Genomic DNA, 55659 nt, shown 5'->3' on the forward strand with positions numbered 1-55659 from the left:
CGTGGCGTCATCCAACTGATAGGTCTGGGCCATCAACCGGCTGACCCCGTCGTAGAAATCCTGCCAGGGCGCGTCGAGGGTTTCGGCCATCACCACCTGTTCTTCGAATAACTCGCTGCCTTGCTTGAGGCTGGCGTTGCTGGTGTTGGCCAGGCTGTCGAGGGCCGCGTGCGCGGCTTTGCTGGCGCCCAGGGCATCCTGCAACTTCAGGCCATATTCGGCCTGGAGTTTTTCCAATTGCTGCAACAGTTCGTCAAAGCGTGTGCTGGACGACGAATTGAGAAAGCCTTGGCCCAGAGAATAAGCGCCCATTGCCCGGCCTTCGCCCAATGTCTGGGTGACCTGCGGGGTCACGCTGGTGATCAGCTCACTAAGTTGGCGCAGATCGCTTTGCGAATCGCGGCTTAAGCCGGATTGGCTGGCGATGATCTGGCTGAGCATCTGAGCCTTGTTGAGCAATTTGCCGATCAGCGCACTTTTGCTCAGCAGCGACGTTTCCTGCTGCTGGGCCTTGAAGGCGGCGATCAACTCGTCGCGCTTGGCGTCAAACGCGGCAATTTGCTCGGGCTCGGTCGTCATGGCGTTGAGGCTTTGCAGGCGACTCAACACGCTTTGCTCCAAGGCGCTGATCTTGCCCTCAAGGTCGCCCGCCTTACCGGACTGGCCTAGCGTGGCGTTGATCTGCACCTGGTTGTTGAGGGTTTCCAGATCACGGCGCAGGGCCAGGCTGCTCCCAAGCAAGTCGAGGCTTTGCAGCTCCACGCGTGTGCCCTGGAATTCACGCCACGAATCACGCACCAGGTAATAGTCGGTCGCCAGCATCGGCAGCAGGAACAACACGCTGATCAAGCTGAACTTCATGCCGAAGCTCAGGCGATTCATCAGCGCGACGGCGGGATAGAGCAAGCTCTTCACAGGTGAACTCCCTTTCTTTTATTTTTATTGAGGCGCAGGGCGGCAGTTAGCCAGCATCTGTATAGCTCAATTTGAAAGGGAGTTTTGTAACTTAAGGTTAATGAGTTGAGGCGTTAGGGCAGCACCGTCCAGATCGCAAACCCGGCATACCACAGCACCGCTGCGCGCAGCAGCAGTTCCCACAGCCGGTCCAGGCTGTTGATACCATCGGGACCGACCGCCGGTGGCGGGATTTCCGCGGCAACCAGGCCGACTTTCTCCACCAGTTGGGCAGCGCTGATGTCCCAACTCAGCAGTTCGTGCAGCATCACACGGCCAACGGCGACGAAGTTGCCCACCAGGGCAAAACTGGCCGCCAGCAGACGCACCGGAAGCCAGTCAAATGCGTGGCGCAGTTGCCCGGCCCGCTCAGCCACCAAAGGGTTCTTGCTATGTTCACTGGCCAGTGCGAGCAGGCGATAAGCCAGCGCGGCAACCGGGCCCAACAGGAAGTACCAGAAAATCACCGCGAAAAAGCTCTGGTAGGCCTGCCACAACAGATGGCCCTGGACGCGTTCGAGCAGTTGTTCGCCACTGTCGGCGCTCAGGTTCAGGTCACGCTCGGCCACATGCTCGGCGGCTTGCAGATCGCCACGTCGCCAGGCATCGCGGAAGGGGCCGAGTCCGGCGAGCAGATCACCACGGCCCAGGCTGTAGATCACCACCAGCAGGTGCACCGGCAGTGCCAACAGCCCGTAAGCCACCGGCTCCAACACCAGCAGCAGCAACGCCAGCAATGCCACCGGCAACAACACCAGCAATGCCAGGATCAGCCAGGGTTGCTTGCCCATGCGCGGGCTCGATTCCAGCTTGGCCAGTTCACGCAGCCAACCGCCATCACGCTGCAACCGCTGGCGCAGGGCCGAGAACTTCTCGATCCATACGGCCAACACCAACACCAGGAAACTCATCGTGCGTGTCCTCCATCCTGCAGGGCGCTGCGAAAGCGCGTCCAATCAAAAGCCGGGCCGGGATCGGTCTTGCGACCCGGAGCGATATCGCTGTGACCACAAATACGCTGGGGCGTAATGCCGGGGTAAGCCACCAGCAACTGGCGGGTCAGATCGATCAATGACACATATTGAGCGTCAGTGAACGGCTGGTCATCCGTACCTTCAAGCTCCACCCCCAGGGAAAAGTCATTGCAGGTTTCCCGACCCTCGAATTGCGAGATCCCGGCATGCCAGGCCCGGTCGAGACAGGACACAAACTGCGTCACCGCACCATCGCGCTCAATCAGAAAATGCGCAGACACCCGTAGGTCAGCGATCCCTGCAAAGTAGGGATGTTCCGTGACATCCAAGCGGTTCTGGAAAAATTCCTGCACTTTTCCGGTGGCGAACTGCGCCGGTGGCAAGCTGATGTTATGCACCACCAACAGTGAGATTTCGCCTGCGGGGCGCTCGTTGAAGTTGGGCGAAGGGCAATGACGAATGCCCTTGCACCAACCGCTGATGGGGTCCAACTGCATACCGGTTCCTTGAACGAGACAACGTATGACCAGTATGCCGCGTTCGACCCTCCGGTTGCGATCACTTGCCGCGATTGAGTTGACGCAGCTTGCCCACCACGGCGGTCAACGCTCGCTCGAACAAGGGGCCGTCCTCCAGGGTATGCAGCGCCCCACCCTTGAACGCCAACGCCAGTTGGCCCGCGCTTTTCTCCAACACCTTGAGTCCTGTGCGACTGGTGAAGATATAGGTGTCGGCCTGCGCCATGATCGCCGTCAGCCGGCAGCGCAGCGTAGTGGCTTCGTCTTCCTCGAATACCACCCAGCTACCCACCTTGAGTTGTCGCGCTTTCAGCAGGTCGGGGTCGTTGTCCGGCAGGCCGTGGACCGGATCGATTGACGCCGAGGTCAACACAAAGGGTTCAAGCACTTCGATCCACTCGTCGACACCCTCAGCTGCCTGGACATGCAGGGCCTGCAAACGCACGAAGAATTCGCGGGTGCTGAAGGGGTCGAACGCGGCACTGGTCAATCCGTCACGCAAGGCCTTGAGCAAGCCCGGCAGTTGCTCCAGCAAATGACGCCCGGCTTCGGTGTCTTGTTGCAGGCCGACGCTCCAGACCAGTTCGTCCATGGTGCGCAGCCCCGCCTGCCACTGCACCGACTGCTCGCCATGCTTGAGGCTGGCCAGCAACAGTACCTGGCTCCAGGCCTGCTGCAGGAACTGTACGACCGGACGCGGCAGGGTCTTGCCCAACAACCGCTTGTTCAGCACATCGGCCACGCGCTGGCGAGCCGCTTCAGTGCGCACGCGCCCGGCTTCGGCATCGCGGGTGTGTTGTTCAAGCAAGTCGCTGCGCCGCCGCTCATCCGCGGTAAACGCACTGAACTCAGCGAGTAACTGCGAAAAAATCGTCGGGTCTTCGACAAACTCGTTAAGCAAGCGCTGCACCACCTGTTCAATGCGCAGGTAAAGATGGTCGCGCTGGCCGCCGCCCATGCCAACCGCCGCAATTTCATTGAGCAGGCGCCGCGCCGGGTGGCTGGTGCGACTGAAGAGGCTCTTGTCCAGCACCGCCACTTTCAGCATCGGAATCTGCAGGCGACCGATCAAGGCCTTGAAGGCATCGGGCACAGCGCGGTCGTTGAGGATGAACTCAAACAGCAGCGCGATCAGGTTGATCACATCTTCGTCCGCATCCTCCACCACACGCGATTTACCACTCTTGACGCTGACGCGAGTGAGCAACTGCTCAAGCTGGTTGCGCAGGTCAAAATCATCCTCGACCTCAGGCTCCGGCACGTACTGCTGCAAATGGGAGAGCAAGCGCAGCAGGTCACGGGTGGCAATAGGCAAGGTTTCGGCGCTGGCTTCAAGCGTCGGCGCCACGCTACCGCGGACCGCGGTGAGCAACGGCTGGAGCGCGGCGAAGGCTTCCTGGCCATTTTCGTCGACAGGCGGCAAGGTTTCCTCGCGCGGAAGTTCACGGGACTCAGGCGCCTCGATCCGACGGGACGGTACGGCCTTCAGCTCAGGCAAAACACCCGTCGCGACCAGCAATTGATTGGCTTCGCCGTACAGTTGGTCGGCGTCACTGAGCACGTACTTTTCAAACAACTTGAGCATGATCAGTTTGACGCGAATCTCCACGCCCAGGCTGCGCCCCGCCCGCAGGAAGAACTCACACAGCAGTGCAGGCCCCAGTGGGTTTTCACAATCATCCAGGCGATTGCCGAGCAACGCGCTCAAGCGCGCCGTGAGTTGCGCCAAGGCCAAGCCATCACGGTGCCGCACCCTACCCAGCATGGCTTCAAGCGCAACGGCTTTTTCCAGGTCATCCTTGGATGAACCTGGTGCTGCGTCGTAGGAAACCACCGGCACCAACTGCAATTCCCCTCGCCCTGCCTGACCCAGGCTGGCGAAGGCTTCAAACAGGCGCTCCATGAACACACGCTCGAAATTCTTGCGCTTGAGGCGCAGGTCGCGCATGGCCTCGAAGAAAATATGGTGATCCAGGTTGTTACGCGCCTTGTCGGCCATTTCGAACAAGGTGTCGTCGGCGTTATCGAACAAGTCCTGCAGCCCTTGCTGCAACTGTTGCGCCGCCTTGTCGCGGACCTGCAGTAACACCACCGGCAGTCGGGCGAGCGGCGATGGCGTGGCGGGCGCCTTGTTGAAGGGCACCACCTTTCCGTCATTGTGCATCCTGGCCTCCTGAAACGGCGGTATTGGTCTGAACGTCAAAGCTATGACGCCAATTGCAAGGCGCGAGATTATCTTGCAAATGAGGGGGGTTGCGCCAGCAAACTCTGCCTTTGCGCGGTAAATGAGTGGTGAGCCTGGGTTCGAACGCGCACTGCCCCTATAATCGGGGCACTTTGTCTGTGGAGCCTGTTATGCCGAATCTCCGTCTTGCCGACCTCACCGCCGAAATCGAAGCCAACGTGCGCCGCGCACTGCTGGAAGACATCGGCAGCGGCGACATTACTGCGCAATTGATACCGGCCGAACGGCTGGCCACGGCCACCATCATTACCCGTGACACGGCTGTTATCGCCGGTACGGCCTGGGTGGATGCGGTGTTCCGCCAGTTGGACCCACGGGTCGCGGTGCATTGGCAGGTGGCCGACGGTGAACGCGTCAGCCCCAACCAAGTGCTGTTCCACCTTGAAGGCCCCGCACGCTCGCTGCTGAGCGGCGAACGCTGTGCGTTGAATTTCCTGCAACTGCTGTCCGGGGTCGCTACTCGCGCGCAATACCTGGCGGATTTTGTCGCCAGTACCCAGGTCAAGCTGCTAGACACCCGCAAAACCTTGCCGGGGCTGCGCCTGGCGCAGAAGTACGCCGTGACCTGCGGCGGCTGCCACAACCACCGTATCGGCTTGTATGACGCGTTCCTGATCAAGGAAAACCATATCGCTGCCTGTGGCGGCATTGCTCAGGCGATCACCGCCGCCCACAAGATCGCGCCCGGCAAGCCGGTGGAAATCGAAGTGGAAAGCCTGGATGAACTGCGCGAAGCCCTGGCGGCGGGCGCGGACATCATCATGCTCGATGAGCTGAGCCTGGACGATATGCGTGAAGCCGTGCGCCTGAACGGCGGCAAGGCGAAGCTGGAGGCCAGCGGCGGGATCAATGAAAGCACCCTGCTGCCCATCGCTGAGACCGGGGTGGATTACATCTCGATTGGTGCGATGACCAAGGATGTGAAGGCGGTGGATCTGTCGATGCGCCTGAGCATCTAAACCGTTGCAAGCAGTAGTGAGCGGGCTTGCCCCGCGCTGGGTGGCGTAGCCGCCCCAATAAAACCACAGCGTTATATCAATTAGAACGCGGCGGTAGATTTTTGGGCGGCTACGCCACCCAGCGCGTTGCAAGCCCGCTCACTACAAACTTCAGACGACCAGGTCGTTCATCTCGCAATACTCTTCCCATTCGACACCCAGCACCTCGGCCGCCTCTTTGTGCAAGGCCAGCCGTGCCGCTTCGAACTCTTCCGGGGTCGAGGTGTACTTGAGGGTCAGCTCCCAAGGTTGGAGGCTCTGGCTCTCGGCCTCGTCCTCGAATGCCCACTGGATCTGGTCGCGCTGATCATCGGCGCTCAGGTCCTTGATCTCTTCTTTAAGCTGCGGCGTGTCCTCAAGGTACTTCTTGAGTGCTTCTTCGTGCCGAGCTTCCTGGGTCATTTCAGTCGTGGTCATGTCGTTCTCTTAGATCGAGGAATGGGGATGCATCTGGGTCATCAAGGTTGCGCAGATACAAAAGAGCGGGCGCAAATGCCAGCTCGTCTGGCCTTCAGAACCATTCTGGGATCAACGGAAAACAGTGCTGCCGATGTTGCCTTTTTGCCCGAGACAGGAATCGAACCTGCGACCTTCGCGTTACGAGTGCGCTGCTCTACCGGCTGAGCTACACGGGCGGTGGGCTAAAGCTAGCACCGCATCGGGAGTCCGGCAACTTGCCGCCGTCAGCGGGCAATCACGCCTTGAGCCCAAAAGCGTGGTTGCAGCATGTTGTCATGGCTGCTCAGGTACTGCTGCTGGGCTCGCGCGATGTGAGGGACGTCACGCACGGCGATAACGATCAACAGACCAACGGCCAGCAGCCCCAGGGTTTTCCAAGCGCCCCAGGCCAATGGCAGTTGGCCGGTTTGCGGGGTTCGCCAGACATGCAGCGCCATCAACCAGCCCACCACCAACGCCAGCCAGACCTGGGAGTTGGGCATCACGATCACGCCGTCGACCATGGACTGCACTAATGCACCGACCAACGCCGCAAACAGACAGAGCCGCAGCAGGTCTGCCCACTCGGTGCTCAGTGCGCGCTCACGCAATACACCGAGCGTGGCCCAACCTGCGCGCCATGCCAACACGGCGACGCACAACGCGGATGGCACACCCCACTCACTGGCCCATTGCAAAATGGCCTGATGAGGGTGAGCGGCGATACTGTTGGCGATATCGGCGAACTGCATTGGCCCGAACCCCAGCAAAGGCCGTTCGACGAGCATATGCCAGGCCTGCCACCAAATCGGACCACGTCCCGACAACGTGGTTGTGAGGCGATCGCTGGCGGCATTGGCGATTTCGATCCCCAGGTAATCCGCCAACACCTTGAACGCCAGCCAATACAACAACAGTCCCCCCAGCATTGCAGCCAATTGCCAACCCAGCCAGCGCCGGCCCCATGGTCCTAGCACCGCCAGCACCACACTGGCCGCCCCCATGCCAAGCCAGGTGCCACGCGTGCCGCCCCCCACTGCAATCAGCCACCACGCGCACAGCAGCGCAAACACCGCGGCCTTGAGTGGGCGAGAAAGCGTGGGGATCAACAAAGGGAGCGCCAGCAGCGGCAAGGTAAGTGTCTGGAACTGGCCGTAGAAACGCTTGTTGGAAAAGCCAGACAGCAACAAGTCAGGATCCAGCGTCCGCTCCGCATTGATGAACGCCAGAGCACCGACGTAGGTGTATTGAATCGACTTGATCAGGCACAGCAGCACCACGAACACAATCAAGGCGCGATCCAAAGACTGACCGCCCTGACGCCGCGCCAAGGCAAATGCTACGGCAATCGCGCCGCAGCTGATGAATAATGCCACTTCGACAAGTGCCCACAGCGGCTGGTGAGCTCGCATTGACGACACCAGCCCCAACCCGATGATGAGCATCAGGCCCAAGGCTGTGGGCCGGTCAACCAGCCGTTCAACGCGGGCGACCGACAGCCCATAAAGCACCGCGCAAGCCCCGATGGCAATCTGCATCACCCGCTGCAGATCATGCCCACTGAAGGGAGCACAGATCCCGACAACCAGCAGGCACACCACCGCCACCAGAAAAATACTGCCACGCTGCTCTAGGGATAACACCATCGGCCACCTCAACTTCCCTGTGGAGGGTTTAGCAGTTAAGCGCCGTCGGCGCCGCAGCCTTTGGCGACATATTTTGCGTCAGCGGTGGTGGTGCATTTCCAACCGGTGGTGGCATCGCGCGTCAGGCTGATGGTCTTGCCCAGCACCGGTGCCGGCGCATCAATTAGTTCGCAACTGATCGAGCCTGCGCCCGTGGCAACGTCCCCAGCCACGCCAATCTTGCAGTTGGCTGTCGGGCTGGTGCCGCCGATCAATGCCAGCGTAGGAACCGTGCCCTGGTTGAGGGTGTCTTCATACCCTGGCTTCAACGCGGTGATTTCAGCCAGGCCGGCGGTGAATTTGGCCTTGGCCTGGTGGGTGGTGTACATGGGCAGGCCGATGGTGGCCAAAATGCCGATGATTGCCACGACGATCAACAACTCGATCAGGGTAAAACCTTTTTGACGTATCACATTCACTCTCCAGGATAGAACTCATGACAAGGCGCGTCCTGCGCCCCGTGTTGTGCAGCGGCGCCAGTGTACTCATGCGCAGCCGCTCAATCGCGTACAAGTCGCACATTCTGACATTTTATCCTGCTGCACCTGCCAGCCCGAATCCGTCACCTGACTAAGCTATAAATCTTCGACGACCTCTGTGCGGAACGGTGACATGGACGACGCTTTAACGCTGTACGCCTGGGAAGGCATCAATCGCAAAGGACGCAGGGTGTGCGGGCAAACCACGGGGCACAATCTTGCCTGGGTCAGGGCCCAGTTGCGCCAACAGGGCATCAGCCCAGGGCATGTGCGCAAGAAATCCTCCGTTCTACGGGGACTCACACCGCCGATCAAATCGACGGATATCACCCTGCTCACTCGCCAACTGGCGACGCTGCTGAAGGCCGGGATTCCCCTGCTGCAAGCGTTCGACATCATCGGCGAAGGCTTCGACAACCGCGCTGTGCGTGAGCTGGTGCAAGGACTGAAACAAGCGATTGCCTCCGGCTCCAGCCTGTCCGACGCCTTGCGCAAAAAGCCGCGCTGCTTCGATGAGCTGTTTTGCAACCTGGTGGCCGCCGGCGAACAGGCCGGTGCACTGGAAACCCTGCTGGAGCGCGTGGCGATTCATCGGGAAAAGAGTGAGCAGTTAAGGGCCAGGATCAAAAAAGCCATGACCTATCCGATCGCGGTGCTGGCGGTGGCCTGTCTTGTCACTGGCGTTTTGTTGATCCACGTTGTGCCGCAATTCCAGAATCTGTTTGCCGGCGTCGACGGCACGCTGCCCGGCTTTACCTTGCAGGTGATCGCCCTGTCCGAGTTCATGCAGAAGGCCTGGTGGGGCGTAGCGCTTGGCGTTCTCGCGGGAGGCGTGGGATTGCGCCACGCCTATCGCGCCGTCCCTGCTTTTCGACGCTGGCTGGACGCCGGTTTGTTGAAAACTCCACTCGCAGGCAAACTGCTGAAAAAATCGGCCGTGGCCCGCTACGCACGCACACTGTCCACGACCTTCGCAGCGGGTGTTCCATTGGCTCAGGCATTGGACTCAGTGGCCGGCGCCGTCGGTTCAGGGCCGTTCAAACAGGCAATCGAGCATATGCGACACGACGTATCCACCGGCATGGCATTAAATCAATCCATGGTCGCCAGCGGTCTGTTTCCTCGTATGGCAATCCAGATGACTGCCATCGGCGAGGAGTCAGGCACACTGGACCGCATGCTGGAAAAGGTCGCCAACCATTACGAGGCCGACGTGGACAACCTGGTCGACAACCTCACCAGCCTGATGGAGCCGCTGATCATGGTGATCCTGGGAAGCATTGTCGGTGCGCTGGTAATCGCCATGTACTTGCCGGTCTTCCAGCTGGGGAGCGCGTTTTGAGCCTGTTACTGGTTGCGCATCCGTGGGCTTTTGTCGTGATGGCGGGTGTACTGGGGCTGATCGTCGGCAGTTTCCTTAACGTGCTGGCATGGCGCCTGCCAAAAATGCTCGAACGGGAATGGCGCGCCCAGGCCCATGAAGTGCTCGGTCTACCCGCCGATCCCGCTGGGCCGACCTACAACCTGATGCACCCCAACTCCTGCTGCCCGCACTGCAACCATCCGATACGGCCGTGGGAAAATATCCCACTGCTCAGCTACCTGTTCCTGCGAGGTCGCTGCGCCCATTGCCAAGGTGCCATCAGTGCCCGCTATCCGCTTACTGAACTGGCGTGTGGACTGATCTCGGCCTGGGTCGCCTGGCATTTCGGCTTTGGCTGGCAGGCGGGCGCAGTGCTGGTGCTGAGCTGGGGTTTATTGGCGATGAGCCTGATCGATGCCGACCATCAACTGTTGCCGGATGTGCTGGTGATGCCACTGCTGTGGCTGGGGCTGATCGTCAACGGGTTCGGCCTGCTGACGACATTGCCCGACGCCCTGTGGGGCGCGGTGTTCGGGTACATGAGCCTGTGGAGCGTGTTCTGGTTGTTCAAGCTGGCTACCGGCAAGGACGGTATGGGCCACGGCGACTTCAAGTTACTCGCACTACTCGGTGCCTGGGGCGGCTGGCAGATCCTGCCGATGACGCTGTTGATGTCGTCGTTGGTCGGCGTGTTCGTCGGCTTGATCCTGATGCGCCTGCGCAAGGCCCAGGCGTCGGCACCGATGCCGTTTGGTCCGTATCTGGCAATTGCCGGCTGGATTGCATTGCTCTGGGGTGGTCAAATAACCGACTTCTATTTGCAGTCTGTCGGTTTCAGATGACCACTTCTGTTGCAACACCCTGGATTCTCGGCCTCACCGGTGGCATCGGCAGCGGCAAAAGCGCGGCGGCGCAGCACTTTATCGACCTGGGTATCGATTTGGTGGACGCCGATCACGCCGCCCGCTGGGTGGTCGAGCCTGGCCGCCCGGCATTGGCGCGCATCGCTGAGCACTTTGGTGCCGGCGTGCTGCAACCTGACGGCCAGCTGGATCGCGCCGCCTTGCGCACGCTGATCTTTGAAGTCCCCGAAGAGCGCCGCTGGCTCGAAGCCCTGCTGCATCCGTTGATCGGTGAAGAAATTCGCAGCCACCTGGCACGGGCAACGTCGCCTTATGCGATTCTGGTGTCGCCACTGCTGATCGAGTCGGGCCAGTACAGCATGACCCAGCGCATCCTGGTGATCGACGTGCCGCAATCGCTGCAGATTCAGCGTACCCTGCAGCGCGACGGCATCAACGAACAGCAGGTGCAGGCGATTCTCAAGGCGCAGTCCAGCCGTGAAGACCGCCTGAAACATGCCGATGACGTACTGGTCAATGACCAGGACCTTGCCTGGCTGCACAGCGAGGTCGAGCGACTGCACCACTTTTACCTTACTTTGCGTGGAGGCCGATCATGAGCCAACCCTTGACCGTCGACTGCCCAACCTGCGGCGCACCCGTGGAATGGAAAGCGACCAACCTCAAACGGCCGTTCTGCTCGGACCGCTGCAAACTCATTGACCTGGGCGCCTGGGCCGCTGAGGAACACAAGATCCCCGTGGCCCCGGATGCCGAAGACGAGCTGTTTTCCGAAGACCTGCCGCCACGCCACTAAGGGCGCATAAAGGCGTATTCCTGCTGGTCGTCGAGGTTCTCTGCAAGGTATTGCAGCTCGTCGGCCAGGTCTTCGAAACTGCGCACTCCCTTGCTCTGCTGCACCACTGCGCTGAGCATGGCGCGCAGGGTCAGGCCTGGGTCAAAACCGATTTCCTGTGCCGCATCCTGGCTTCTGCGCAACTCCTGCCGTGCCCACTCGTACACACTCATGTTTCATGCTCCTGAAAAATTCTGCAAAGCATGGGCTTGGCTGCGTGCGCTGGATTTGATCTGGGTCAACGCTGCGAATCGTCATCCTTCCAAGGTGCCGAGAGGTAGCGCGTGCGATTGAAGGTCTCCAGCCATTCCGGGCAAAACACCACCAGGGCGCTGATGACCATGCCGTTGATAAAGGCTTCGGGGAAAATGATCAGCCACAGGTAGCCGATGAAATCTTCCAGCCATTCCGGCATGGCGAAACGACCGTCTAACCAGAGCAGCCCAAGCCCGAACAGCAGGCAAAGCAGCGCCGACAGAGCAGCTGCGAAAAAACCGGAACAGAAGATATACACAAAGGGATTGCGCGGTTGCGCTCGCTCCACCAGCAACGCGCAGGCTTCAGTGACCAGCACTGGCAGCACGATCAGCAACAAGCCGTTGACGCCAAGGGCGGCGAGGTCTTGGCGCCCTAACATCATCAGGCCCAACTGGGCGGCAAAGCCACCGACAATTGCCAAAGGCCAATCCAGCAACAGGGTCACGGCGGTCATGCCGATGAAGTGGTAGGACACGCCGGTATCAAAATCCCGCCGCACCAGCCACAGTATGAACAACGCGAAGACGGTGCCGAACAGCAAATGTTGGCGTCGACGGTCGGCAAACAATTCGACCCAAGGTGACCGTATGACCGCCCATAGCACGACGGGCGCATATAACAGCCAGCCGACGCCCAGGGTCGTCGGAGCCAGCATCGCGGCACTGATCACGGCAGCACGCTCCATGTTGGAAAATCAGTCGGATTGTCAGTCTACACCGACGTTTTATAGCGGGACTTCCTGCGGTCATCATTTGAGCGCTAAGCTGCTAGCTATGGATGACTCAGATTACTTGCGCCTGCTCACCGTAGCAGCCGAACAAGCCAACGCGTTCCTGTCCAATGCCCGCAAATGGGAGCGTGAGCGTTGGGTCTGCCAGCGCCTGCTGCAAGGCTTGAACGTGCCCTACCGAGCCGAAGAGTTTCATGCCGCCGGGCAAGAGCCGCCGGACGTACTGTTTCGCGATGCCAGCTTCGAGGTGTTTTTCGTACTGGATGAGGGCCGCCGCCTGAACGACGAATGGCGCGACGAGTTACTGCGTCGGCGCAGCGCCTTCTCCCTGAGCCAATTGGTGCGGCGCGAAGCCAAGCCGCGGCGCATTCCGGCCCACGAATTTTTATTGCGCCTGGCACCTACACTGCGCAAGAAGGCGCATAACTATAAAGAACGCGGGATGGACCTGGGGGAGCTGGATATCGTCGCCTTCACCAGCCTCAAGCGCGAAGTACTCGACCTCAACAGTCATTTTCCGCCGCCGACCGAATACCTGCGCCAGGGCTGGCGCTCGTTGTCGCTGGTGGGGCCGACCTTTGCACGGGTTTTGTTCGCTCACCCCGACGCACCGGATTTCTTGCGCAACAACCTGGGCCGCAGCATAGTGTTCGATGTGGGCATCAGCCTCTGATCCCCCGGACTGTAACGTGGCGCCCTTTTGCAACGTCTACCTGACGAGGCCTTTATGACCAGCCGCCTGAACCCCGATGACCAACAGCATGTCGAAGAGTACCTGCAACTCTCCCAAAACCGAGTCGAGCGCAAGCCTTTCCGGCCGTGGCTGCTCCTGGGTGTGGTGCTTGTTGTGGTGATCGGCCTGGGCTTGCTGAGCCGACTTTTGAGTTACCTGACGCTATGAGCTGCCTGGCGCTCGCGGGGGTAACTGCTCCGATTTCTTTTAGCCTTGCGAGATATCCCCATGACCCATCGTATTATTATCGTCGGCGGCGGCGCCGGCGGCCTGGAGTTGGCTACCCGCCTGGGTAAGACTCTGGGCAAGCGCGGCACCGCCAGCATCACGCTGGTAGACGCCAACCTGACCCACATCTGGAAGCCCTTGCTGCATGAAGTGGCCGCCGGTTCGCTGAATTCTTCGGAAGACGAACTCAATTATGTCGCCCAAGCCAAATGGAACCACTTCGAGTTCCAACTGGGGCGCATGAGCGGGCTTGACCGTGAACAGAAGAAAATCCAGCTGGCCGCCACTCTCGACGAAGAAGGTCGTGAGCTGGTGCCCGCACGCGTGCTGGGCTACGACAGCCTGGTGATTGCAGTTGGCAGCACCACCAATGACTTCGGTACCGAAGGCGCGGCGCAACACTGCCTGTTCCTCGACACCCGCAAGCAGGCCGAGCGCTTCCACCAGCAATTGCTCAACCACTACCTGCGCGCCCATGCCGGGCAGACGGATGTGGTGGAAAAGATCAGCGTCGCCATCGTCGGCGCGGGGGCAACCGGGGTCGAGTTGGCCGCCGAACTGCACAACGCCGCCCATGAGCTGGCCGCCTACGGCCTGGACCGCATCAAGCCGGAAAACATGCACATCACCCTGATCGAAGCCGGCCCACGGGTGCTGCCAGCCCTGCCGGAGCGTATCGGCGGGCCTGTGCATAAAACCCTGGAGAAACTTGGGGTGACCGTGCTGACCAATTCGGCGGTCAGTGAAGTGACGGCCGATGCGCTGATCACCAGCAGTGGCCAGGTGATTCCCGCCAGCCTCAAGGTCTGGGCCGCCGGGATTCGCGCGCCAGGTTTCCTCAAGGACATCGACGGCCTGGAAACCAACCGCATCAATCAATTGCAGGTTTTGCCGACGCTGCAAACCACCCGCGACGAGAACATTTTTGCCTTCGGCGACTGCGCCGCCTGCCCGCAACCGGGCACCGACCGCAACGTGCCGCCACGGGCCCAGGCGGCTCACCAGCAGGCCTCGTTGCTGGCCAAGTCGCTGAAGCTGCGCATCGAAGGCAAGGACCTGCCGAGCTACAAGTACACCGACTATGGCTCGCTGATCTCGCTGTCGCGCTTCTCGGCGGTGGGTAACTTGATGGGCAACCTCACCGGCAGTGTGATGCTCGAAGGCTGGCTGGCGCGGATGTTCTATGTGTCGCTGTACCGCATGCACCAGATGGCGCTGTATGGGTTCTTCCGTACGGCGATGTTGATGCTGGGGAGCAAGATTGGGCGTGGCACCGAGCCGCGTCTTAAATTGCATTAACACCACAGCCCCTCAGGAGCTCAATCAACGCGGGAGGGGGCTTGCCCCCCGATTGCAGTGTGTCAGTCGGCAAATCAGTGACTGGTCCACCGCCATCGGGGGCAAGCCCCCTCCCACATTTTGATTTCCAGTGTTCTTGAGTTTTAAGCGCACAAAAAAAATCCCCGTATCTTTCGATACGAGGATTTTTAATATGGTCGGGGTAAGGGGATTCGAACTCCTGACATCCTGCTCCCAAAGCAGGCGCGCTACCGGACTGCGCTATACCCCGGTAAAAAAAAGGCGACCTTTCAGTCGCCTTCTTCGATCAGCGCTTTTGGCCTCTGATCTTAAGATTCGATTCCAGCGTTAACTGGTCTCAAAAATGGTGGGTCGTGTGGGATTCGAACCTACGACCAATTGGTTAAAAGCCAACTGCTCTACCAACTGAGCTAACGACCCAAATATGGTCGGGGTAGGGGGATTCGAACTCCCGACATCCTGCTCCCAAAGCAGGCGCGCTACCGGACTGCGCTATACCCCGATATTGAAATTGGCTCCGTGACCAGGACTCGAACCTGGGACCCAATGATTAACAGTCATTTGCTCTACCGACTGAGCTATCACGGAACTACATATTTCAAAGTACTACGTTGTTGCTTACTACCTTCTCTTCGACTTGTCCGTATCGCTACGTTCATGTGTCTGAGGCGCGCTATTCTACAATCTTAAAAACCCCTGTCAACCCTTTAAATTGCTTTTAAGACAATGATTTGCGCTTGTTTCTGATTTCTTCTTGGGGAGAAGAAACCCGTGGGCTGACGTTGCTGCGGGGCGCACTTTACAAGCCTTTGCCTTACAGTTCAACGCCCTATCGAAAAAAAAAGGCCCCGCAATGCGGGGCCTTCTCTTATTACCCAGCAGACTGGGATTAGTGAAAGACAATTTCGTCGTTTTCCACGGTCGCCTCGACGCTGGTGCCCGGCATGAAGCTGCCGGACAGGATCAGCTGAGCCAGTGGGTTCTCGATCCAGCGCTGGATCGCACGCTTCAGAGGCCGTGCGCCATACACCGGGTCGTAACCGACCGCAATCAGCTTGTCCAACGCCTCGCTGCTCAACACCAGGTCCAGCTCGCGTTCTGCCAGGCGGCCACGCAGGCGACTCAACTGGATCTCAGTGATGCCCGCGATCTGATCCCGTGCCAGAGGCTCGAAGATCACCACTTCGTCGACCCGGTTGATGAATTCCGGACGGAAGTGGCTGGTCAGCGCATCCATCACGGCAGCGCGCTGGCCTTCACGATCACCCACCAACTCCTGGATCTGTGCCGAGCCCAGGTTGGAGGTCATCACGATCACCGTGTTGCGGAAGTCCACGGTACGCCCGTGGCTGTCCGTCAGACGGCCATCTTCCAGCACTTGCAGCAGGATGTTGAACACATCCGGATGCGCCTTCTCGACCTCATCCAGCAAGATCACCGAGTAAGGCTTGCGCCGCACGGCTTCGGTCAGGTAACCGCCCTCTTCGTAGCCCACGTAGCCTGGTGGTGCACCGATCAAGCGAGCCACCGAGTGTTTTTCCATGAATTCGGACATATCGATCCGCACCATGGCCTCTTCAGTATCAAAGAGGAACTCGGCCAAGGCCTTGCACAGCTCGGTCTTACCCACACCGGTCGGGCCGAGGAACATGAACGAGCCGCTCGGACGGTTCGGGTCGGACAAACCGGCCCGCGAACGCCGTACCGCGTTGGACACCGCCACCACGGCCTCTTCCTGGCCGATCACACGTTGGTGTAACAGGCTTTCCATCTTCAGCAGCTTGTCGCGTTCGCCTTCGAGCATTTTCGACACCGGAATGCCGGTCCACTTCGAGACGACTTCGGCGATTTCCTCCTCGGTCACCTTGCTGCGCAGCAACTGGTTTTCAGGCTTGCCGTGTTGATCGACCATCTGCAGGCTGCGCTCTAGGTCAGGGATCACCCCGTACTGCAACTCGGCCATGCGGTTCAGGTCGCCTTTACGGCGCGCGGCTTCCAGCTCCTGGCGGGACTGCTCGATCTTTTGCTGGATCTGCGCAGAGCCCTGCACTTCGGCTTTTTCCGAGGTCCAGATTTCTTCCAGGTCCGAATACTCGCGTTCCAGACGGACGATTTCTTCCTGGAGTTTTTCCAGGCGTTTTTTCGCCGCGTCGTCTTCTTCTTTCTTCAGGGCCTGGGACTCAACTTTCAGTTGAATCAGGCGCCGATCCAGACGGTCGAGCACTTCCGGCTTGGAGTCGATCTCCATGCGGATGCGGCTGGCCGCTTCGTCGATCAAGTCGATGGCCTTGTCAGGCAACTGACGATCAGTGATATAGCGGTGGCTTAATTTCGCCGCCGCAATGATCGCGCCGTCAGTGATCGCCACCTTATGGTGGACCTCATAACGCTCTTTCAGGCCACGCAGGATCGCAATGGTGTCCTCTTCGCTCGGCTCTTCCACCAGCACTTTCTGGAAGCGACGCTCAAGGGCCGCGTCCTTTTCAATGTACTGGCGATATTCGTTGAGCGTCGTGGCACCGACGCAATGCAACTCGCCCCGCGCCAAGGCTGGCTTGAGCATGTTGCCCGCATCCATGGAGCCTTCGCCTTTACCGGCGCCGACCATGGTGTGCAGTTCGTCGATAAACAGAATGATCTGCCCTTCCTGCTTCGACAGTTCATTAAGCAGGGATTTCAGGCGTTCTTCGAACTCGCCACGGAACTTGGCACCGGCAATCAGCGACCCCATGTCCAGGGACAGCAGGCGCTTGCCTTTGAGGCCGTCCGGCACTTCACCATTGATGATGCGCTGGGCCAGGCCCTCGGCAATCGCGGTTTTACCCACGCCAGGCTCACCGATCAGCACCGGGTTGTTCTTGGTGCGACGTTGCAGGACCTGGATGGTGCGACGGATTTCATCGTCACGGCCGATTACCGGGTCAAGCTTGCCCTCTTCGGCGCGCTTGGTCAGGTCGACGGTGTATTTATCCAGGGCTTGGCGCGACTCCTCATGGTTGGGGTCGTTGACCGCGTCGCCGCCACGCAGGTTGTTGATGGCGTTTTCGAGGGCTTTCTTGCTCACGCCCTGGCCCAGCAACAACTTGCCGAGCTTGCTGTTTTCGTCCATGGCGGCGAGCAGCACCAGTTCGCTGGAGATGAACTGGTCGCCCTTTTGCTGGGCCAGGCGGTCCGCTTGGTTAAGCAGGCGCGCCAAGTCCTGGGACATATTCACGTCGCCGGTCGGGTTTTGGATTTTCGGCAGTTGGTCGAGCTCTTTGCTCAACTCCTTGCGCAGGCTGTTGACGTCAAAGCCCACCTGCATCAGCAAGGGCTTGATAGAACCACCTTGCTGTTCCAGGAGTGCCTGCATCAAATGTGCAGGCTCGATGGCTGGGTGGTCGAGGCCCACCGCCAAGGATTGAGAGTCAGATAACGCCAACTGCAATTTGCTGGTTAAACGATCTATACGCATTAGTCACCTTCCTTTTGAGCAGGCCGGAGCTATAAAACATCCTGAATGAAGAAACCTGCCAGATACCCTTATAGATGGGGTGGATTCTGGGAGATTCAAGCTACGTACAGTTGACGCAGATCAGATGAGTCTAGCGTTCCAGCCAGATAAGGGAGGCAAACCGACCGGTGCGTGGGCTACGGCGGTAAGAAAAGAAGCGCGGGTCGGTCACGGTGCAGAACCCACCACCATAAACAGCAGTGACGCCACGTGCGGCCAGGCGCAAACGGGCCAGCTTATAGATGTCGGCCATGAACTTGCCGGGATTACGGCTAGGCACGAAGGCTTCAGCGGTGATCGGCAATTGCTGCATGAAGGCTTCACGCACTTCCGGGCCGACTTCAAAGGCTTGCGGGCCAATCGCCGGGCCAAGCCAGACCAGCACTTCACCCGGATCGGTATCCAGGCTTTCAAAGGCAGCTTCCAGCACGCCCGCCGCCAGTCCACGCCAACCGGCATGGGCCGCCGCCACATGGGTGCCGGCGCGGTTGCAGAACAACGCAGGCAGGCAGTCGGCGGTCATGGAGGTGCAGGCAATGCCAGGGGTGCTGGTCCAACTGCCATCCGCTTCGGCGGTGCGATTTGGGTCGGCTTCGACCACAGTCACACCATGAACCTGACGCAGCCAAGCCGGCTGAATATTGAAGGCATCGCTAAGACGACGGCGATTCTCAAGGACGGCCCCCAGGCTGTCCTCGACGTGATCGCCCAAGTTGAGGCTGTCGAACGGCGTCAGGCTGACGCCGCCCGCACGGGTGGTGACGCAGGCTTTGACCTGAGCCGGCGCAGGCCAGTCAGGAATCAGCCAGTCACTCATCCGATAAACGCCTCGCGATCCTGCTTGAGCAGCGACAGCAGCCAGACCAGATCGTCCGGCAGCGGCGATTCCCAGCTCATCCGTTTACCGCTCGTCGGATGGTCCAGCTCCAGGAAACGTGCATGCAAGGCCTGGCGCGGGAAGGTTTTCAACGATTCAACCATGGTCTGGCTGGCCGCAGGCGGAATACGGAAGCGACCGCCGTAGGCCGGATCTCCGACCAACGGGAAGTTGATGTGCGCCATGTGCACGCGAATCTGGTGGGTACGGCCGGTTTCCAGCTTGACCCGCACGTGAGTGTGGGAACGGAAACGCTCCAGCACACGATAGTGGCTAACGGCCTGCTTGCCGCCTTCCATCACCGCCATACGCTGGCGCTGCTGGCCGTGGCGACCGATTGGGGCGTTGATCTTGCCACCCGCTACCACCACGCCGATCACGATGCACTCGTAGATCCGGCTGACGCTGCGGCTTTGCAATTGTGTGACCAACTGCGTCTGCGCCTGAATGGTCTTGGCGACCACCATCAAACCGGTGGTGTCCTTGTCCAGACGGTGCACGATGCCGCAGCGCGGGACATTGATGATGTCCGGCACGTGGTGCAGCAGGGCATTGAGCAAGGTGCCATCAGCGTGCCCGGCCGCCGGGTGAACCACCAGGCCTGCGGGTTTGTTGATGACCAGGATGTCGTCGTCTTCATAGACGATATCCAGCTCGATGTCCTGGGCGACCCATTCTCCCTGGGCTTCCTGCTCGGCAGTCAGCTCAAGAATCGCACCGCCATGGACTATGTCTCGCGGGCGGATAACCGCTCCATCCACAGTCAGGCGGCCGTCTTTGATCCAGGCGGAAAGGCGCGAGCGCGAGTGCTCAGCGAATAATTGTGCGGCGACTTGATCGAGGCGTTGGCCGCCCAATTCGGACGGCACCTCTGCGCGAAGTTCAATTTTATCGGACATGCTCAGACTAGGCGTGGCGTAGCCTTTGGTTTCGGCTGCGCGCTTGTGGTTAAATACGGCGTCTTTTGCCCCGAGGCTTTCAACGGGGCGCTCATCATAACAGGACGGCCCCGCCCAAGACAGCGGCCGTCATAGGGACGCAAGCCGCCATGCAAGTGAAACACCTGCTGCTGATCGCCATCCTCGCCATGACTGCTGCTTGCTCGTCAACAAAGGAAGTCGTCGACGAAAACCTGAGCGAAGTCGAGTTGTACCAACTGGCTCAGAAAGACTTGGACAATAATAGCTTCACCAGCGCCACAGCGAAGCTGAAGGCACTGGAGTCGCGTTATCCGTTCGGGCGCTATGCCGACCAGGCCCAGCTCGAGTTGATCTACGCCAACTACAAGAACGCCGAGCCGGAAGCTGCCAAGTCCGCCGCCGAGCGTTTCATCCGCCTGCATCCGCAGCACCCGAACGTCGACTACGCCTACTACATGAAGGGCCTGACCTCGTTCGACCAGGATGTCGGCCTGCTGGCGCGCTTCCTGCCGCTGGACATGACCAAGCGTGACCCGGGTGCTGCCCGCGACTCCTACAACGAGTTCGCCCAGTTGACCAGCCGCTACCCCAATAGCCGCTACGCACCGGATGCCAAGCAGCGCATGATCTACCTGCGCAACCTGCTGGCGTCCTACGAGATCCACGTGGCGCACTACTACCTGACCCGTCAGGCCTACGTAGCCGCCGCCAACCGTGGTCGTTATGTGGTAGAAAACTTCCAGGAAACTCCTTCTGTGGGTGACGGCCTGGCGGTGATGACCGAGGCTTACCAGCGTCTGCACCTGGACGAGTTGGCCAGCACCAGCCTGGAAACCCTGAAGCTCAACTACCCGGATCACCCAAGCCTGAAAGACGGCCAGTTCGTGCCTCAGGTTGCTGAAGCGGACAACCGTTCGTGGCTGAGCAAGTACACCCTGGGCCTGATCGAATCCCGTCCACCGCTGCCGCCGGGCGAAACCCGCGCCAACCAGGACGTGATCAAGCAGTACCAGGACGCCAAGGACGCCATTCCTTCGGAGCTCAAGCCGCATGACGAGAACGGCGACGTGATCGAAGAAGAAGAGCCGCAGGCCCTGGGCAACAACCAGGACCGTTCGTGGTTCAGCTACATGACCTTCGGTGTGTTCGACTGATTGCACCCGGCGTCATCAAGAAGGAGCCTTTCGAGGCTCCTTTTTTGTGGGTGATATTTATTGCGCTGTGCGCCTGGCACGTCCTTGGCTAAACTGGCGCATTCCTTGTCGAGAAACTGCCCATCATGCTTCGTCTATTGTTCTGGATTGCCGTCATTGCCGCCGCAGTATGGTTCTGGCGCAAATTCAAAAGCCCGGCCGCCAAGCAACAACGTACCAGCGAGCCTGACGCTGCCCTGATGGTGCGCTGCGCCCACTGCGGCGTACACCTGCCACAGGATCGCGCCCTGAGCTCGCGCCAGGAGTGGTATTGCACCCAGGCGCATCTGGAACAAGGACCGAAGTCTATCCAGCATTGATCCGACCTTCGGGCGCATAAGGCGCGGGGTCGATGATCGGCGTACGCGCCAGCAGCAAGTCGGTAAACAACTGGCAGGATGCCGGCGCAAGCACCAGGCCATTGCGGTAATGGCCGCAGTTGAGCCACAAGCCTTTGAAGCCCGGCACTTGGCCAATATAGGGGATGCCTTCCGGCGAACCAGGGCGCAATCCGGCCCAGTGCCCAACCACCTCGGCGTCCGCCAAGGCGGGAATCAACTCCACCGCTGATGCCTTGAGGCTTTGCAGCGCCGTGTCGGTAGGGGTCTTGTCGAAGCCTTCATGCTCCAGGGTACTGCCGATCAAGATGTGCCCGTCACGCCGCGGGATCGCATAACGCCCCTTGGCCAGGACCATGCTCGACAGGAAGTCCGAGGCGCATTTGTACAGGATCATCTGGCCTTTGACCGGCTCGACCGGCAGCGACAGGCCCAAAGTACCCAGCAGTTCACCACTCCACGCCCCGGCCGCCAGTACAACCTGATCACCGAAGATCGGCCCACCAGCTGTGTTCACACCCACGACATTGCCCGCATCCAGAACAAATCCGGTCACTTCACACTGCTCGTGGAGGGTCACGCCGGGCAACGCGAGCAGTGCCGCCTTGAGGGATTTGACCAGGCGCGGGTTGCGCACATTGGCGACGTCAGCCATGTAGACCGCGCTGGAGTACCCGCCGCCCAGCACCGGAACGGCATCATGGGCAGCCGAGACATCCACTTTGCTCAAGGGGCGGCCTTCTCCCGCAGCCCAGGCCAGGGCTTCGGCTTCGTCGTCCAGGTCCAGCCAGTACAGGCCCGTGGTATGCACCTCCGGGTCGACACCGGTCTGGGCAAACAGGCGCTGTGCCAACTGAGGATAAAAGTCTTGGGACCAATGGGCCAGTGCGGTGACGGCCGGGCTGTAGCGCCAGGGATACAGCGGCGAGACAATACCGCCGCCCGCCCAGGAGGACTCCCGCCCCAACCCCGCGCGCTCCAGCAGCACTACGGCTTGCCCTTGGGTCGCCAGGTTGAACGCTGTCAACAAGCCGATGACCCCGCCACCGACAATCACTACCTGCTGTTGCTCTGCCATCATTTGATCCAGCCGATAAATAGGAACACGCGCACTTGGCGCCCAGTCATCCAGCACCCTCATCATTGCCCCCAGCACAGCTTGCGCGACATTTCAGGTGCCGCGCCCGGATTGGTCCGCGCACCGGTACTGGCCAGGCTGAAGTCGCCGCAAGGATCGCCGGTCATCACCGAGCGGACGCCAGGCGTAGCCACCAGCTGGAAATCCTGAGGGTTCAATGCTGCGGTGATTCTATAGCGATCATTGCCCTCGCTGACGCCGCTTGCATCAATAAAAGTACCGTTCCTTGTATAAAAACGCTCCAGATGCTGAGCCTGATCGGTCAATAACGCGACGATTTCCACGCGATAGACTTTTTTCATATGGCTGGTGTAGCCGGGGTAAGCAATCCCGGCCAGCACCGCAATGATCGCCACGGCGATCAGTAACTCAATCAAGGTAAAGCCCTGGCTGTCCATGCCCATTTCAACGCTCCTTATTGAAGTTGCCGCCAGGCCACCCGCCGGAAACGCGAGCCGCCCTCCTCTTCTACATGCGCATAGACGCTCTCCAGCACCGTGCGCAATTGGCCGCTTAACCCGACAGCCGTCACTCGATACGCGTCGGCCACGGTGCGTGGTGGCAAATGCGCCAGCCCCACCGAGGGTCCCAGGGATTGAATGCCGTATAGACCGCCGTCCAGTGCAGTCCAAGTGATCCCCGAAACAGGGTCCAGCCCCGCCCCAACCACCGAATAGGCGGCGGCCGGCGGTGCGCAGGTGACAACCGACCGGCAAGGCGGCAGCATCGCAAATGATCGCTGTACAACTGACTCCCCACGCCGCAAGCCACTCTCGGCGCTTTGCAGCGACTGATTGCGGTGCCAGAAGCTAGCGGTGACCTTTTGCTGGCTCACCGCCCCTTGCTGGGATGACAGCCCGATCAGCGACAACAGCAGCAACAACACCAGGCTGATCAGCAGCACCATGCCCGCCTGCCGCAGACGAATAGGCTCTTTAAGCATCATGGCCGCCCTACCCCAGCCGGTTTCGCAGCGCCGCCACGACGCTGTAGGTTTGATCCTTCACGCGTCCGGCTGGGTCTTGCAGCGTCATCAGGATGCGCACACTGCGTATCAAGGCAAGGTCCGCCGGACTCGCGTCGTAACGCGCCACCTCCGTCGACGATGGTTTGGCAGCCACGCCAAAGCTGATATCGAAAGCCTGCACGTTATCCACCAGCACGGCCTTGGCAGGCGCCGCAGGCGTACTGACTCTCAATTGGCCGGCTTCGAAGGTGTAGGTGATCTGGCGCAGCGCAAAACGGATCTGTCCGGGGGCAGGCGCTGGCGCACTGCCAACATAAGCCTGGGCGGTCCCCGTGCAGTCGGACAATACGGTCCAGTCAGGCTTGCCACTTTCCAGACCGACATCAGTTGTCACCAGCAACAGCGACTTCGCCCCCGCCTCGGCCTTCCAACTGACAGGCTGATCAAAAGCGGGTGGAGCATTGTCGATAGACGCCGTGGCCAAACAGCCAAACATGCCCGCCTGGCGAATATCCTGGGTCATCTTGCCCAGTAAGAACCGTGCATCGTCCTGCAGCAACATGGCGGCCTGCTGGCTGGCGTGAGTGGCTCTGGAACTGATCAGCACTTGGGTGACCCCAAGCACCACTACTAGGCCCATGGCCAACGCCAGTAGCAACTCCACCAGGCTGAATCCCCTAACGCTCCATTTCATTGCGCGCCCCTCGACTCATCATCGATGCGGCTGGTCAGGGTGAATGTTTCCCGGGCACCCGGTCTGTTTGCGCCCCGGCTATCGTCCCAACTGATGCTGACCGTCACCTCGCCCGCACTGACCGACACCGAGCCTTTGGCGGTCGCCCCGGCAAAACCGAGGATATTGGCCTCGAAATCATGCAAATCCAGGTCGCGCACGCTGGTGGACGCACTGCTGACAGGAGCACGCTCGGCTCGCCCCCAGGAGTAGTCGACAGCGGAATTGGCGCGGATTCGGTCGAGCATGTCGTAGGCAATGAAACTCGCCTGGCTGGTCATCCTGGAACTGTCTGTGTACTTGAGCGCATTGAGCTGGATCACCGCCGCACCCAGCAGGCCCATGGCGAGAATCAACACTGCAACCAGCACCTCGATCAGCGTCATGCCGATTTGGCGCCTAGAAAAATCCTCGGGGAAACCGCTGTTGGGGCAAGCAAGCATTACCGTCGTCATCCGTGTCGAGGTCCGAAAAAAGCAGGAGAAATCTGCTGTACGGCCCAAGACTAGCGTCGGTTTTTCGCTCGCGCTGCTCCCGGAACAAAGGGAAATACTTTGGACATGAAGGCCATCATTCGGCGCAACGTACTGGGCGCTATACCTAGTGCTTCACCTGAATCCAAGGACGGACGATACATGCGCCAACAAGGCTTCACCCTGATCGAACTGCTGCTCGGGCTGATCGTGAGCGGCATCCTGGCCAGCCTGGCCACCCCCAGCTTCAAGGGTTTGCTGGAATCACAGCAGCGACAGGGCGTCGCGCAATCCTTGGCCGCAGGCCTGCGCTACGCCCGGACTGAAGCCATCGCCCGTAACCAACCGGTGGTCATTCATGCGCGGGAAGACGACTGGAGCCAGGGCTGGCGGGTCATTGTGGATGTGAGCGGACGCGGCTATCTGGATGACGACAACCCAGTACTGCTGGAGCACCAGGACAATGGCGGCGTGGCGATCGTTGGCAATGGGCCTGTCAAGAATCAGGTGCGCTTCAGCGGACTAGGCGAACCGGTGTTTTCAGGAGGAGGTTTTCGCGCTGGCACCGTGCACGTATGCGCCACAGATCAGGCGCAGAGCCTGTATCAGGTCGTACTGGCGCCCAGCGGGCGCATCAGCCTGCGCAGCGAGCGTGCCGAGCAGGCGTTGTGCCGGAGCTACTCCGGCACACAGGTACTCAGAGCAGCGAGCGAACCCGCAGCTCCTTGGGCATGGAGAAGGTGATGTTCTCTTCACGGCCAGCCAGCTCATCGGCACCAGTGGCGCCCCAGGCATGCAACTGCTGGATAACGCCGCGCACCAGCACTTCCGGGGCCGAAGCGCCCGCCGTGATACCGATACGCTCGACGCCATCGAACCAGCTGCGTTGCATATCTTCGGCGCCATCGATCAGGTACGCCGGCGTTGCCATGCGTTCAGCCAACTCACGCAGGCGGTTGGAGTTTGAGCTGTTAGGGCTGCCGACAACCAAAACCACATCGCATTCATCGGCCAGTTGCTTGACCGCGTCCTGCCGGTTTTGAGTGGCGTAGCAGATGTCGTCCTTGCGTGGACCGCCAATCGCCGGGAAGCGGCTGCGCAACGCGTCGATCACGCGGCTGGTGTCGTCCATGGACAAGGTGGTCTGGGTCACGAATGCCAGGCGCTCGGGGTTGTGCACCTGCAGGCTGGCAACATCTTTTTCGTCTTCCACCAGGTAAATCGCACCGCCATTGCTGGCGTCATACTGGCCCATGGTGCCTTCGACTTCCGGGTGGCCGGCATGGCCAATCAGGATGCACTCTCGACCGTCACGGCTGTAGCGCGCCACTTCGATATGCACCTTGGTGACCAGCGGGCAGGTGGCATCGAAGACCTTGAGGCCACGGCCAGCCGCTTCGGTACGCACGGCCTGGGAAACACCGTGGGCGCTGAAGATGACAATGACGTCGTCCGGCACCTGGTCCAACTCTTCGACAAAGATGGCGCCGCGCGCGCGCAGGTCTTCGACCACGAATTTGTTGTGGACGACTTCATGACGCACGTAAATCGGCGGCCCGAAGACTTCCAGGGCGCGGTTGACGATTTCGATCGCCCGGTCCACGCCGGCGCAGAAGCCACGGGGGTTGGCGAGTTTGATTTGCATGCTGTGCCTCGTGTCTTGCTCGGCAAGAAATTGGATCTTGTGGGAGCTGGCTTGCCTGCGATGCTGACACCTCGGTGCATCAGGTACACCAGGATGATGCTATCGCAGGCAAGCCAGCTCCCACACAAGCCAGCGCCCGCAGGCGCCGGTTTTGTCAGTCAGATCGCTTTAACGTCGATGATTTCAACGTCGAACGTCAAGGTTTTACCGGCCAACGGGTGGTTGAAGTCGATGGTCACTTGCGCGTCATCGAAGGTTTTTACCACACCAGGCAGTTCGGTATTCGCCGCATCGTTGAAGATCACCAACAAGCCTTCCGACAGGTCCATGTCCTGGAACTGCGAACGCGGGATGATCTGCACGTTTTGCGGGTTGGGCTGGCCAAAGGCGTTTTCCGGCAGGATCTGCAGGGTGCGCTTGTCGCCAGCCTTGAAGCCAAACAGGGCCGCTTCGAAACCCGGCAGCAGGTTGCCATCGCCGACCTTGAAGGTGGCCGGGGCTTTGTCGAACGTGCTGTCGACCGTATCGCCATTCTCCAGGCGCAGTGCGAAATGCAAGGTGACTTCCGTGTTCTGGCCGATGCGTTGCTCAGCCAATACCTGATCAGTCATTGACGGTCTCTCCGGTTTTCTTACTTTTGAACATGTCCAACGCCAGCATGATTGCACCGACGGTGATGGCGCTGTCGGCAAAGTTGAACGCCGGGAAGTACCAGCGGTTCTGCCAATGCACCAGGATAAAGTCGATCACATGGCCGAGGGCAATGCGGTCGTAAAGATTGCCCAGCGCACCGCCTAATACCAGCGCCAAGGCGATCGCCAGCCAGGTGTCATCACGGCCAAGACGCTTGAGCCACACCACCAGTACCGCACTGACGACCACGGCGATCAAGGCGAACAGCCAGCGCTGCCAGCCGCCGCTATCCGCCAAAAAGCTGAAAGCGGCGCCGGTGTTGTAGGCCAGGGTCCAGCTGAAGTAATCCGGGATCACCACGATCTGCTGGAACATCTGCAGGGAGCCTTCGAAATGAGCCTTGCTGACCTGGTCGATGACCAGGACCAGCAGACTCAGTACGAGCCAGCCCAGACGTCCGAAACGACTGGTATCAGGCATAGTGGCGAACCTCACCAGCACCCGAGATGTTGTCGACGCAGCGACCACAGATTTCCGGATGCTCAGGGTTCACGCCGACGTCTTCACGGCAGTGCCAGCAACGGGCGCACTTAGGGAAGGCCGACTTGACCACCTTGAGCTTGAGGCCCGGCACTTCGGTGGCGACCGCGTCCGCCGGGGCCTGTGCGAATGGCGCCAGGCTCGCGGTAGAGGTGATCAGGACAAAGCGCAGTTCGTTGCTCAGCTTGGCCAGGTCGGCGGTCAGGCCTTCCTCGGCAAACAGGGTGACTTCGGCTTGCAGGTTGCCACCGACGGCCTTGGCCGCACGCTGCACTTCCAGCTCCTTGTTCACCGCAACCTTCACGGCCATCACGCCTTCCCAGTACTCGCGGCCCAGTTCGAAGTCGGCCGGCAGTTCGGTCAGGCCTTCGTACCAGGTGTTGAGCATCACGGACTCGTTGCGCTCGCCCGGCAGGTATTCCCACAGTTCGTCGGCGGTGAAGGCCAGGATCGGCGCGATCCAGCGCACCAGCGCTTCGGAGATGTGGAACAGCGCGGTCTGCGCCGAGCGGCGCGCCTTGCTGTTGGCGCCGGTGGTGTACTGGCGGTCCTTGATGATGTCGAGGTAGAAACCACCCAGCTCCTGCACGCAGAAGTTGTGGATCTTCGAGTACACGTTCCAGAAGCGGTACTCACCGTAGTTTTCCTGCAACTCGCGTTGCAGCAACAGGGTACGGTCCACGGCCCAACGGTCGAGGGCGAGCATGTCCTCAGCCGCCAGGATGTCGGTGGCCGGGTTGAAGCCGGTCAGGTTCGACAGCAGGAAACGTGCGGTATTGCGGATACGGCGGTAGGCATCGGCGCTGCGGGCCAGGATCTGGTCCGACACGGCGATTTCGCCCGAATAGTCGGTCGACGCAACCCACAGACGCATGATGTCGGCGCCCAGGGTGTCGTTGATCTTCTTCGGCTCGATCACGTTCTTCAGCGACTTGGACATTTTGCGGCCCGTCTCGTCGACGGTAAAACCGTGAGTCAGCAGTTCGCGGTACGGCGCGTGGTTGTCGATGGCGCAACCGGTCAGCAACGACGAGTGGAACCAGCCACGGTGTTGGTCGGAGCCTTCCAGGTACAGGTCAGCACGCGGGCCGGTTTCGTGACCCATCGGGTGCGAGCCGCGCAGCACGTGCCAGTGAGTGGTGCCGGAGTCGAACCACACGTCAAGGGTGTCGCTGATCTTGTCGTACTGCGGCGCTTCGTCGCCCAGCAGTTCGGCGGCGTCCAGCTTGAACCAAGCTTCGATGCCTTCCTGTTCAACGCGTTGGGCCACTTGTTCCATCAGTTCGACGGTACGTGGGTGCAGCTCGCCGCTTTCCTTGTTCAGGAAGAACGGGATCGGCACGCCCCAGTTACGCTGACGGGAGATGCACCAGTCCGGACGGTTGGCGATCATCGAGTGCAGGCGCGCCTGGCCCCAGGCCGGGACGAACTGGGTGTCTTCGATGGCTTTGAGCGAGCGGACACGCAGCGTGTCGCCGCTGGTTGGCTCTTTGTCCATGCCGATGAACCACTGCGCGGTGGCGCGGTAGATCAGCGGGGTCTTGTGGCGCCAGCAGTGCATGTAGCTGTGCTGGATGGTTGCGGTTTGCATCAGCGCACCGACTTCGCGCAGCTTTTCGATGATCGGCTGATCGGCCTTGAAGATGAACTGGCCGCCGAAGAACTCCAGCGACGGCACGTAAACACCGTTGCTTTGCACCGGGTTGATGATGTCGTCGTTGACCAGGCCGTACTTCTTGCAGATCACAAAGTCGTCTACGCCATAGGCAGGCGAGCAGTGAACGATACCGGTGCCCGAACCCAGTTCAACGTAGTCAGCCAGGTACACCGGCGACAGACGGTCATAGAACGGGTGGCGGAAGTTGATCAGTTCCAGCGCGGAGCCGGTGGTGGTGGCGATGACCGAACCTTGCAGCTCGTAGCGGGCCAGGCAGGCCTCGACCATCTCCTCAGCCAGCACCAGCAGGCGGTCACCGACGTCCACCAGGGCGTAGGTGAATTCCGGGTGCACGTTCAGCGCCTGGTTGGCCGGGATGGTCCACGGGGTGGTGGTCCAGATCACGATGGCGGCTGGCTTGGCCAGCGAAGACAGGCCAAAGGCCTCGGCCAGCTTGGCGTCGTCGGCGATCGGGAAGGCCACGTCGATGGTCGAGGACTTCTTGTCTTCGTACTCGACTTCCGCTTCAGCCAGGGCCGAACCACAGTCGAAGCACCAGTTCACGGGCTTGAGGCCCTTGAACACGAAACCGCCCTTGACGATTTCGGCCAAGGCACGGATTTCCCCGGCCTCGTTCTTGAAGTTCATGGTCTTGTAGGGGTTGTCCCACTCGCCCAGCACGCCCAGGCGGATGAATTCGGACTTCTGCCCTTCAATCTGCTCGGAGGCGTAGGCACGGCACAGTTCGCGGGTTTTATCCGCGCCCAGGTTCTTGCCGTAGGTCACTTCGACTTTGTGTTCGATCGGCAGGCCGTGGCAGTCCCAACCCGGCACGTACGGCGCGTCGAAGCCCGACAGGGTTTTCGAGCGCAGGATCATGTCCTTGAGAATCTTGTTCAGCGCATGACCGATATGAATCGTGCCGTTGGCATAAGGAGGGCCGTCGTGCAGGACGAATTTCGGACGATCCTTGCCAATTTCGCGCAACTTTCCGTACAGGCCAATACTGTCCCAGCGCTGCAGGATCTGCGGTTCGCGCTGTGGCAGGCCGGCCTTCATTGGGAAGGCGGTGTCCGGAAGGTTTAGCGTGGCTTTATAGTCGGTCATTTAAGGCTCTTCGGTTAGCGATGGGCGCTAGGTGCGGCTAGTGCACGGGCGGCGGCGACATCCGCATTGATCGCCGTTTTCAACGCCTCAAGGGAGGCGAAACGCTGCTCTTCACGCAGCTTCTGGTGGAAAACCACCGTCAAACGCCGGTCATACAGATCACCGGCAAAATCCAGCAGATGTACTTCCAGGTGGGCCTTGCCATCACCTGCAACCGTGGGCCTGACGCCTATGTTGGCGACTCCGGGCCACGATTGGCCGTCGATGTCGACGCTGACGAGGTAAACCCCGGTCAGCGGCACACGACGGCGCTTGAGTTGCACGTTGGCGGTTGGCGTGCCCAATTGGCGCGCCAACTTCTGGCCGTGCAGGACCCGTCCGGCAATGCGGAACGGGCGACCGAGCAAACGCTCGGCCAAGGCGAAGTCGGCAGCGGCCAGGGCATTACGCACCTGGGTACTGCTCACGCGCAGGCCGTCCAGTTCGACGGTTTGTGCGGCTTCGACGGTAAACCCTTGGTTGACGCCCGCATGCTGCAGGAAATCGAAATCCCCGACGCGGTCGCAACCAAAGCGGAAGTCGTCACCGACCTCCAAATGCTGCACGCCCAGGCCATCAACCAGGATGCGGTCGACGAACTCGGCGGCGCTCAGGCTTTGCAAACGCTGGTTGAAGGCCAGGCAGAGGACACGGTCCACACCCTCCTCAGCCAGCAATTGCAGCTTGTCCCGCAGGCGGGCCAAGCGGGCCGGCGCGGTCTCGGGGGTAAAGTATTCCCGCGGCTGTGGCTCGAAAATCACCACGCAGCTGGGCACGCCCAACTCGACCGCGCGTTCGCGCAGCCGAGCCAGGATAGCCTGGTGGCCACGGTGAACACCGTCAAAGTTGCCAATAGTGGCGACGCAGCCCCGATGCTCGGGGCGCAGGTTGTGGAGACCTCGAACCAGCTGCATAACGCGCTTCTTGCTCATAAAGTGGTCGATTATAACCACACCCGGCCCCGGACGACAGGCAACAGCACAGGCCAAATGGATCGAATCGATAAAACAACCGTTTTATCGCGGCAAACTCTCTAACCCAGGGACTTGCGATTGAAATCCCTCAGGCGGAAGCCTTGCAGCAGCAACATCCCGAAGTACACCACCACACCCGCGACGACCAATACGCCAAGACGCATGAAGCGCTCCAGCATATGGCCTTCATCCCACGCCGGCATGAAGTGCATCAGGCCCAACAGCACGGCCGACATCATGGCCACCGCCACCAGCAACTTGAGGGCAAACAGGCCCCAGCCTGGCTGCGGCTGGAACATCTGCTGCTTACGCAATTGGTAAAACAACAGCCCGGCGTTGATGCAAGCACCGGCACTGATCGCCAGGGCAAGGCCGGCGTGGGCCAACGGGCCGATAAACACCAAGTTGAGCAGTTGCGTGACGATTAGCGTGAATATCGCGATTTTCACCGGCGTACGGATGTTTTGCTGGGCATAGAAGCCGGGAGCCAGCACTTTGATCACGATGATGCCGAGCAGCCCGACGGAATAGGCAACCAGCGCGTGCTGGGTCATCAAGGCGTCATGGGCATCGAACTGACCGTATTGAAACAGCGACACGGTCAACGGTTCGGCCAGGATCCCCAGCGCCAGCGCACATGGCAGCACCAGCACAAAGCACAGGCGCAACCCCCAATCGAGGATGCGCGAATACTCCTGGCGATCCTTGCTGGCGTAAGTGCGCGCCAGGGTTGGCAGCAGAATCGTGCCCAGCGCCACGCCCAGCACGCCGGACGGCAATTCCATCAGGCGGTCGGCGTAGTACATCCACGACACCGAGCCAGACACCAGCAGCGAGGCGAACGCGGTATTGATGATCAGGGAAATCTGGCTGACCGACACACCGAGGATCGCTGGCAGCATATTGCGCATCACGCGCCATACGCCGGTGTCCTTGAGGTTCAGGCGCGGCAAGACAAGCATGCCAATCTTTTTCAGATGCGGTAGTTGGTAGAGCAATTGCGCCAGGCCGCCGGCCAGTACCGCCCAGCCCAGGGCCATCACCGGTGGATCAAAGTACGGCGTAAGGAACAGCGCGAAAATAATCATGCTGACGTTCAGCAGGGTCGGCACGAAGGCCGGCACCGAGAAACGGTTCCAGGTATTGAGGATCGCCCCGGCAAGGGATGAAAGGGAGATCAGCAATATATAAGGAAAGGTCACGCGCAACAGGTCGGTGGTCAGCGCGAATTTTTCCGGGGTATTGGCAAAACCGGGCGCCGTGGCCCAGATCACCCAGGGAGCCGCGAGCATGCCGAGCACGGTCACCAACATCAACACCAGGGTCAACAGGCCCGAGACGTAGGCAATAAAGGTGCGGGTGGCTTCCTCGCCCTGCTGGGTCTTGTATTCGGCCAGGATCGGCACGAATGCCTGGGAAAATGCGCCTTCAGCAAAGATCCGCCGCAGCAGGTTGGGCAGTTTAAAGGCAATAAAGAAAGCATCCGTGGCCATGCTGGCGCCGAAAATACGCGCCAACAGCGTATCGCGTACAAACCCCAGAACCCGGGAGATCATCGTGATAGAGCTGACGGCGGCCAACGATTTGAGCAGATTCATTGAAAGAGTTTGCGCCTTTAGATAAAGAGCAGGCGAACAAAGCGCCTACTTATGCGATACTGCGCGCCTGCAACAGCACAGAGCCAAAGCTCGCGAGTTTACAGGTCAAGCGCCGGAAATAAATCACCCGCCTCTTCAGATCGACCACTCAGCAGTTCGCATCAGCCGCCCTTGACAACACATCAAGTCATCGGCATGATTCGCGGCCTATTTTGTTTGCTATTTCCTAAAAAGTCTTTCGAGGAGCTCGACGGTGGCCAACACACCTTCCGCCAAAAAACGTGCAAAACAGGCTGAGAAGCGTCGCAGCCACAACGCCAGCCTGCGTTCCATGGTTCGTACCTACATCAAGAATGTAGTTAAAGCCATCGACACCAAAGACGCTGAAAAAGCTCAAGCAGCTTACGTTCTGGCTGTGCCAGTTATCGACCGCATGGCCGATAAAGGCATCATCCACAAGAACAAGGCCGCTCGTCATAAGAGCCGTCTGAATGGCCACATCAAGGCTCTGAGCGTCGCTGCTGCAGCCTAAGTGGTAACAACTGCATCGCAACCCAGGTTGCGTAACAGTTAAGAAATGCCCCGTACCGAAAGGTCCGGGGCATTTTTGTTTGTGCCTTAGAAACCCTCTTGTGCTGGGAAGCTTCTGTGGTGAGCGGGCTTGCCCCGCGCTGGGCTGCGCAGCAGCCCCAATACATTCAACGCGTCCCTCCAGACAGAACTCAATCTCAGGTTTTAGGGCCGCTTCGCACCCCAGCGCGGGGCAAGCCCGCTCACCACAAAAAGCCCGCTCGCCACAGGAAACCGATCCGCCAAAAAACACAGGCAAAAAAACGCCCCGAACCAGTCGGGGCGTTTTTGCTAGCAACTGATCACTACATCAATCAGTGCTGGTGACCGCCTTCACCGTGGACGTGGCCGTGAGCCACTTCTTCCTGGGAGGCGTCGCGGATGGCAACGATCTTCACTTGGAAGTTCAAGCGCTGGCCAGCCAGAGGGTGGTTGCCGTCGACGGTCACGTCGTCGCCGTCCAGATCACGGATCGTCACGATCTGCATCTGGCCGTCCGGCGCGGAAGCGTGGAACTGCATGCCCACTTCCAGCTCGTCAACGCCTTCGAACATGCTGCGGCTCAGGGTGCTGACCAGTTCGGCCGAGTACTCGCCGTAGGCATCTTCAGGTTCTACGGCAACGGTCAGCTCATCACCGACGTTCTTGCCTTCCAGTGCCTTCTCCAGGCCTGGGATGATGTTACCTGCGCCTTGCAGGTAGACCAGCGGCGCGCCGCCGGCGGAGCTGTCGATGACCTCACCAGCGTCGTTGGTCAGGGTATAGTCGATGGAGACAGCCTTGTTAGCGGCGATCGTCATGGGGCGAGACCTTTTGCATAAGAATGAAGAACGGACAAGTCTAAACAAGGATTTGCCCGAAAGCGAACAGAACCCGGACAGACGGGACCGATCAACGGCATCCTTCATCATCGGGTTCCACCAGGATGACGATCAACACTGGGTCGCCGAGCTCTCTTGCGGCCACACCCAGCACCTGCGCCACCAGCCACCCTGGCAGTCCCGCGCCTGGGTACTCGACCCCGCGCAACGCCTTGAAAAAATAGGCCAGCCCTTTGCCTGCGGCTGGTGTGCGCAAGCACACGAATAACGATAACCTTGGCGCCTGATTCCCGGTAGACGTTCAACCATAGAACCTCACCGAAGCCATGCACCTTCAGAGAATTCGCATGCAGACTTTTTTTATCGCGCCCACCGATTTTGGTGTGGGTCTGACCTCCATCAGCCTTGGGCTGGTGCGCACCCTTGAGCGGGCCGGACTGAAAGTCGGTTTCTTCAAGCCGATTGCCCAGCCGCACCCCGGCGATACCGGCCCCGAGCGCTCCACCGAGCTGGTAGCGCGCACCCACGGCCTCAAGCCGCCACAGCCCCTGGGCCTGGCCCACGTAGAACGCATGCTCGGCGACGGCCAGCTCGACGAACTGCTCGAAGAAATCATCACGCTGTACCAGCAAGCCGCCGTGGGCAAGGACGTGCTGATTGTCGAAGGCATGGTGCCAACCCGCAGCGCCAGCTATGCGGCGCGGGTCAACCTGCACCTGGCCAAGAGCCTGGATGCGGAAGTGATCCTGGTCTCTGCCCCGGAAAACGAAGTGCTCACCGAACTCTCCGGACGTGTGGAATTGCAGGCCCAACTGTTCGGCGGCCCCAAAGACCCGAAAGTACTCGGCGTGATCCTCAACAAGGTGCGCACCGACGAAAGCATGGAAGCCTTCGCGGCGCGCCTCAAAGAACATTCGCCCCTGTTGCGCAGCGGCGATTTCCGCCTGCTCGGCTGCATTCCCTATCAACCGGAACTCAACGCCCCGCGCACCCGCGACGTGGCCGACCTGATGGACGCACAGATCCTCAACGCCGGCGACTACGAAACCCGGCGCATGACCAAAATCATCATCTGCGCCCGTACCATGCGTAACACCGTGGAGCTGCTCAAGCCCGGCGTACTGGTGGTGACACCCGGCGACCGCGACGACATCATCCTCGCCGTCAGCCTCGCCGCGATCAACGGCGTGCCCCTGGCCGGCCTGTTGCTGACCAGCGACACCCTGCCCGACCCGCGCATCATGGAATTGTGCCGTGGCGCATTCCAGGCCGGGCTGCCGGTGTTGTCGGTGAGCACCGGTTCCTACGACACGGCGAACCAGCTCAACAGCCTCAACAAGGAAATCCCGATTGATGACCGCGAACGCGCGGAGATCATCACCGATTTCGTCGCCAGCCATCTGGATGCGCGCTGGCTGCACCAACGTTGCGGTACACCACGGGAAATGCGCCTGTCGCCGGCGGTGTTCCGCTACCAGTTGATCCAGCGTGCCCAGGCCGCCAACAAACGCATCGTATTGCCCGAAGGTAGCGAGCCACTGACCGTGCAAGCCGCCGCCATCTGCCAGGCGCGGGGCATTGCCCGCTGCGTGTTGCTGGCCAAGCCGGCGGACGTGGAAGCGGTCGCCCGCGCACAGGGCATCGAACTGCCCGAAGGCCTGGAGATTCTCGACCCGGACCTGATTCGCCAACGCTACGTCGAGCCGATGGTGGCGCTGCGCAAGAGCAAAAGCCTCAACGCGCCGATGGCCGAGCAGCAACTGGAAGACACGGTGGTGATCGCCACCATGATGCTCGCGCTGGACGAAGTGGACGGCCTGGTTTCCGGGGTCATTCACTCCACCGCCAACACCATCCGCCCTGCCCTGCAACTGATTAAAACGGCGCCGGGCTGCACGCTGGTGTCGTCGGTGTTCTTCATGCTGTTCCCTGAGCAGGTGCTGGTGTACGGCGACTGCGTGATGAACCCGCACCCGAGCGCGGCGGAGTTGGCGGAGATTGCGCTGCAAAGCGCCGACTCGGCCGCAGCGTTCGGCATCACCCCGCGCGTGGCGATGATCAGCTATTCCAGTGGCGATTCAGCCAGCGGCGAAGAAGTGGAAAAAGTCCGCGAAGCCACCCTGCTTGCCCACGAGCAGCAAAGTTCGCTACTGATCGACGGGCCGCTGCAATACGACGCCGCCGCCAACGAAAACGTGGCCCGGCAGTTGGCGCCCAACAGCCAGGTCGCCGGCAAGGCCACGGTGTTCGTGTTTCCCGACCTCAACACCGGCAACACCACGCACAAGGCCGTGCAGCGCAGCGCTGACTGCGTGAGCCTGGGGCCAATGCTGCAAGGCCTGCGCAAACCGGTCAACGACCTGCCGCGCGGCGCCCAGGTAGACGACATCGTGTACACCATCGCGCTCACCGCGATCCAAGCCGCCAACCGACCTATGGATATCTAAATGCTGGATTTTTTACCTGCCGCCGTGCGCGGGGTGATCGCTTCGTTGTTGTTGGCACTGAACACGATCCTGCTGTGCTCGTTCCTGTTCATCGTCGCGCTGTTCAAGGCATTGCCGTTTGCCAAGCGCTTCAGCGAATGGCTGATGAACCACACCCACGAGGCCTGGGTCACCAACAACAAGGGCTGGATGAACCTGGTGCGGCGCACGCGCTGGCACCTCACCGGCCTGGAAGGTCTGGACTATCAGCACTCATACCTGGTGACCAGCAACCACCAGAGCTGGGTCGACATCATGGTGCTGCAATACGTGCTGAACCGGCGTATTCGTCCGCTGAAGTTCTTCCTGAAGCAGGAGCTGATCTGGGTGCCGGTGATTGGCCTGGCGTGGTGGGCGCTGGGCTTTCCATTCATGAAGCGCTACACCAAGGCCTACCTGGAAAAACACCCGGAAAAGAAAGGCAAGGACTTGGAAACCACCCGCAAGACCTGTGCGAAATTTCGCGACAACCCGGTGGGCATTTTCAACTTTGCCGAAGGCACACGCTTTACCCCAGGCAAACATGCCCAGCAGAACTCGCCGTTTCGCTACCTGCTCAAGCCCAAGGCTGGCGGGATTGCGTTTGTGCTGGATGCCATGGGTGAGCAGTTGAAATCACTGGTGAACGTGACTATTCACTACCCGGCCGGGCGCCCTGGGTATTGGGATTTGCTGTGTGGGAATGTGAAGGATGTGGTGGTGCACTTTGAGGAAGTGCTGATTCCGGCTGAGTTCATTGGCAAGAATTATGAGCAGGATGGGACGTATCGGTTGGCGTTCCAGGGGTGGATCAATCGGTTGTGGGAAGACAAGGACCAACTGCTGGAAAAGCTGCACAAAGACTTCCCAGGCAAACAGTGATCAAAATGTGGGAGCTGGCTTGCCTGCGAAAGCGGTGGATCTGTTGTAAATATATCAACTGGCAGACCGCTATCGCAGGCAAGCCAGCTCCCACATTGGCAGTGTGCACATTTGTTAATATGTAAAAAGCCCGCCACCGATCACTCGGTGGCGGGCTTTTTGTGGCCGCGAGGGTTAGATCGCGCCGCGCTGACGCAACAGCTCCAGCACTTGCTTGACGCTTTCTTCCAACGACAAGGCCTGGGTGTCGATGACCAGATCGGCATTCAACGGCACGTCATACGGGAAGGACTCACCAGGGATGTTATCCCCACCAGCAGCGTACAGCCCCTGCGGATCACGCTCGGCGCACACCAGCGGCGACGCCTGCACGTACACCGTCAGCAGGCGGTCGGCGCCGATGAGTGCTTTGGCCTGTTCACGGCCTTCGGCATCCGGGGCCACGAACGCGGCCAAGGTCAGCAGGCCCGCTTCGTTGAACTGACGCGCCACATGGGCGGCACGACGCCAGTTCTCGGTACGACCGGCCCGGTCCTGCGGCAAGCCCTTGTTCAGGTCGTGACGCAGGTTCTGGCCATCCAGCACGAACACCGCACGGCCCATGTCGAAGAGCTTGCGCTCAACCGCGTAGGCCAAGGTGCTCTTGCCAGCGCCCGACAGGCCGCTGAACAGCACGGTAGCCGGTTGCTGACCAAAGCGCAGTGCGCGCTCTTCGGTGGCGACGTGAGCCAGCTTGCCATGCTGCGCCGAGCTGCCGTGGGTGACCGGCGGCGCGATGATCATGCCCGCCGCCACGGTGCCGTTGGTCAAACGGTCGATGACAATGAACGCGCCAGTGGTGCGGTTGCTGTCGTAACCGTCCAGGGCGATGGCGGCGTCGAGGCTGACCTTGACCCGGCCGATCTCGTTCAACTGCAGCGAACTCGCCGGGCCTTCGGCCAGGGTGTTCACATCCACGCGATGCACGATGCTGGTGATGGAACCCGGCACGTAGCTGGTGGCGCGCTTGATGTCGTATTTTTTGCCCGGCAGCATCGGCTCTTCCGCCATCCACACCAGCATGGCGTCGAAGGCATCGGTCACTTGCGGCACATTGTCGGCGTGTACCAGCAGGTCGCCACGGGAGATGTCGATCTCGTCTTCCATGGTCAGGGTCACGGCCTGGCCTGGGCCGGCGTGTTCCAGCTCACCTTCAAAGGTGACGATGGATTTGACGCGGCTGCTCTTGCCCGACGGCAGCACCACGACTTCGTCGCCCTTGTGCACGATGCCACTGGCCAAGGTGCCGGCAAAACCACGGAAGTTCAGGTTCGGACGGTTGACGTACTGCACCGGGAAACGCAGGTCGGTGTAGTTGCGGTCGTTGGCGATCTCGACGGTTTCGAGGATCTCCATCAGCGACTGCCCGGTGTACCAAGGCGAACGCTCACTCTTGTTCACCACGTTGTCGCCCTTGAGCGCCGACATCGGCACGAACGCCAGGGTGCTCGGCTTGAACGCGATACCGTCGGCGAACTTCAGGTAATCGGCCTTGATCTGCTCGAATACGCTCTGGTCGAAGCCATTGATGTCCATCTTGTTGACGGCCACCACGATATGCTTGATGCCCAGCAACGAGGCGATAAAGCTGTGGCGACGGGTCTGGGTCTGCACGCCATAACGCGCGTCAATCAGGATGATCGCCAGGTCACAGGTGGAGGCACCGGTGGCCATGTTGCGGGTGTACTGCTCATGGCCGGGGGTGTCGGCGATGATGAATTTGCGTTTGGCGGTGGAGAAGTAGCGGTAGGCAACGTCGATGGTGATGCCTTGCTCACGCTCGGCCTGCAGGCCGTCGACCAGCAGTGCCAGGTCGATATCATCGCCGGTGGTGCCGGACTTCTTCGAATCGCGGGTGATGGCTTCCAGGTGATCTTCGTAGATCATCTTGGAGTCGTGCAGCAGGCGCCCGATCAGGGTGCTCTTGCCGTCGTCGACGTTGCCGCAGGTCAGGAAGCGCAACATTTCCTTGCGCTCGTGCTGGCCCAGGTAGGCGAGGATGTCCTCGCTGATCAAATCAGATTGATGCGACATGACAGCCCCTTAGAAATAGCCTTGACGTTTTTTATCTTCCATCGAGCCTGCACCATCGTGGTCGATGACACGGCCCTGGCGCTCGGAAGTTCGCGTCAGGAGCATTTCCTGAATGATGTCCGTCAGCGTCTCGGCTTCGGACTCCACCGCGCCCGTCAACGGGTAGCAGCCAAGGGTACGGAAACGTACTTTCTTTTTGACGATTCGGGCTTTGTCTTCGTCGGACAGGTGCTCGAGGATGCGGTCGTCGTCGATCATGATCAACGTGCCGTTTTTCTCGATCACTTCACGCTCGGCGGCGAAGTACAGCGGCACGATCGGGATGCCTTCGAGGTAGATGTACTGCCAGATGTCCAGCTCGGTCCAGTTGGACAGCGGGAACACGCGGATGGACTCACCCTTGTTGACGTTGCCGTTGTAGACGTTCCACAGCTCGGGGCGCTGGTTTTTCGGGTCCCAGCGGTGTTTGCTGTCGCGGAATGAGTACACGCGCTCTTTGGCGCGGGACTTCTCTTCATCGCGACGGGCGCCGCCAAAGGCCGCATCGAAACCATGCTTGTCCAGGGCCTGTTTGAGGCCTTCGGTCTTCATGATGTCGGTGTGCTTGGCGCTGCCGTGGGTGAAGGGGTTGATGCCCTGCGCCACGCCGTCCGGGTTCACGTGGGTGATCAAGTCCAGGCCCAGCTCCTCGACCATCTTGTCGCGGAACTTGTACATCTCCTGGAATTTCCAGCGGGTGTCGACGTGCATCACCGGGAACGGCAGTTTGCCCGGGAAGAAGGCCTTGCGTGCCAGGTGCAGCATCACGGCGGAGTCTTTACCGATCGAGTAGAGCATCACCGGGTTGTCGAACTCGGCGGCGACCTCGCGGATGATGTGGATGCTTTCCGCCTCCAGCTGTTTCAGATGCGTCAGTTTGTCGACCATGGTTACTCACGGAAAAACGATCTTATGGACGGCCAGCGGGCCGTGTTCGAGCGGGGCATGCTAGCACAGCACCTGCTTCTATTCAGGGAGCCATCTAGATCGAAACGGTATATGAATATGCCCCATAGTTTGGCGTGGAACTCGGTCAAGTGTGGGAGCTGGCTTGCCTGCGATGCAGGCACCTCGGTCATTCAGACAGATCGAGTTGATGCCATCGCAGGCAAGCCAGCTCCCACACTTTGTCCCGTAGTGAGGCTCAGATCGGGTTAGGGCAATCGATGAAGAGATGCTCCAGCGCGAAGCGCCGCGCCAGGTAATCCCCTAGCGCCTGCACGCCATAACGCTCGGTGGCGTGGTGGCCGGCGGCGATGAAGCTGATGTCGTTTTCGCGGGCGCTGTGAAAAGTTTGCTCGGAGGCTTCGCCGCTCAGGTACAGGTCGACGCCGGCGGTGATCGCCTGATCGATGTAGCCCTGGCCACCGCCGGTGCACCAGCCGACACGGCGGATCATTTCGCTGCCTTCGATCAGCAGCGGTTCACGGCCCATGACCTCCTGCACACGGCGGGCGAAATCACGGGGCGACAGGGGCTCGGCAAGGGAGCCGACCAGGCCGACGATCTTGGGGTTGCTCGGGTCCAGCGAGCCTTCGACCGTGATATCCAACTGACGGGCAAGTTGCACGTTATTGCCGACATCGGGGTGCAAGTCCAGCGGCAGATGGTAGGCCAACAGGCTGATGTCGTGCCTGAGCAGCGTCTTGAGGCGACGCTGTTTCATCCCGGTGATGCAAGGGTTTTCGCCTTTCCAGAAATAGCCGTGGTGCACCAGGATCAAATCGGCCTGGGCTTCGACGGCCGCATCCAGCAAGGCCTGGCTTGCGGTCACGCCGCTGACGATGCGCATCACTTGAGGGCGGCCCTCGACCTGCAGGCCATTGGGGCAATAATCGGCAATTTTAGCGCTGCCAAGGTAGCGGTCCGCTTCCTCGACGAGGGTGGTAAGGGGGACGGCCATAAAAGACTCCTAAATATCCCGTTCGCAGGCGTCGCAGCCTCGTATAATGCGCGACATTATGGGCGCTCTCTCGCCCCCTGCAACCTGTCAGGACTTACTTGATGCTCAAGGCGCTGCGTTTTTTTGGATGGCCATTGTTGGCTGGCGTGCTGATCGCGATGCTGATTATTCAGCGTTACCCCGAGCTGGTGGGCCTGCCCAGCCTGGATGTGAACCTGCAACAGGCACCGCAGACCAGCGCGGTGGTGCAAGGCCCGGTGACTTATGCCGACGCGGTCACCATCGCCGCCCCGGCGGTGGTCAACCTGTACACGACCAAGGTCATCAACAAACCGGCGCACCCGCTGTTTGAAGACCCGCAGTTCCGCCGCTACTTCGGCGACAACGGGCCCAAGCAGCGGCGCATGGAATCCAGCTTGGGGTCGGGCGTGATCATGAGCCCCGAAGGCTACATCCTCACCAACAACCACGTGACCACCGGCGCCGACCAGATTGTGGTGGCCCTGCGCGACGGTCGCGAAACCCTGGCCCGCGTGGTGGGCAGCGACCCGGAAACCGACCTCGCGGTACTGAAGATCGACCTGAAAAGCCTGCCGTCCATCACCCTCGGTCGTTCCGATGGTTTGCGCGTCGGTGATGTGGCACTGGCCATCGGCAACCCGTTCGGCGTGGGCCAGACCGTGACCATGGGCATCATCAGCGCCACCGGGCGTAATCAGTTGGGCCTCAACAGCTACGAAGACTTCATTCAGACCGACGCGGCCATCAACCCGGGCAACTCAGGCGGTGCACTGGTGGATGCCAATGGCAACCTGACCGGTATCAACACGGCGATTTTCTCCAAGTCCGGCGGCTCACAGGGCATCGGCTTTGCGATCCCGGTGAAGCTGGCGATGGAAGTGATGAAGTCGATCATCGAGCACGGCCAGGTAATCCGCGGCTGGCTGGGGATTGAAGTGCAACCGTTGACCAAGGAGCTGGCCGAGTCGTTTGGCTTGACCGGACGCCCAGGCATCGTGGTCGCCGGGATCTTCCGCGACGGCCCGGCGCAGAAAGCCGGCCTGCAACTGGGCGATGTGATCCTCAGCATCAATGGCGAACCGGCCGGTGATGGCCGTAAGTCGATGAACCAGGTGGCGCGAATCAAGCCGACCGACAAGGTGGCGATCCAGGTGATGCGCAACGGCAAAGAGATCAAGTTGCTGGCGGAAATCGGGCTGCGTCCGCCGCCTGCACCGGTTAAGGAAGAGGAATAACCCGTCACTTACAGGTGCTCGTACGCGGGCACCTGTAAGCTTATATTTCAAAGCAATTCATTCTCATTGGTCATGTTATATTGTTTCAATACCGCTATTGGAACGCTCTATCATGCCGTCTCGAAGAATCGCCCCCTTGGCTGGCCTGGCCTTGGGTTTGCTGCTCGACCCCGCCTACGCCGAAGAAAACACCCTGGAACTCGACGCCATCAGCGTCACCACCGACGCCTATGAGTCCACCACCGGGCCCGTCAAAGGCTACCGCGCCACCCGTTCGGCCAGCGCGACAAAGACCGACACCGCGATTCGCGACATCCCACAGTCTATAAGCGTGATTCCCGCCACGGTGCTCAAAGACCTGGGCAGCAGCAACGTGGAGCGCGCCCTGGAGTTTGCCGGCGGCGTGTCCAAGCAGAACAACTTCGGTGGCCTGACACTCTACGAATACAGCGTGCGCGGCTTTACCACGTCGGAGTTCTATCAGGACGGCTTCAGCGCTAACCGTGGCTACCCGAGCACACCCGACGCGGCGAACATCGAGCGCATCGAAGTGCTCAAAGGGCCCGCCGCCAGCCTGTATGGCCGTGGCGATCCTGGCGGCACGGTGAATATCGTCACCAAGAAGCCCCAGCCTGAAGCCTTCACCACCCTGCAAACCAGCGCCGGCAGTTGGGACCGTTATCGCACTGCCATTGACGTCAACACCCCGCTGGACAGCGAAGGCAAGGTGCTGACTCGGGTCAACCTGGCGGTAGAAGACAACCACAGCTTCCGCGACCACGTGCAAAGCAAGCGGGTATTCGTCGCGCCTTCGTTCAGTTGGCAATTGGACCCGGACACCAGCCTGCTGGTGGAAAGCGAATTCGTCCGCCACAGCTCCACCTTCGACCGTGGCATTGTCGACGCCTCCGGCGTATCCCGCTCCACCTTCCTCGGCGAACCCAACGATGGCGATATCGACAACCACAACAATCGCATTCAGGCGACCCTGGAACACCACCTCAATGACGCCTGGAAACTGCGTCTGGCCAGCCACTACAAGCAAGGCAGCCTGTGGGGCGACGCCTCGGAAAACCGCGCGCTGAATGCCGACGGCCACACCGTCGACCGCCGTTACCGCGAGCGCTCCACGGGTTGGCACAACAGCATCACCCAGCTTGAACTGCGGGGAATGTTCGATATCGGCAGTTGGCAGCACGAGTTGCTGATCGGCACCGAATACGAGGACTACCGCAAGAAAGAACGCGTCACGGCGATTGGCGGTAGCCGCTACCCCATCGACATCTACAATCCGGTTTACGGCAAGCCCAAACCCAACGGCGCGCGCTCCGGTACTGACCTCTTCGAACAGACCAAAAGCCACGCGCTGAACCTGCAAGACCAAATCATCTTCACCGACCGCCTGCGCGGTATGGTCGGTGCGCGCTTCGAACATTTCGAGCAGAGCATCGACGACTTCACGCGCAACCACGCCAAGAGCAAGCAGACCCACGACGCCTTTACCCAACGCGCCGGCCTGCTCTATCAGCTCACACCGCAAGTCGGGGTGTTCGCCAATGCCTCAACGTCGTTCAAGCCCAACAGCGGCCTGGACGCCAACAACAAATCCTTCAAGCCCGAAGAAGGCGTGGGCTATGAAGTGGGAATCAAGAGCGAGCTGTTCGACGACCGCCTCAGCGCCACCCTCGCCGCCTTCCATATCGAAAAGGAAAACGTACTGACCCTGGACCCGGCCACCAACCTCAACCGCGCCGTGGGCAAGGCGCGCAGCCAGGGTTTTGACCTGCAACTGACCGGGCAAGTGACCGATGCCGTAAGGGTGATTGGTGCGTTTGCCTACATCGACGCTGAAGTGACCAAAGGCGATAAAGCCATTCCCGCCGGCAGCCGCATCCTTGGCGTGGCCAAGCACAGCGGCAGTCTGTTGGGGGTGTATGAGTTCCAGGATGGCGCGTTGCGCGGCTCGGACCTGGGCGCGGCGTTCACGTATGTGGGCGATCGTTCAGGGGAGGCCGGCACGAACTTTGAGTTGCCGGCCTATCACACCGTTGATCTGCTGGCCCATTACAAGGCTACGGACAACGTCACCGTGGGGCTGAACCTCAACAACCTGTTCGAAGAGAAGTACTACGAGCGGTCGTACAGCAACTATTGGATCAATCCGGGTGAGCCGCGCAATCTCACGGTCAGCCTGACCCTGAATCTGTAAACACGGTCAAACCATGTGGGAGCAGGCTTGCCTGCGATAGCGGTGTATCAGCCAACAACTCTATCGGCTGACACTCCCTCATCGCGGGCAAGCGCGCTCCCACATTCTGATCTTCACTTGGTTCGGTTACAGCGTTGTCGGCGCCCGCTCGCACAAGGTATTGAGCGCCTTCGCCCACTGCGGATCATCATTCAGGCACGGCACCAATACCAACTCTTCCCCCCCAGCCTCGCGGAACTGCTCGAGCCCACGATCGCCGATTTCCTCCAGAGTCTCGATGCAGTCGGCGACAAACGCCGGGCACATCACCAGCAGCTTTTTCACGCCTTGCTTAGCCAGGGCTTCCAGGCGCGCTTCGGTGTAGGGTTCGATCCATTTGGCGCGGCCCAGGCGTGATTGGAACGCCACCGACCATTTATCTTCCGGCAAGCCCAGTCGTTCAGCAAAATCGCGGGCGACGCTGAAACATTGCGCGCGGTAGCAGGTTTTCAACACCTCAGGCGAGGCGTTCTTGCAGCAGTCCGCATCCTTGAAGCAATGCTGGCCTGTCGGGTCGAGTTTGGTCAGATGACGCTCTGGCAGGCCGTGGAAACTCAGCAGCAGGTGATCGTAATCCTGCTCCACATAGGAGCGGACACTCGCCGCGAGCGCATCGAGGTATTCCGGCTGGTCGTAGAACGGCTGCAAGATCGAGAACTGCACGCTCAGCTTCTTATCACGTACAACCCGCTTGGCCTCTTCAATCACCGTGGTCACAGTGCTGTCGGCGAACTGCGGGTACAGCGGCGCCAGGGTAACTTTGCGGATACCCTGGGCGGCGAGGCGCGTCAGCACGCTTTCAATGGACGGTTCGCCGTAGCGCATCGCCAACTCCACCGGGCCTTGGGTCCACTGCGTGGTCATCTGCTGCTGCAAACGCCGGCTGAGCACCACCAACGGCGAACCCTCATCCCACCAGATGGACGCGTAGGCGTGGGCCGACTGCTCGGGGCGCTTGATCAGGATCAGCGACACCAACAAGCGCCGCACCGGCCACGGCAGATCGATCACATAAGGGTCCATCAGGAACTGATTGAGGTAGCTGCGCACATCGGCCACCGAAGTGGACTTTGGCGAGCCCAGGTTGACCAGTAACAACGCGTGATCCGTCATGCAACATCCTATCTCTAGAGGCGGCTGGACAAGTCATCCAGAGCCGCGCGCAACTCAGTGAACTGGAAAGTGTAACCGGCGGCCAACAAGCGCTCGGGCACCGCCTTCTGCCCGCCCAACAGCAGGCCGGACAATTCGCCCAGGCCCACCTTCAATGCAAAGGCCGGCATCGGCATGAACGCCGGGCGGTGCAACACCTGGCCCAGGGTTTTCGCAAACTCGCGATTGCGCACCGGGTGTGGCGCGCAGGCATTATAAGGACCACTGGCATCAGGCTTGTGCAGAAGAAAATCAATCAGGGCGATTTGATCCTTGATATGCACCCACGGCATCCACTGCCGACCATTGCCGATAGGCCCGCCCAGCGCCAGTTTGAAAGGCAGCAACAGCCGCGACAAAAAGCCGCCCTCGGCTGACAACACCAAACCGGTCCGCACCAACACCACGCGAATCCCCAACGCTTCAGCGCGTAGGGCGGTTTCTTCCCAGGCGATGCACAACTGGCTGGGGAAATCGTCCTGCACCGGGCCGCTGGCTTCGGTCAATTCGCGTTCGCCGCCGTCGCCGTACCAGCCCACCGCCGAACCGGAAATCAACACCGCTGGTTTTTGTTCCAAGCCTTCAAGCCACGCCAGCAAAGTTTCTGTAAGACTGATGCGGCTGCTCCACAACAGCGCCTTGCGCTTGTGAGTCCACGGGCGGTCAGCGATCGGCGCACCCGCCAGGTTAATGACCGCATCCACCGGGCCGATAACCTGTTGCAGGTGTTCGACGCCTGCGACTTGAGCGCCGCATCGCATGGCAACCTGTTCCGGATGACGGCTCCACACCGTCAGCCGATGACCCTGCGCGAGCCAGTGCTGGCAGAGTTGGTGGCCGATCAGGCCAGTACCGCCGGTCAGCAAAATGTGCATGGGATGTTCCTCATGTAACGTTCGCCGCCCATCGCTAGTCTATTTTATAAGCAGGGATCGATTTGAACGGGCGTAACATTGGATTAAGCCTCTGCTTTAACCATAGGTCACGCCGTAAGAACAGGTAAGCCAAAACTTATACCAAAAAACAATATTGTACAGCTATTGGTGTCGGCGTAGTCTGTACCCAACGGTAAAACGAGGCCCCCTATGACTGTTCCCATCGCGATCATCGGCACCGGCATCGCCGGTCTCTCCGCCGCCCGAGCGTTACGAGACGCGGGGCACGTTGTACAACTCTTCGATAAAAGCCGTGGCAGCGGTGGCCGCATGTCCAGCAAGCGCAGCGATGCCGGCTCCCTGGACATGGGCGCGCAATACTTCACCGCCCGCGACCGGCGCTTCGTCAACGAAGTGCAACGCTGGCAAAGCAATGGCTGGGCCGAGCAATGGAAACCCCAGCTGTACAACTTCAAGTCCGGCCAACTCACCCCCTCCCCCGATGAACAGATCCGCTGGGTCGGCACGCCGCGCATGAGCGCCATTACCCGCGCCCTGCTCGACGACCTGCCGGTGGAGTTCGGGTGCCGCATCACCGAGGTGTTTCAAGGCAAACAACACTGGAACCTGCTGGACGCCGACGGCGAAAACCACGGCCCGTTCAGCCACGTGATCATCGCCACCCCAGCACCCCAGGCCACCGCCCTGCTGGCTGCTGCGCCCAAGTTGGCCAGTGCCGCCGCCGGCGTGAAGATGGACCCAACCTGGGCCATCGCCCTGGCGTTCGAAAAGCCTCTGGATACGCCGATGGAAGGCTGTTTCGTGCAAGACAGCCCCCTCGATTGGCTCGCGCGCAACCGCAGCAAACCGGGGCGTGACACCCACCTCGACACGTGGGTACTGCACGCCACCAGCACGTGGAGCAAGGACCATCTGGACCTGCCCAAGGAAGCGGTGATCGAACATCTGCATGGCGCCTTCGCCGAACTTCTGCACAGCGCCATGCCCGCGCCATCGTTCAGCCTGGCGCACCGCTGGCTCTATGCTCGACCGTCCAACAGCCATGAATTCGGCGTGCTGGCCGATGCCGACCTGGGCCTTTATGTATGTGGCGACTGGTGCCTGTCGGGCCGGGTCGAAGGGGCCTGGCTCAGTGGCCAGGAAGCCGCGAGACGCTTGATCGAACACCTGCAATGAACCGCATCAATCCTGCAAAACTGCTGCTGTCGAAATGGACAGCAGCTCAGCCTCGCAACAAAGAAAAACACTTCTTGGTCACCGAACTGTTTCGGGATGCAGAAGGCGTCGTGCTGGAAATCGAACTGCAAGCCGTCATGACCCGTCGCGCCGAACGCTGCGCCTGGCAAACCCTGCAAAACGATGACGCCTGGAAAATCGGCTGGAAATAGCTGACCTGCAAAAAACTTGTACAAATAATTTGACTTGTACAGCATCGAACCTATGATGAGATTTAGTTGTACAAGACTTTAATTTTGTACAGGAATCTTGCAGAGGTTCGCTTATGTCCAGCACCACCAAACCGAAGATCGCCATCAGCGCCTGCCTATTGGGCGAGAACGTGCGCTTCAACGGCGGCCATAAACAATCCCTGCTGTGCAGCCAGACTCTCGCCGACTATTTCGACTTCGTGCCGCTGTGCCCCGAGGTCGCCATCGGCCTGGGCATTCCCCGCGAACCGATCCGCCTGGTGGGCGACCCGGCCCACCCGCAAGCCGTCGGCACGGTACACCGCGAACTGAACGTCACTCAGCCACTGGACGATTACGGCCGGCAGATGGCGTCGGAACACACCGACCTGTGCGGCTACATCTTCATGCAGAAGTCGCCGTCGTGCGGACTGGAGCGGGTCAAGGTGTACCGCGACAACGGCACCCCGGTCGACGGCGGCGGGCGTGGTATCTACGCCCAGGCGTTTTGTGCGCGTCACCCCAATCTGCCGGTGGAAGAAGACGGTCGATTGAATGACCCAGTGCTGCGGGAAAACTTCCTGACCCGCGTCTTCGTCTACGCCGATTGGCAACAGCTGCTGGCCGAAGGCCTGACCCGCCACCGGCTGCTGGCCTTTCATTCACGCTACAAATACCTGTTGATGGCCCACAGCCCGGCGCACTACAAAAGCCTCGGGCACCTGCTGGGCAGCATGACCAAAGAGACCCACCTCGATGAACTGGCCACCTGTTACTTCAGCGACTTGATGACCGGCCTGAGCCAATGCGCCACCCGTGGCACCCACACCAACGTGCTGCAACACATCAGTGGTTACCTCAAACAAGTCATCAGTACCGACGACAAGCAGGAAATGCAGACCGTCATCGGCCAGTACCGCCAAGGCATCGTGCCGCTGGTGGTGCCATTGACCCTGCTCAAGCACCACTTTCGCCAACACCCGGACCGCTACATCGCGCAGCAGGCCTACCTGCAGCCGCACCCGGAAAACCTCAGCCTGCGAAATGCGATCTAGACCATGAAAGCTGTCCTGCAAGACGAACCCGGCGAAGACATCACCCAAGCCCTCGAAGACGGCTGGCTGCCGATCCGCGAAGTGGCGCGCCAGACCGGCGTCAACGCCGTGACCCTGCGCGCGTGGGAGCGCCGCTATGGCCTGATCGTGCCCCAGCGCACGCCTAAAGGTCATCGGTTGTTCAGCGCCGAACATGTCCAACGCATCCACACCATCCTCACCTGGCTCAATCGCGGCGTGCCGGTGAGTCAGGTCAAAGGCCTGATCGACTCAGCGCTCACTGTTCCCGATATCGTTGAAAACGAATGGCACACCCTGCGCCAGAGCCTTGTGCAAGCCATCAGCGAATTGGCCGAACGCCGCGTGGATGACGCTTTCAACCAAGCCATGGCGCTGTACCCGCCACGCACCTTGTGCGAGCAACTGCTGCTGCCACTGTTGCAGGAGCTGGAACAACGCTGGCAAGGCCAGTTCGGCGCGCAGATGGAGCGGGTGTTTTTCCTGTCCTGGCTGCGCAGCAAGTTCGGCGCGCGTATTTATCACAACAATCGTCAGCTGCATGGCGCGCCGTTGCTGTTGGTGAACCAGTCCGACGTTCCCCTGGAGCCGCACCTGTGGCTCAGCGCCTGGCTCGCCAGCAGTGCCGACTGCCCGGTAGAAGTATTCGACTGGCCGCTGCCTGCCGGTGAACTGGCCCTGGCGGTAGAACACCTGCAACCGCGCGCGGTGCTGCTGTATTCGAGCAAGGCGCTCCACCTGTCGGCTTTCGCAAAACTTTTGGGTGGCGTCAGTTGCCCAAAATTGATGGTCGGACCAACGGTATGCATCCACCAGGCCGAGTTGACCGTATTAACCCAAGACATTCCTGATTTGTTCGTCGCCGAAGACCTGTTGTCGGCCCACCAGCTACTGATCCAGCGTGGACTTGTTTAAATGCATTTGATCTGGCTGCGCACCGACCTGCGCCTACACGACAACACCGCCCTGGCCGCCGCGAGCCAGCGGGGCCCGCTGGCGGCCGTGTACCTGATCACGCCGCAGCAATGGCTGGACCATGACGATGCGCCGTGCAAAGTGGACTTTTGGCTGCGCAACTTGCAAGACCTGAGCAAGACACTGGGCGCGCTGAACATCCCCCTGCTGATTCGCACTGCGGCCACTTGGGATCAGGCACCCGACGTATTGAGCATGTTGTGCCGCGAGCTCTCGGTGGAGTCAGTCCACGTCAACGAGGAATACGGCATCCACGAAAGTCGCCGAGACGCGGCCGTGTCCAAGGCCTTGGAAGCTGATGGCGTGACCTTCCACAGCTACCTCGACCAACTGTTCTTCCAGCCCGGCAGCGTGTTGACCAAGACCGGCACGTATTTCCAGGTGTTCAGCCAGTTCCGCAAGGTCTGCTACACCCGTCTGCACAGCGCCCTGCCGCGTATCGTCGCAGCGCCAAAGGCCCAGGCACCGATCAAGCTGAACAGCGACCCGATCCCAAAGACGGTCGAAGGTTTCGAACCACCCAGCGATAGCCTGCGCGCCCTCTGGCCGGCCGGTGAAGACGAAGCCCGGCGGCGCCTCGACGCCTTTGCCGATCAACAAATCAGCTACTACAAAGACGAGCGCGACTTCCCCGCCAAGCCCGGCACTAGCCAGTTGTCCGCCTACCTTGCGGCGGGTGTGGTTTCGCCGCGTCAGTGCCTGCATGCCGCGCTGCAAACTAATGGCGGCGAGTTTGAAAGTGGCGACATGGGCGCCATCACCTGGATCAACGAGTTGCTCTGGCGTGAGTTCTACAAGCACATCCTGGTGGGTTACCCACGGGTTTCTCGTCACCGCGCTTTCCGCCCCGAAACCGAAGCCGTGGCCTGGCGCAATGCGCCCAAGGATCTCGCCGCCTGGCAGGAAGCGCGCACCGGCTTGCCAATCATCGACGCGGCCATGCGCCAACTGCTGGAAACCGGCTGGATGCACAACCGCCTGCGCATGGTGGTGGCAATGTTTCTGACCAAAAACCTGCTGATCGACTGGCGCGAAGGTGAGCGTTTCTTCATGCGCCACCTGATCGATGGCGACCTCGCCGCCAATAACGGCGGCTGGCAGTGGAGCTCATCCACCGGCACCGACTCGGCACCGTACTTCCGGATTTTCAGCCCGTTGAGCCAGTCGGAGAAATTCGACGGCGAGGGCATTTTCATCAAGCACTGGCTGCCGGAGTTGGCCGCACTGAATAAAAAAGAAGTGCACAACCCCGAAGCCGTCGGCGGCTTGTTCGGCGTGGCCGACTACCCGCGTTCGATTGTCGACCTGAAAAAGTCCCGCGAACGCGCCCTGGCCGCCTTCCGCAGCCTGCCTTCGCGCCAAGTTGTCGGGGGCGAACATGAGTGACTTCCTGCGCCGCTTCGCCCAGGTCTTCGCCACGCTGGACAAGCACAATCTGCATTTGCTCGACAACCTGTACAGCCAGGACATCGCCTTTGCCGACCCGCTGCACGAAGTCCACGGCCTGCCCGCCATGCACCGTTACTTCGCAGAGCTGTACAGCAACGTCAGCCAACTGCGCTTCGACTTCCACGGCTTCGACCAGGTGGCCGAAGGCGAAGGTTACCTGCGCTGGAAAATGAGTTTCTGCCACCCGCGCCTGGCGGGCGGCAACGTCATCCGCGTGGAAGGCTGCTCGCACCTGATGTGGCGTGACAAGGTGTACCGCCATCGCGATTACTTCGATGCCGGTGCCCTGCTGTACGAACACTTGCCCGTACTGGGCCGCGTCATCAGTTGGCTGAAAAGGAGAATGGGATGAGCAGTACATCGCCCCGCCGTTATTGGCTGACTGGCGCCAGCAGTGGCATCGGGGCCGCATTGGCCGTGGAGTTGCTCAACAGCGGCGCCCACGTGGCGCTCAGCTCGCGCACCAAAGGGCCTTTGGAAGCGCTCGCGCAACGTTATCCCGGCCAGGTGATGGTGGTGGCGGGCGACCTGACCAACAGCCAGACCGTGCGTGAGATCGGCGAACATATTGGGGTGGTCTGGGGTTCGCTGGACACCGTGATCCTCAATGCCGGCACCTGTGAGTACGTGGACGCGCGGCAGTTTGATTCGTCCATCATCGAGCACGTCGTGCGCACCAACCTGCTGGCCAGCAGTTATTGCATCGAAGCCGCCCTTCCGTTGTTACGCGCCGGGCACACGCCGCACTTGGTGGGTGTCGCCAGCGCCGTGACCTACCTGCCGATGCCGCGCGCCGAAGCCTACGGTGCGTCAAAAGCCGGCCTGCGCTACCTGTTCGAATCATTGCGCATCAGCCTGTCGCCGGAAAATATCGACGTCACGGTGATCAGTCCGGGTTTTGTCGACACGCCGTTGACCGAACGCAATGATTTCCCGATGCCTCTCAGTTGGCCGGCGGACAAAGCCGCCAAACATATCTTCAATAAACTGGAAAAGCGTCCGCTGGAGATTGCCTTCCCCGCGTTGTTCATCGCCGCTCTCTGGCCACTGTCGAAACTGCCGAACCGCGCACAATTGGTCATTGGCAAGCGCATGTTGCGCAGCCAGCCGCCGAAGAAGGACGACCTGTGAAGATCGCCATCATCGGCAGCGGCATCGCAGGGCTGACCAGTGCCTACCTGCTCAGCCGCCGGCATGAGATCACGCTGTTCGAAGCGGGCGACCGCATCGGCGGGCATACCCACACGGTCAACGTGACCGTCGAGGGCCAAAGCTATGCGGTGGACACGGGATTCATCGTATTCAACGACTGGACGTACCCCAACTTCATCCGCCTGTTGGGGCAGATCGGGGTGACGTACAAACCTACCGAGATGAGCTTTTCGGTGTGCGACGAGCACACTCGGTTCGAATACAACGGTAATAACCTCAACAGCTTGTTTGCCCAGCGCCGCAATATTTTGTCGCCGAGGTTCTGGGGCATGCTGCGTGACATCTTGCGCTTCAATCGCCAGGCGCCGCTCGACCTGCAGGAACAGCGCATCAGCGCCGAGATGACCCTGGGCGACTACCTCGACGCCAACGGTTACGGCGAGCGGTTTATCCGCCATTACATCGTACCGATGGGCGCGGCGATCTGGTCGATGTCGCTGGCCGACATGCTGGGTTTCCCCTTGCAGTTCTTCGTGCGTTTCTTCAAGAACCACGGTTTGCTGTCGGTGAGCAACCGCCCACAATGGTGCGTGATCGAGGGGGGGTCCAGCCGCTACATCGAACCGCTGACCCGCAGCTTTCGTGAACAGATCCGCCTCAATTGCCCTGTGCATAACGTCGAGCGCACCGACGACGGCGTGGTTATCCACAGCCCTGCCGGCAGCGAGGCATTTGATCGTGTGGTCTTCGCCTGCCACAGCGACCAGGCCCTGGCGTTATTGGCCGACCCGAGCCAGGCCGAACAAGACATCCTGGGTGCCCTGCCCTACGCCGACAACGACGTGGTGCTGCACACCGACACTCGCCTGCTGCCCGATCGCAAACTGGCCTGGGCCAGCTGGAACTACCGGCTCAGCGGCACTGCGCAGAAGCAGGCGGCAGTGACCTATGACATGAACATCCTGCAAGGCATCGACAGCGCCACCACCTTTTGCGTCAGCCTCAACCAGACGACGATGATCAACCCGCTGAAGGTGCTTGCCCGCTACACCTACGCCCACCCGCAATACAGCCTGGCGGCGGTGGCAGCTCAAGGGCGTCGGGAAGAAATATCCGGCGTGCGCAATACCTTTTATTGCGGCGCCTACTGGGCCAACGGTTTTCACGAAGACGGCGTGGTCAGCGCGCTGCACGTGGCCCAAGCCTTTGGGGAAACCCTGTGAACAGCGCCCTGTACAGCGGCTGGATTGCCCATCGCCGGTTTGCGCCCAAGGCCCATGCCTTTCGCTACCGCATCGGCTTGCTGTACCTGGATTTGAGCGAAGAACACGAAGTGCTTGGCCTTTCGCCCCTGGCCGGGCGTAGCCGCCTGGCGCCCTTCGGTTTTCGCCAGCAGGACTATCTGCGTGAATTGACGCGCACCGGCATCAGCTTGAGTGATGCCGTGCGCCAGGAAGTCGGCAAGGCACTGGGGCGTACACCCCAGGGCGTTATCTGCCTACTGACCCAGGCCCGCAGTTGGGGCCTGGCTTTTAACCCCGTGAGTTTCTTCTACTGCTTCGAGGCCGACGGACGTCTGGCCGCGATCCTGTGTGAAGTGACCAACACCCCGTGGCGCGAGCGTTATCACTACGTGTTGCCGGCCCTGGCCCTGGGCACGGATGAGCACCAGCATTTCGCCGTGGCCAAGGCCTTCCATGTGTCGCCGTTCTTGCCGCGCGACTTGGAATACCGCATGAGCTTCAGCCCGCCCGCCGCCAAACTCGGCGTGCACATGGCTGACTGGCAAGGCGAATTGAAAGTCTTCGACGCCACCTTGAGCCTGCAAAAAGAGACGCTCAACCGTGCCAGCCTGCACCGCTACCTATGGCGCTTTCCGTGGATGACCGCCAAGACGTGTCTCGCGATCTATTGGCAGGCCCTGCGCCTGTTGCTCAAACGCACACCGATTTTTTCCCACCGGGCCGCCGATGGCGCCTCTCGCACTGCAGTCGGGTACACCAAGGATCGCCGCCATGAAATCCCCTAGTTTATCGGTCAAGACCCATCGCCTGAACGTCAACGGAATGACTGCCGCGCTGCTGCGCAAAGCCGTGCTGCGTCAACTCAGCCAATTGCGCCATGGTCAATTGGTGGTGATCGAAGACGGCGAGCGGCAAGTCTTCGGCGCACGCGAAGCGCACCTGCTGGGCGAAATCCAGATCCTTGATTCGGCCGTGTGGGGCCTGGTGGCGGCCAACGGTTCCATCGGTGCCGGCGAGGCATTTATCCACGGTTACTGGAGCAGCCCGGACCTCACGGCAGTGGTTCGCGTGATGGTCAGCAACCTCGACGTACTCGACGCGATGGAAGG

General features: G+C 60.5%; 55 protein-coding genes, 5 tRNA genes and 1 pseudogene (2 of these 61 running past the window's edge). 27 read left to right on the top strand and 34 right to left on the bottom strand.

The window, feature by feature from the left end:
* The 4 genes and pseudogenes from EJ576_RS30230 to EJ576_RS12480 form a co-directional block, all read right to left on the bottom strand.
* A pseudogene (locus tag EJ576_RS30230) lies at positions 1-882 on the bottom strand (methyl-accepting chemotaxis protein); its annotated part reaches 210 nt to the left of the window's first position; the annotation flags it as partial.
* Between the two features lie 146 nt (positions 883-1028).
* The gene (gene ampE, locus EJ576_RS12470) at positions 1029-1865 is read right to left on the bottom strand and encodes a regulatory signaling modulator protein AmpE (RefSeq protein WP_028618802.1); all 837 of its coding nucleotides are present in this window, start codon (positions 1863-1865) and stop codon (positions 1029-1031) included.
* Positions 1862-2425: a 1,6-anhydro-N-acetylmuramyl-L-alanine amidase AmpD gene (gene ampD, locus EJ576_RS12475; protein ID WP_028618801.1), complete on the bottom strand. Its 564-nt coding sequence runs from the start codon at positions 2423-2425 to the stop codon at positions 1862-1864. The genes ampE and ampD overlap by 4 nt, the downstream gene beginning before the upstream one ends.
* Before the next feature lie 61 nt (positions 2426-2486).
* Entirely contained in the window at positions 2487-4610 is a 2124-nt protein-coding gene (locus EJ576_RS12480) for a DUF1631 domain-containing protein (RefSeq protein WP_126570447.1), read from the bottom strand.
* 191 nt (positions 4611-4801) lie between these two features.
* Between EJ576_RS12480 and nadC the strand changes: the two genes are divergently transcribed.
* Entirely contained in the window at positions 4802-5650 is an 849-nt protein-coding gene (gene nadC, locus EJ576_RS12485) for a carboxylating nicotinate-nucleotide diphosphorylase (RefSeq protein WP_122723695.1), read from the top strand.
* A 150-nt stretch (positions 5651-5800) separates the two neighbouring features.
* Here nadC and EJ576_RS12490 read toward each other — a convergent pair whose 3' ends face one another.
* The 4 genes from EJ576_RS12490 to EJ576_RS12505 all read right to left on the bottom strand — a co-directional run bounded on the left by EJ576_RS12490 (position 5801) and on the right by EJ576_RS12505 (position 8222).
* Positions 5801-6106 carry a DUF6388 family protein gene (locus EJ576_RS12490; protein WP_122723694.1) on the bottom strand — a complete coding sequence of 102 codons (306 nt, stop codon included), beginning with the start codon at positions 6104-6106 and terminating at the stop codon, positions 5801-5803.
* 145 nt (positions 6107-6251) lie between these two features.
* Positions 6252-6324: transfer RNA gene (locus tag EJ576_RS12495), tRNA-Thr, on the bottom strand.
* 48 nt (positions 6325-6372) lie between these two features.
* Positions 6373-7773, bottom strand: coding sequence for an O-antigen ligase (locus EJ576_RS12500; RefSeq protein WP_122723693.1), 1401 nt, complete (start codon positions 7771-7773; stop codon positions 6373-6375).
* A gap of 35 nt (positions 7774-7808) precedes the next feature.
* A complete protein-coding gene (locus EJ576_RS12505; RefSeq protein ID WP_122724563.1) occupies positions 7809-8222 on the bottom strand; it encodes a pilin in 414 nt (137 codons plus the stop codon).
* Positions 8223-8424: 202 nt separating this feature from the next.
* On the opposite strand from EJ576_RS12505, the gene EJ576_RS12510 reads away from it, so the two are divergent.
* Genes EJ576_RS12510 through yacG form a run of 4 tightly spaced genes read left to right on the top strand, consistent with a single transcriptional unit; the run spans position 8425 to position 11313 of the window.
* Entirely contained in the window at positions 8425-9633 is a 1209-nt protein-coding gene (locus EJ576_RS12510; RefSeq protein WP_126570448.1) for a type II secretion system F family protein, read from the top strand.
* Positions 9630-10496, top strand: a complete 867-nt coding sequence (locus tag EJ576_RS12515) for an A24 family peptidase (protein WP_028618794.1) — start codon at positions 9630-9632, stop codon at positions 10494-10496. The genes EJ576_RS12510 and EJ576_RS12515 overlap by 4 nt, the downstream gene beginning before the upstream one ends.
* Complete coding sequence (gene coaE, locus EJ576_RS12520; protein WP_126570449.1) at positions 10493-11116, top strand: dephospho-CoA kinase; 624 nt, start codon at positions 10493-10495, stop codon at positions 11114-11116. Before EJ576_RS12515 ends, coaE begins: the two co-directional genes overlap by 4 nt.
* Positions 11113-11313, top strand: a complete 201-nt coding sequence (gene yacG, locus EJ576_RS12525) for a DNA gyrase inhibitor YacG (RefSeq protein ID WP_126570450.1) — start codon at positions 11113-11115, stop codon at positions 11311-11313. Before coaE ends, yacG begins: the two co-directional genes overlap by 4 nt.
* Here the strand turns inward: yacG and EJ576_RS12530 are convergent.
* Entirely contained in the window at positions 11310-11525 is a 216-nt protein-coding gene (locus tag EJ576_RS12530; protein ID WP_003171680.1) for a hypothetical protein, read from the bottom strand. The genes yacG and EJ576_RS12530 overlap by 4 nt on opposite strands.
* A 65-nt stretch (positions 11526-11590) precedes the next feature.
* The gene (locus EJ576_RS12535) at positions 11591-12280 is read right to left on the bottom strand and encodes an energy-coupling factor ABC transporter permease (protein ID WP_126570494.1); all 690 of its coding nucleotides are present in this window, start codon (positions 12278-12280) and stop codon (positions 11591-11593) included.
* Between the two features lie 103 nt (positions 12281-12383).
* Here EJ576_RS12535 and EJ576_RS12540 point away from each other — a divergent pair, with 103 nt between their 5' ends.
* Genes EJ576_RS12540 through EJ576_RS12550 form a run of 3 tightly spaced genes read left to right on the top strand, consistent with a single transcriptional unit; the run spans position 12384 to position 14600 of the window.
* Positions 12384-13013, top strand: coding sequence for a DUF1780 domain-containing protein (locus EJ576_RS12540; protein ID WP_010213242.1), 630 nt, complete (start codon positions 12384-12386; stop codon positions 13011-13013).
* A 54-nt stretch (positions 13014-13067) separates the two neighbouring features.
* Positions 13068-13241, top strand: a complete 174-nt coding sequence (locus EJ576_RS12545) for a DUF3094 family protein (RefSeq protein ID WP_016976295.1) — start codon at positions 13068-13070, stop codon at positions 13239-13241.
* 60 nt (positions 13242-13301) lie between these two features.
* Positions 13302-14600 (top strand): NAD(P)/FAD-dependent oxidoreductase, encoded by a 1299-nt coding sequence (locus EJ576_RS12550; RefSeq protein ID WP_016976296.1) that lies wholly within the window; start codon positions 13302-13304, stop codon positions 14598-14600.
* Between the two features lie 194 nt (positions 14601-14794).
* Here EJ576_RS12550 and EJ576_RS12555 read toward each other — a convergent pair.
* From EJ576_RS12555 to rluD, 7 genes are all read right to left on the bottom strand, one after another.
* Positions 14795-14871, bottom strand: a tRNA-Pro gene (locus EJ576_RS12555).
* 94 nt (positions 14872-14965) lie between these two features.
* Positions 14966-15041 (bottom strand) — tRNA-Lys (locus EJ576_RS12560).
* Positions 15042-15046: 5 nt separating this feature from the next.
* Positions 15047-15123 (bottom strand) — tRNA-Pro (locus tag EJ576_RS12565).
* Positions 15124-15133: 10 nt separating this feature from the next.
* Positions 15134-15209 (bottom strand) — tRNA-Asn (locus tag EJ576_RS12570).
* 301 nt (positions 15210-15510) lie between these two features.
* Positions 15511-18075: an ATP-dependent chaperone ClpB gene (gene clpB, locus EJ576_RS12575; RefSeq protein ID WP_016976297.1), complete on the bottom strand. Its 2565-nt coding sequence runs from the start codon at positions 18073-18075 to the stop codon at positions 15511-15513.
* 130 nt (positions 18076-18205) lie between these two features.
* Positions 18206-18931, bottom strand: coding sequence for a peptidoglycan editing factor PgeF (gene pgeF, locus EJ576_RS12580; protein ID WP_122723689.1), 726 nt, complete (start codon positions 18929-18931; stop codon positions 18206-18208).
* Positions 18928-19890, bottom strand: a complete 963-nt coding sequence (gene rluD, locus EJ576_RS12585) for a 23S rRNA pseudouridine(1911/1915/1917) synthase RluD (RefSeq protein WP_016976299.1) — start codon at positions 19888-19890, stop codon at positions 18928-18930. Before rluD ends, pgeF begins: the two co-directional genes overlap by 4 nt.
* Positions 19891-20039: 149 nt before the next feature.
* Between rluD and EJ576_RS12590 the strand changes: the two genes are divergently transcribed.
* Positions 20040-21065 carry an outer membrane protein assembly factor BamD gene (locus EJ576_RS12590; protein ID WP_028618787.1) on the top strand — a complete coding sequence of 342 codons (1026 nt, stop codon included), beginning with the start codon at positions 20040-20042 and terminating at the stop codon, positions 21063-21065.
* A 125-nt stretch (positions 21066-21190) separates the two neighbouring features.
* Positions 21191-21424: a PP0621 family protein gene (locus tag EJ576_RS12595; protein ID WP_126570451.1), complete on the top strand. Its 234-nt coding sequence runs from the start codon at positions 21191-21193 to the stop codon at positions 21422-21424.
* On the opposite strand, the gene thiO is transcribed toward EJ576_RS12595, so the two are convergent.
* The 5 genes from thiO to pilV all read right to left on the bottom strand — a co-directional run bounded on the left by thiO (position 21411) and on the right by pilV (position 24723).
* Entirely contained in the window at positions 21411-22520 is a 1110-nt protein-coding gene (thiO, locus tag EJ576_RS12600) for a glycine oxidase ThiO (protein WP_126570452.1), read from the bottom strand. The genes EJ576_RS12595 and thiO overlap by 14 nt on opposite strands.
* A 62-nt stretch (positions 22521-22582) precedes the next feature.
* Positions 22583-22984, bottom strand: a complete 402-nt coding sequence (locus EJ576_RS12605) for a type IV pilin protein (protein WP_122723686.1) — start codon at positions 22982-22984, stop codon at positions 22583-22585.
* Between the two features lie 11 nt (positions 22985-22995).
* A complete protein-coding gene (locus EJ576_RS12610) occupies positions 22996-23526 on the bottom strand; it encodes a PilX N-terminal domain-containing pilus assembly protein (RefSeq protein ID WP_126570453.1) in 531 nt (176 codons plus the stop codon).
* 7 nt (positions 23527-23533) lie between these two features.
* On the bottom strand, positions 23534-24241 hold the full coding sequence (locus tag EJ576_RS12615; RefSeq protein ID WP_126570454.1) for a PilW family protein: 708 nt from the start codon (positions 24239-24241) through the stop codon (positions 23534-23536).
* Complete coding sequence (pilV, locus tag EJ576_RS12620) at positions 24238-24723, bottom strand: type IV pilus modification protein PilV (protein WP_122723683.1); 486 nt, start codon at positions 24721-24723, stop codon at positions 24238-24240. Before pilV ends, EJ576_RS12615 begins: the two co-directional genes overlap by 4 nt.
* 192 nt (positions 24724-24915) lie before the next feature.
* Between pilV and EJ576_RS12625 the strand changes: the two genes are divergently transcribed.
* The gene (locus EJ576_RS12625) at positions 24916-25497 is read left to right on the top strand and encodes a GspH/FimT family pseudopilin (RefSeq protein WP_122723682.1); all 582 of its coding nucleotides are present in this window, start codon (positions 24916-24918) and stop codon (positions 25495-25497) included.
* Here the strand turns inward: EJ576_RS12625 and ispH are convergent.
* The 6 genes from ispH to murJ all read right to left on the bottom strand — a co-directional run bounded on the left by ispH (position 25451) and on the right by murJ (position 32946).
* The gene (gene ispH, locus EJ576_RS12630) at positions 25451-26398 is read right to left on the bottom strand and encodes a 4-hydroxy-3-methylbut-2-enyl diphosphate reductase (protein WP_016976308.1); all 948 of its coding nucleotides are present in this window, start codon (positions 26396-26398) and stop codon (positions 25451-25453) included. The genes EJ576_RS12625 and ispH overlap by 47 nt on opposite strands.
* A gap of 158 nt (positions 26399-26556) precedes the next feature.
* The gene (gene fkpB / locus EJ576_RS12635; protein WP_173390393.1) at positions 26557-26994 is read right to left on the bottom strand and encodes an FKBP-type peptidyl-prolyl cis-trans isomerase; all 438 of its coding nucleotides are present in this window, start codon (positions 26992-26994) and stop codon (positions 26557-26559) included.
* A 7-nt stretch (positions 26995-27001) separates the two neighbouring features.
* Complete coding sequence (lspA, locus tag EJ576_RS12640; protein ID WP_028618779.1) at positions 27002-27511, bottom strand: signal peptidase II; 510 nt, start codon at positions 27509-27511, stop codon at positions 27002-27004.
* On the bottom strand, positions 27504-30335 hold the full coding sequence (gene ileS, locus EJ576_RS12645) for an isoleucine--tRNA ligase (protein WP_123478081.1): 2832 nt from the start codon (positions 30333-30335) through the stop codon (positions 27504-27506). Before ileS ends, lspA begins: the two co-directional genes overlap by 8 nt.
* A gap of 14 nt (positions 30336-30349) precedes the next feature.
* Positions 30350-31288 (bottom strand): bifunctional riboflavin kinase/FAD synthetase, encoded by a 939-nt coding sequence (gene ribF / locus EJ576_RS12650; RefSeq protein WP_010213269.1) that lies wholly within the window; start codon positions 31286-31288, stop codon positions 30350-30352.
* A 119-nt stretch (positions 31289-31407) separates the two neighbouring features.
* The gene (gene murJ, locus EJ576_RS12655; protein WP_038844672.1) at positions 31408-32946 is read right to left on the bottom strand and encodes a murein biosynthesis integral membrane protein MurJ; all 1539 of its coding nucleotides are present in this window, start codon (positions 32944-32946) and stop codon (positions 31408-31410) included.
* 253 nt (positions 32947-33199) lie between these two features.
* Here murJ and rpsT point away from each other — a divergent pair, with 253 nt between their 5' ends.
* Positions 33200-33478: a 30S ribosomal protein S20 gene (gene rpsT / locus EJ576_RS12660; protein ID WP_016976313.1), complete on the top strand. Its 279-nt coding sequence runs from the start codon at positions 33200-33202 to the stop codon at positions 33476-33478.
* A gap of 352 nt (positions 33479-33830) precedes the next feature.
* On the opposite strand, the gene EJ576_RS12665 is transcribed toward rpsT, so the two are convergent.
* A complete protein-coding gene (locus EJ576_RS12665) occupies positions 33831-34316 on the bottom strand; it encodes a peptidylprolyl isomerase (RefSeq protein WP_016976314.1) in 486 nt (161 codons plus the stop codon).
* On the opposite strand from EJ576_RS12665, the gene EJ576_RS12670 reads away from it, so the two are divergent.
* The 3 genes from EJ576_RS12670 to EJ576_RS12680 all read left to right on the top strand — a co-directional run bounded on the left by EJ576_RS12670 (position 34315) and on the right by EJ576_RS12680 (position 37684).
* On the top strand, positions 34315-34605 hold the full coding sequence (locus tag EJ576_RS12670) for a DUF3565 domain-containing protein (RefSeq protein ID WP_033896987.1): 291 nt from the start codon (positions 34315-34317) through the stop codon (positions 34603-34605). The two genes, EJ576_RS12665 and EJ576_RS12670, sit on opposite strands and share 2 nt — an antisense overlap.
* A 79-nt stretch (positions 34606-34684) precedes the next feature.
* Positions 34685-36784, top strand: coding sequence for a phosphate acetyltransferase (gene pta / locus EJ576_RS12675; RefSeq protein WP_126570455.1), 2100 nt, complete (start codon positions 34685-34687; stop codon positions 36782-36784).
* Positions 36785-37684 (top strand): acyltransferase, encoded by a 900-nt coding sequence (locus EJ576_RS12680; RefSeq protein ID WP_123478077.1) that lies wholly within the window; start codon positions 36785-36787, stop codon positions 37682-37684.
* 174 nt (positions 37685-37858) lie between these two features.
* Here the strand turns inward: EJ576_RS12680 and cysN are convergent, their stop codons facing one another.
* From cysN to EJ576_RS12695, 3 genes are all read right to left on the bottom strand, one after another.
* Entirely contained in the window at positions 37859-39757 is a 1899-nt protein-coding gene (cysN, locus tag EJ576_RS12685) for a sulfate adenylyltransferase subunit CysN (protein ID WP_078046804.1), read from the bottom strand.
* 9 nt (positions 39758-39766) lie between these two features.
* Entirely contained in the window at positions 39767-40684 is a 918-nt protein-coding gene (gene cysD, locus EJ576_RS12690; RefSeq protein WP_005784641.1) for a sulfate adenylyltransferase subunit CysD, read from the bottom strand.
* Between the two features lie 256 nt (positions 40685-40940).
* Complete coding sequence (locus tag EJ576_RS12695) at positions 40941-41699, bottom strand: Nif3-like dinuclear metal center hexameric protein (RefSeq protein WP_126570456.1); 759 nt, start codon at positions 41697-41699, stop codon at positions 40941-40943.
* Between the two features lie 101 nt (positions 41700-41800).
* On the opposite strand from EJ576_RS12695, the gene algW reads away from it, so the two are divergent.
* Both algW and EJ576_RS12705 read left to right on the top strand, forming a co-directional pair.
* Positions 41801-42955 carry a Do family serine endopeptidase AlgW gene (gene algW, locus EJ576_RS12700; RefSeq protein ID WP_028618771.1) on the top strand — a complete coding sequence of 385 codons (1155 nt, stop codon included), beginning with the start codon at positions 41801-41803 and terminating at the stop codon, positions 42953-42955.
* Between the two features lie 112 nt (positions 42956-43067).
* A complete protein-coding gene (locus EJ576_RS12705; protein ID WP_126570457.1) occupies positions 43068-45164 on the top strand; it encodes a TonB-dependent siderophore receptor in 2097 nt (698 codons plus the stop codon).
* Positions 45165-45290: 126 nt separating this feature from the next.
* Here the strand turns inward: EJ576_RS12705 and hemH are convergent, their stop codons facing one another.
* Complete coding sequence (gene hemH, locus EJ576_RS12715) at positions 45291-46316, bottom strand: ferrochelatase (protein ID WP_126570458.1); 1026 nt, start codon at positions 46314-46316, stop codon at positions 45291-45293.
* A 14-nt stretch (positions 46317-46330) separates the two neighbouring features.
* Positions 46331-47230 (bottom strand): TIGR01777 family oxidoreductase, encoded by a 900-nt coding sequence (locus tag EJ576_RS12720; protein ID WP_122723674.1) that lies wholly within the window; start codon positions 47228-47230, stop codon positions 46331-46333.
* A 210-nt stretch (positions 47231-47440) separates the two neighbouring features.
* Between EJ576_RS12720 and EJ576_RS12725 the strand changes: the two genes are divergently transcribed.
* The 10 genes from EJ576_RS12725 to EJ576_RS12770 all read left to right on the top strand — a co-directional run.
* The gene (locus EJ576_RS12725; protein ID WP_126570459.1) at positions 47441-48427 is read left to right on the top strand and encodes an NAD(P)/FAD-dependent oxidoreductase; all 987 of its coding nucleotides are present in this window, start codon (positions 47441-47443) and stop codon (positions 48425-48427) included.
* Positions 48424-48639 carry a TIGR02450 family Trp-rich protein gene (locus EJ576_RS12730; RefSeq protein ID WP_122723673.1) on the top strand — a complete coding sequence of 72 codons (216 nt, stop codon included), beginning with the start codon at positions 48424-48426 and terminating at the stop codon, positions 48637-48639. Before EJ576_RS12725 ends, EJ576_RS12730 begins: the two co-directional genes overlap by 4 nt.
* A 113-nt stretch (positions 48640-48752) precedes the next feature.
* Entirely contained in the window at positions 48753-49712 is a 960-nt protein-coding gene (locus tag EJ576_RS12735; RefSeq protein WP_122723672.1) for a DUF523 and DUF1722 domain-containing protein, read from the top strand.
* Positions 49713-49715: 3 nt separating this feature from the next.
* Positions 49716-50645, top strand: coding sequence for a MerR family transcriptional regulator (locus tag EJ576_RS12740; protein WP_126570460.1), 930 nt, complete (start codon positions 49716-49718; stop codon positions 50643-50645).
* The gene (gene phrB / locus EJ576_RS12745; protein ID WP_126570461.1) at positions 50646-52091 is read left to right on the top strand and encodes a deoxyribodipyrimidine photo-lyase; all 1446 of its coding nucleotides are present in this window, start codon (positions 50646-50648) and stop codon (positions 52089-52091) included.
* Complete coding sequence (locus EJ576_RS12750) at positions 52084-52506, top strand: nuclear transport factor 2 family protein (protein ID WP_122723669.1); 423 nt, start codon at positions 52084-52086, stop codon at positions 52504-52506. The genes phrB and EJ576_RS12750 overlap by 8 nt, the downstream gene beginning before the upstream one ends.
* Positions 52503-53285: an SDR family oxidoreductase gene (locus tag EJ576_RS12755; protein ID WP_122723668.1), complete on the top strand. Its 783-nt coding sequence runs from the start codon at positions 52503-52505 to the stop codon at positions 53283-53285. Before EJ576_RS12750 ends, EJ576_RS12755 begins: the two co-directional genes overlap by 4 nt.
* A complete protein-coding gene (locus EJ576_RS12760; RefSeq protein WP_028618760.1) occupies positions 53282-54529 on the top strand; it encodes an NAD(P)/FAD-dependent oxidoreductase in 1248 nt (415 codons plus the stop codon). Before EJ576_RS12755 ends, EJ576_RS12760 begins: the two co-directional genes overlap by 4 nt.
* A complete protein-coding gene (locus tag EJ576_RS12765) occupies positions 54526-55335 on the top strand; it encodes a DUF1365 domain-containing protein (RefSeq protein ID WP_028618759.1) in 810 nt (269 codons plus the stop codon). The genes EJ576_RS12760 and EJ576_RS12765 overlap by 4 nt, the downstream gene beginning before the upstream one ends.
* A protein-coding gene (locus EJ576_RS12770; RefSeq protein WP_126570462.1) for a cyclopropane-fatty-acyl-phospholipid synthase family protein crosses the window boundary here: on the top strand, positions 55322-55659 show its 5' portion. The gene runs 934 nt beyond the window's last position; only the first 338 of its 1272 coding nucleotides appear in the window; it begins with the start codon at positions 55322-55324; the stop codon falls past the right edge of the window. The genes EJ576_RS12765 and EJ576_RS12770 overlap by 14 nt, the downstream gene beginning before the upstream one ends.

Origin of the sequence: Pseudomonas sp. C 49-2, from assembly GCF_003970195.1 — a bacterium.
Classification (GTDB): Bacteria; Pseudomonadota; Gammaproteobacteria; order Pseudomonadales; family Pseudomonadaceae; genus Aquipseudomonas; species Aquipseudomonas canadensis.

Excerpts from the sequence above, each read along its gene's own strand:
- EJ576_RS12490 (WP_122723694.1), bottom strand. The coding sequence starts at position 6,106 with ATGACCACGACTGAAATGACCCAGGAAGCTCGGCACGAAGAAGCACTC.
- lspA (WP_028618779.1), bottom strand. The coding sequence starts at position 27,511 with ATGCCTGATACCAGTCGTTTCGGACGTCTGGGCTGGCTCGTACTGAGT.
- ampE (WP_028618802.1), bottom strand. The coding sequence starts at position 1,865 with ATGAGTTTCCTGGTGTTGGTGTTGGCCGTATGGATCGAGAAGTTCTCG.
- algW (WP_028618771.1), top strand. The coding sequence starts at position 41,801 with ATGCTCAAGGCGCTGCGTTTTTTTGGATGGCCATTGTTGGCTGGCGTG.
- clpB (WP_016976297.1), bottom strand. The coding sequence starts at position 18,075 with ATGCGTATAGATCGTTTAACCAGCAAATTGCAGTTGGCGTTATCTGAC.
- phrB (WP_126570461.1), top strand. The coding sequence starts at position 50,646 with ATGCATTTGATCTGGCTGCGCACCGACCTGCGCCTACACGACAACACC.
- ribF (WP_010213269.1), bottom strand. The coding sequence starts at position 31,288 with ATGCAGCTGGTTCGAGGTCTCCACAACCTGCGCCCCGAGCATCGGGGC.
- EJ576_RS12540 (WP_010213242.1), top strand. The coding sequence starts at position 12,384 with ATGGATGACTCAGATTACTTGCGCCTGCTCACCGTAGCAGCCGAACAA.
- pgeF (WP_122723689.1), bottom strand. The coding sequence starts at position 18,931 with ATGAGTGACTGGCTGATTCCTGACTGGCCTGCGCCGGCTCAGGTCAAA.
- hemH (WP_126570458.1), bottom strand. The coding sequence starts at position 46,316 with ATGACGGATCACGCGTTGTTACTGGTCAACCTGGGCTCGCCAAAGTCC.
- EJ576_RS12605 (WP_122723686.1), bottom strand. The coding sequence starts at position 22,984 with ATGGGCATGGACAGCCAGGGCTTTACCTTGATTGAGTTACTGATCGCC.
- EJ576_RS12725 (WP_126570459.1), top strand. The coding sequence starts at position 47,441 with ATGACTGTTCCCATCGCGATCATCGGCACCGGCATCGCCGGTCTCTCC.
- EJ576_RS12695 (WP_126570456.1), bottom strand. The coding sequence starts at position 41,699 with ATGGCCGTCCCCCTTACCACCCTCGTCGAGGAAGCGGACCGCTACCTT.
- EJ576_RS12510 (WP_126570448.1), top strand. The coding sequence starts at position 8,425 with ATGGACGACGCTTTAACGCTGTACGCCTGGGAAGGCATCAATCGCAAA.
- ampD (WP_028618801.1), bottom strand. The coding sequence starts at position 2,425 with ATGCAGTTGGACCCCATCAGCGGTTGGTGCAAGGGCATTCGTCATTGC.
- EJ576_RS12740 (WP_126570460.1), top strand. The coding sequence starts at position 49,716 with ATGAAAGCTGTCCTGCAAGACGAACCCGGCGAAGACATCACCCAAGCC.
- cysD (WP_005784641.1), bottom strand. The coding sequence starts at position 40,684 with ATGGTCGACAAACTGACGCATCTGAAACAGCTGGAGGCGGAAAGCATC.
- yacG (WP_126570450.1), top strand. The coding sequence starts at position 11,113 with ATGAGCCAACCCTTGACCGTCGACTGCCCAACCTGCGGCGCACCCGTG.
- EJ576_RS12670 (WP_033896987.1), top strand. The coding sequence starts at position 34,315 with ATGGGGCGAGACCTTTTGCATAAGAATGAAGAACGGACAAGTCTAAAC.
- cysN (WP_078046804.1), bottom strand. The coding sequence starts at position 39,757 with ATGTCGCATCAATCTGATTTGATCAGCGAGGACATCCTCGCCTACCTG.
- nadC (WP_122723695.1), top strand. The coding sequence starts at position 4,802 with ATGCCGAATCTCCGTCTTGCCGACCTCACCGCCGAAATCGAAGCCAAC.
- EJ576_RS12480 (WP_126570447.1), bottom strand. The coding sequence starts at position 4,610 with ATGCACAATGACGGAAAGGTGGTGCCCTTCAACAAGGCGCCCGCCACG.
- EJ576_RS12735 (WP_122723672.1), top strand. The coding sequence starts at position 48,753 with ATGTCCAGCACCACCAAACCGAAGATCGCCATCAGCGCCTGCCTATTG.
- EJ576_RS12705 (WP_126570457.1), top strand. The coding sequence starts at position 43,068 with ATGCCGTCTCGAAGAATCGCCCCCTTGGCTGGCCTGGCCTTGGGTTTG.
- EJ576_RS12590 (WP_028618787.1), top strand. The coding sequence starts at position 20,040 with ATGCAAGTGAAACACCTGCTGCTGATCGCCATCCTCGCCATGACTGCT.
- thiO (WP_126570452.1), bottom strand. The coding sequence starts at position 22,520 with ATGGCAGAGCAACAGCAGGTAGTGATTGTCGGTGGCGGGGTCATCGGC.
- EJ576_RS12615 (WP_126570454.1), bottom strand. The coding sequence starts at position 24,241 with ATGAAATGGAGCGTTAGGGGATTCAGCCTGGTGGAGTTGCTACTGGCG.
- EJ576_RS12755 (WP_122723668.1), top strand. The coding sequence starts at position 52,503 with ATGAGCAGTACATCGCCCCGCCGTTATTGGCTGACTGGCGCCAGCAGT.
- coaE (WP_126570449.1), top strand. The coding sequence starts at position 10,493 with ATGACCACTTCTGTTGCAACACCCTGGATTCTCGGCCTCACCGGTGGC.
- pta (WP_126570455.1), top strand. The coding sequence starts at position 34,685 with ATGCAGACTTTTTTTATCGCGCCCACCGATTTTGGTGTGGGTCTGACC.
- EJ576_RS12680 (WP_123478077.1), top strand. The coding sequence starts at position 36,785 with ATGCTGGATTTTTTACCTGCCGCCGTGCGCGGGGTGATCGCTTCGTTG.
- EJ576_RS12720 (WP_122723674.1), bottom strand. The coding sequence starts at position 47,230 with ATGCACATTTTGCTGACCGGCGGTACTGGCCTGATCGGCCACCAACTC.
- EJ576_RS12625 (WP_122723682.1), top strand. The coding sequence starts at position 24,916 with ATGCGCCAACAAGGCTTCACCCTGATCGAACTGCTGCTCGGGCTGATC.
- EJ576_RS12665 (WP_016976314.1), bottom strand. The coding sequence starts at position 34,316 with ATGACGATCGCCGCTAACAAGGCTGTCTCCATCGACTATACCCTGACC.
- EJ576_RS12595 (WP_126570451.1), top strand. The coding sequence starts at position 21,191 with ATGCTTCGTCTATTGTTCTGGATTGCCGTCATTGCCGCCGCAGTATGG.
- EJ576_RS12610 (WP_126570453.1), bottom strand. The coding sequence starts at position 23,526 with ATGATGCTTAAAGAGCCTATTCGTCTGCGGCAGGCGGGCATGGTGCTG.
- EJ576_RS12545 (WP_016976295.1), top strand. The coding sequence starts at position 13,068 with ATGACCAGCCGCCTGAACCCCGATGACCAACAGCATGTCGAAGAGTAC.
- ileS (WP_123478081.1), bottom strand. The coding sequence starts at position 30,335 with ATGACCGACTATAAAGCCACGCTAAACCTTCCGGACACCGCCTTCCCA.
- EJ576_RS12750 (WP_122723669.1), top strand. The coding sequence starts at position 52,084 with ATGAGTGACTTCCTGCGCCGCTTCGCCCAGGTCTTCGCCACGCTGGAC.
- murJ (WP_038844672.1), bottom strand. The coding sequence starts at position 32,946 with ATGAATCTGCTCAAATCGTTGGCCGCCGTCAGCTCTATCACGATGATC.
- EJ576_RS12550 (WP_016976296.1), top strand. The coding sequence starts at position 13,302 with ATGACCCATCGTATTATTATCGTCGGCGGCGGCGCCGGCGGCCTGGAG.
- ispH (WP_016976308.1), bottom strand. The coding sequence starts at position 26,398 with ATGCAAATCAAACTCGCCAACCCCCGTGGCTTCTGCGCCGGCGTGGAC.
- rluD (WP_016976299.1), bottom strand. The coding sequence starts at position 19,890 with ATGTCCGATAAAATTGAACTTCGCGCAGAGGTGCCGTCCGAATTGGGC.
- EJ576_RS12730 (WP_122723673.1), top strand. The coding sequence starts at position 48,424 with ATGAACCGCATCAATCCTGCAAAACTGCTGCTGTCGAAATGGACAGCA.
- pilV (WP_122723683.1), bottom strand. The coding sequence starts at position 24,723 with ATGCTTGCTTGCCCCAACAGCGGTTTCCCCGAGGATTTTTCTAGGCGC.
- EJ576_RS12500 (WP_122723693.1), bottom strand. The coding sequence starts at position 7,773 with ATGGTGTTATCCCTAGAGCAGCGTGGCAGTATTTTTCTGGTGGCGGTG.
- EJ576_RS12530 (WP_003171680.1), bottom strand. The coding sequence starts at position 11,525 with ATGAGTGTGTACGAGTGGGCACGGCAGGAGTTGCGCAGAAGCCAGGAT.